The sequence below is a fragment of the Nostoc sp. CCY 9925 genome, from assembly GCF_963920935.1.
Lineage (GTDB): Bacteria > Cyanobacteriota > Cyanobacteriia > Cyanobacteriales > Nostocaceae > Nostoc.
This window is the reverse complement of the sequence record NZ_CAWUDO010000001.1, coordinates 228,914-273,655: the sequence shown is the minus strand read 5'-3', so window position 1 is coordinate 273,655 and position 44,742 is coordinate 228,914. Positions and strand designations below refer to the sequence as shown.

Annotated in this window: 42 protein-coding genes and 1 pseudogene (1 of these 43 running past the window's edge); 22 read left to right on the top strand and 21 right to left on the bottom strand. The window is 39.0% G+C overall.

The window, feature by feature from the left end; genetic code table 11:
* Positions 1-149: 149 nt before the first annotated feature.
* A pseudogene (locus ACM0OY_RS01185) lies at positions 150-503 on the top strand (RNA-guided endonuclease InsQ/TnpB family protein); the annotation flags it as partial.
* Between the two features lie 25 nt (positions 504-528).
* On the opposite strand, the gene ACM0OY_RS01180 reads toward ACM0OY_RS01185, so the two are convergent.
* Positions 529-1,329, bottom strand: a complete 801-nt coding sequence (locus ACM0OY_RS01180) for a PhzF family phenazine biosynthesis protein (protein ID WP_414567070.1) — start codon at positions 1,327-1,329, stop codon at positions 529-531.
* Positions 1,330-1,574: 245 nt separating this feature from the next.
* Here ACM0OY_RS01180 and ACM0OY_RS01175 point away from each other — a divergent pair, with 245 nt between their 5' ends.
* Together ACM0OY_RS01175 and ACM0OY_RS01170 are read left to right on the top strand one after the other, a co-directional pair.
* Positions 1,575-1,829, top strand: coding sequence for a hypothetical protein (locus ACM0OY_RS01175; RefSeq protein ID WP_414567069.1), 255 nt, complete (start codon positions 1,575-1,577; stop codon positions 1,827-1,829).
* 32 nt (positions 1,830-1,861) lie between these two features.
* Positions 1,862-3,244 carry an aminopeptidase P family protein gene (locus ACM0OY_RS01170; RefSeq protein WP_414567068.1) on the top strand — a complete coding sequence of 461 codons (1,383 nt, stop codon included), beginning with the start codon at positions 1,862-1,864 and terminating at the stop codon, positions 3,242-3,244.
* Here the strand turns inward: ACM0OY_RS01170 and ACM0OY_RS01165 are convergent.
* Positions 3,234-3,596, bottom strand: a complete 363-nt coding sequence (locus ACM0OY_RS01165) for a hypothetical protein (RefSeq protein WP_414567067.1) — start codon at positions 3,594-3,596, stop codon at positions 3,234-3,236. The two genes, ACM0OY_RS01170 and ACM0OY_RS01165, sit on opposite strands and share 11 nt — an antisense overlap.
* A gap of 77 nt (positions 3,597-3,673) precedes the next feature.
* Between ACM0OY_RS01165 and ACM0OY_RS01160 the strand changes: the two genes are divergently transcribed.
* Positions 3,674-4,156 (top strand): hypothetical protein, encoded by a 483-nt coding sequence (locus ACM0OY_RS01160; RefSeq protein WP_414567066.1) that lies wholly within the window; start codon positions 3,674-3,676, stop codon positions 4,154-4,156.
* On the opposite strand, the gene ACM0OY_RS01155 is transcribed toward ACM0OY_RS01160, so the two are convergent.
* Positions 4,157-4,813 (bottom strand): 2-hydroxychromene-2-carboxylate isomerase, encoded by a 657-nt coding sequence (locus tag ACM0OY_RS01155; RefSeq protein ID WP_414567065.1) that lies wholly within the window; start codon positions 4,811-4,813, stop codon positions 4,157-4,159.
* 128 nt (positions 4,814-4,941) lie between these two features.
* Positions 4,942-5,610, bottom strand: a complete 669-nt coding sequence (locus tag ACM0OY_RS01150; protein ID WP_414567064.1) for a Uma2 family endonuclease — start codon at positions 5,608-5,610, stop codon at positions 4,942-4,944.
* Positions 5,611-5,792: 182 nt separating this feature from the next.
* Between ACM0OY_RS01150 and ffh the strand changes: the two genes are divergently transcribed.
* The 6 genes from ffh (at position 5,793) to ACM0OY_RS01120 (ending at position 10,195) form a co-directional block, all read left to right on the top strand.
* Positions 5,793-7,253: a signal recognition particle protein gene (gene ffh / locus ACM0OY_RS01145; protein ID WP_414567063.1), complete on the top strand. Its 1,461-nt coding sequence runs from the start codon at positions 5,793-5,795 to the stop codon at positions 7,251-7,253.
* 156 nt (positions 7,254-7,409) lie between these two features.
* On the top strand, positions 7,410-7,670 hold the full coding sequence (gene rpsP, locus ACM0OY_RS01140) for a 30S ribosomal protein S16 (RefSeq protein WP_414567062.1): 261 nt from the start codon (positions 7,410-7,412) through the stop codon (positions 7,668-7,670).
* A complete protein-coding gene (locus ACM0OY_RS01135; RefSeq protein ID WP_414567061.1) occupies positions 7,633-8,067 on the top strand; it encodes a KH domain-containing protein in 435 nt (144 codons plus the stop codon). The genes rpsP and ACM0OY_RS01135 overlap by 38 nt, the downstream gene beginning before the upstream one ends.
* A gap of 184 nt (positions 8,068-8,251) precedes the next feature.
* Positions 8,252-8,425 (top strand): 30S ribosomal protein S21, encoded by a 174-nt coding sequence (gene rpsU / locus ACM0OY_RS01130; RefSeq protein WP_190881436.1) that lies wholly within the window; start codon positions 8,252-8,254, stop codon positions 8,423-8,425.
* A gap of 282 nt (positions 8,426-8,707) precedes the next feature.
* Positions 8,708-9,661 (top strand): PhoH family protein, encoded by a 954-nt coding sequence (locus ACM0OY_RS01125; RefSeq protein ID WP_414567060.1) that lies wholly within the window; start codon positions 8,708-8,710, stop codon positions 9,659-9,661.
* Between the two features lie 129 nt (positions 9,662-9,790).
* Positions 9,791-10,195, top strand: a complete 405-nt coding sequence (locus ACM0OY_RS01120; protein ID WP_414567059.1) for a ChuX/HutX family heme-like substrate-binding protein — start codon at positions 9,791-9,793, stop codon at positions 10,193-10,195.
* Between the two features lie 5 nt (positions 10,196-10,200).
* On the opposite strand, the gene ACM0OY_RS01115 is transcribed toward ACM0OY_RS01120, so the two are convergent.
* Positions 10,201-10,539 carry a carbon dioxide-concentrating mechanism protein CcmK gene (locus ACM0OY_RS01115; protein ID WP_414567058.1) on the bottom strand — a complete coding sequence of 113 codons (339 nt, stop codon included), beginning with the start codon at positions 10,537-10,539 and terminating at the stop codon, positions 10,201-10,203.
* A 303-nt stretch (positions 10,540-10,842) separates the two neighbouring features.
* On the opposite strand from ACM0OY_RS01115, the gene ACM0OY_RS01110 reads away from it, so the two are divergent.
* Both ACM0OY_RS01110 and ACM0OY_RS01105 read left to right on the top strand, forming a co-directional pair.
* A complete protein-coding gene (locus tag ACM0OY_RS01110; protein ID WP_414567057.1) occupies positions 10,843-11,643 on the top strand; it encodes a DUF6816 family protein in 801 nt (266 codons plus the stop codon).
* Between the two features lie 89 nt (positions 11,644-11,732).
* The gene (locus ACM0OY_RS01105; RefSeq protein WP_414567056.1) at positions 11,733-13,553 is read left to right on the top strand and encodes an ABC transporter ATP-binding protein; all 1,821 of its coding nucleotides are present in this window, start codon (positions 11,733-11,735) and stop codon (positions 13,551-13,553) included.
* 478 nt (positions 13,554-14,031) lie between these two features.
* Here the strand turns inward: ACM0OY_RS01105 and ACM0OY_RS01100 are convergent, their stop codons facing one another.
* From ACM0OY_RS01100 to ACM0OY_RS01050, 11 genes are all read right to left on the bottom strand, one after another.
* Positions 14,032-15,489, bottom strand: a complete 1,458-nt coding sequence (locus ACM0OY_RS01100) for a hypothetical protein (RefSeq protein WP_414567055.1) — start codon at positions 15,487-15,489, stop codon at positions 14,032-14,034.
* A 212-nt stretch (positions 15,490-15,701) separates the two neighbouring features.
* The gene (locus ACM0OY_RS01095; RefSeq protein ID WP_414567054.1) at positions 15,702-16,103 is read right to left on the bottom strand and encodes a hypothetical protein; all 402 of its coding nucleotides are present in this window, start codon (positions 16,101-16,103) and stop codon (positions 15,702-15,704) included.
* 109 nt (positions 16,104-16,212) lie between these two features.
* Positions 16,213-17,700 carry an ABC transporter substrate-binding protein gene (locus tag ACM0OY_RS01090; protein ID WP_414567053.1) on the bottom strand — a complete coding sequence of 496 codons (1,488 nt, stop codon included), beginning with the start codon at positions 17,698-17,700 and terminating at the stop codon, positions 16,213-16,215.
* A gap of 56 nt (positions 17,701-17,756) precedes the next feature.
* On the bottom strand, positions 17,757-18,740 hold the full coding sequence (locus ACM0OY_RS01085; protein ID WP_414567052.1) for a hypothetical protein: 984 nt from the start codon (positions 18,738-18,740) through the stop codon (positions 17,757-17,759).
* Positions 18,741-19,488: 748 nt separating this feature from the next.
* Complete coding sequence (locus ACM0OY_RS01080) at positions 19,489-20,106, bottom strand: hypothetical protein (RefSeq protein WP_414567051.1); 618 nt, start codon at positions 20,104-20,106, stop codon at positions 19,489-19,491.
* A gap of 96 nt (positions 20,107-20,202) precedes the next feature.
* Entirely contained in the window at positions 20,203-21,519 is a 1,317-nt protein-coding gene (locus ACM0OY_RS01075) for a hypothetical protein (protein ID WP_414567050.1), read from the bottom strand.
* Positions 21,520-21,597: 78 nt separating this feature from the next.
* Entirely contained in the window at positions 21,598-23,037 is a 1,440-nt protein-coding gene (locus tag ACM0OY_RS01070) for a hypothetical protein (protein WP_414567049.1), read from the bottom strand.
* Between the two features lie 20 nt (positions 23,038-23,057).
* Positions 23,058-24,140 (bottom strand): hypothetical protein, encoded by a 1,083-nt coding sequence (locus tag ACM0OY_RS01065; protein WP_414567048.1) that lies wholly within the window; start codon positions 24,138-24,140, stop codon positions 23,058-23,060.
* Between the two features lie 439 nt (positions 24,141-24,579).
* Entirely contained in the window at positions 24,580-27,810 is a 3,231-nt protein-coding gene (locus tag ACM0OY_RS01060) for a hypothetical protein (protein WP_414567047.1), read from the bottom strand.
* A gap of 3 nt (positions 27,811-27,813) precedes the next feature.
* Entirely contained in the window at positions 27,814-29,322 is a 1,509-nt protein-coding gene (locus tag ACM0OY_RS01055) for a tubulin-like doman-containing protein (RefSeq protein WP_414567046.1), read from the bottom strand.
* Positions 29,322-29,801 (bottom strand): hypothetical protein, encoded by a 480-nt coding sequence (locus ACM0OY_RS01050; protein WP_414567045.1) that lies wholly within the window; start codon positions 29,799-29,801, stop codon positions 29,322-29,324. Before ACM0OY_RS01050 ends, ACM0OY_RS01055 begins: the two co-directional genes overlap by 1 nt.
* A gap of 609 nt (positions 29,802-30,410) precedes the next feature.
* Between ACM0OY_RS01050 and ACM0OY_RS01045 the strand changes: the two genes are divergently transcribed.
* Positions 30,411-31,796: a hypothetical protein gene (locus ACM0OY_RS01045; protein ID WP_414567044.1), complete on the top strand. Its 1,386-nt coding sequence runs from the start codon at positions 30,411-30,413 to the stop codon at positions 31,794-31,796.
* 216 nt (positions 31,797-32,012) lie between these two features.
* Here ACM0OY_RS01045 and ACM0OY_RS01040 read toward each other — a convergent pair whose 3' ends face one another.
* The 3 genes from ACM0OY_RS01040 to ACM0OY_RS01030 form a co-directional block, all read right to left on the bottom strand.
* Positions 32,013-32,969 (bottom strand): hypothetical protein, encoded by a 957-nt coding sequence (locus ACM0OY_RS01040; RefSeq protein ID WP_414567043.1) that lies wholly within the window; start codon positions 32,967-32,969, stop codon positions 32,013-32,015.
* Positions 32,970-33,261: 292 nt separating this feature from the next.
* On the bottom strand, positions 33,262-34,368 hold the full coding sequence (locus ACM0OY_RS01035) for an ABC transporter ATP-binding protein (RefSeq protein ID WP_414567042.1): 1,107 nt from the start codon (positions 34,366-34,368) through the stop codon (positions 33,262-33,264).
* 118 nt (positions 34,369-34,486) lie between these two features.
* A complete protein-coding gene (locus tag ACM0OY_RS01030) occupies positions 34,487-35,206 on the bottom strand; it encodes a GUN4 N-terminal ARM-like repeat domain-containing protein (protein ID WP_414567041.1) in 720 nt (239 codons plus the stop codon).
* A gap of 364 nt (positions 35,207-35,570) precedes the next feature.
* Here ACM0OY_RS01030 and ACM0OY_RS01025 point away from each other — a divergent pair, with 364 nt between their 5' ends.
* The 4 genes from ACM0OY_RS01025 (at position 35,571) to ACM0OY_RS01010 (ending at position 38,885) form a co-directional block, all read left to right on the top strand.
* Positions 35,571-36,992, top strand: a complete 1,422-nt coding sequence (locus tag ACM0OY_RS01025; protein WP_414567040.1) for an NADP-dependent isocitrate dehydrogenase — start codon at positions 35,571-35,573, stop codon at positions 36,990-36,992.
* 178 nt (positions 36,993-37,170) lie between these two features.
* Positions 37,171-37,932, top strand: a complete 762-nt coding sequence (locus ACM0OY_RS01020; RefSeq protein ID WP_414567039.1) for a superoxide dismutase — start codon at positions 37,171-37,173, stop codon at positions 37,930-37,932.
* A 300-nt stretch (positions 37,933-38,232) separates the two neighbouring features.
* Entirely contained in the window at positions 38,233-38,391 is a 159-nt protein-coding gene (locus tag ACM0OY_RS01015) for a hypothetical protein (RefSeq protein ID WP_414567038.1), read from the top strand.
* Between the two features lie 170 nt (positions 38,392-38,561).
* Entirely contained in the window at positions 38,562-38,885 is a 324-nt protein-coding gene (locus tag ACM0OY_RS01010; protein ID WP_414567037.1) for a hypothetical protein, read from the top strand.
* 429 nt (positions 38,886-39,314) lie between these two features.
* Here the strand turns inward: ACM0OY_RS01010 and rsmG are convergent, their stop codons facing one another.
* Both rsmG and ACM0OY_RS01000 read right to left on the bottom strand, forming a co-directional pair.
* Entirely contained in the window at positions 39,315-40,052 is a 738-nt protein-coding gene (gene rsmG / locus ACM0OY_RS01005; protein ID WP_414567036.1) for a 16S rRNA (guanine(527)-N(7))-methyltransferase RsmG, read from the bottom strand.
* A 115-nt stretch (positions 40,053-40,167) separates the two neighbouring features.
* On the bottom strand, positions 40,168-40,842 hold the full coding sequence (locus ACM0OY_RS01000; RefSeq protein ID WP_414567035.1) for an ABC transporter ATP-binding protein: 675 nt from the start codon (positions 40,840-40,842) through the stop codon (positions 40,168-40,170).
* Between the two features lie 339 nt (positions 40,843-41,181).
* Between ACM0OY_RS01000 and ACM0OY_RS00995 the strand changes: the two genes are divergently transcribed.
* The 5 genes from ACM0OY_RS00995 to ACM0OY_RS00975 form a co-directional block, all read left to right on the top strand.
* A complete protein-coding gene (locus ACM0OY_RS00995) occupies positions 41,182-42,114 on the top strand; it encodes a Sll0314/Alr1548 family TPR repeat-containing protein (protein WP_414567034.1) in 933 nt (310 codons plus the stop codon).
* A 156-nt stretch (positions 42,115-42,270) separates the two neighbouring features.
* A complete protein-coding gene (locus ACM0OY_RS00990; protein WP_414567033.1) occupies positions 42,271-42,723 on the top strand; it encodes a DUF3531 family protein in 453 nt (150 codons plus the stop codon).
* An 8-nt stretch (positions 42,724-42,731) separates the two neighbouring features.
* A complete protein-coding gene (locus ACM0OY_RS00985; protein ID WP_414567032.1) occupies positions 42,732-43,163 on the top strand; it encodes an NUDIX hydrolase in 432 nt (143 codons plus the stop codon).
* A gap of 224 nt (positions 43,164-43,387) precedes the next feature.
* Entirely contained in the window at positions 43,388-43,600 is a 213-nt protein-coding gene (locus ACM0OY_RS00980) for a hypothetical protein (protein ID WP_414567031.1), read from the top strand.
* Positions 43,601-43,911: 311 nt separating this feature from the next.
* Positions 43,912-44,742: the 5' portion of a DUF3370 domain-containing protein gene (locus ACM0OY_RS00975; RefSeq protein ID WP_414567030.1), read on the top strand. It continues 588 nt past the right edge of the window; 831 of the gene's 1,419 nt are visible here — the first part of the coding sequence; the start codon lies at positions 43,912-43,914; the stop codon falls past the right edge of the window.

Below are 44,742 nucleotides of genomic sequence, written 5' to 3'. Positions count from 1 at the left end.
CTGCACCTTTATTGCATCGACCTGCACCTTTGTTGCATCGACCTGCACCTTTGTTCCCGATGCCATTAATTTATAAGGGGTAGGTTGAAAACCCTTTGGCTTTAGCCAAGGGATGAAAACCACGGCGCAGGGTTTAGCCTGATGTGATGCTAATCACTACTATTAGTGATGCTGGCTGGTCTACTTTCCGGTCATGGTTGGAGTATTTCGGGCACAAATATGGAAAGGTCACGGTTGCTGTGCCTCCCCATAATACATCTCAAAACTGCTCTAACTGTGGGAAGAAAGTGAAGAAGTCTTTGTCTACAAGAACCCACGTTTGTACTCATTGCGGATACGTGGAAGACAGAGATGTGAATGCAGCCATCAATATCCTGAAATTAGGACTCAGTACCGTGGGGCACACGGGAACCTACGCTTGGGGAGATTTACCCTCTTGGGCGGTTGGTGCAAGCCTGCTGTCTAACGGCGAGTCAACGAACCAAGAATCCCCGCTGCTTTAGCACGGGGAGTGTCAAAGTATTAAGTTTAAGCAGCAATTAATTCGCCTCGCAGAACAGTTACCGCTTGTCCGCTAAGTAAAACGCGATCGCCCCCATCATAATAAACCTTCACCACACCACCGCGACTCGAAGCTTGATAAGCTAAAAACCGGTCTTTGTGCAAGCGATCGCGCCAAAATGCAGCAAGACAACAATGAGCCGCCCCTGTCACCGGGTCTTCATTAATACCCAATCCCGGCGCAAAGAAGCGCGAAACGAAGTCATATTGGGAATCAGTCCCAGCAATACTGGTAACAATAACATCAGCAAAAGGTAACGTTTTTAGTAGTTGAAAATTGGGCTGTAATTGTCGCACCAATTCTTCAGATTCTAATTCTATTAAATAACCTAGTGAATTCTGCAATACAGATTTGTATGGTACACCCAAAGCTTGACTAAGTTCTGGAGGAGCAATCGTTGATTTTGAGTGATTGACGGGAAAATCTAACTCAATCCACTCACCTTGTAACTTCGCAACAAGTAATCCACTTTTGGTATAAAAACGCGCAACCTCGTTTGGTGACAAATGTCCTTGTGACCAAAGTACGTGGGCACTAGCTAAAGTTGCGTGACCACAAAGCGGTACTTCCAGCGTCGGTGTAAACCAACGCAAATTAAAGCCATCATCTTGTTTGACTAGAAAAGCTGTCTCAGATAAATTCATTTCCTGCGCCACGTTTTGCATCCAAATCTCATCTTGGGGAGTAGGCAAAACACAGACAGCAGCAGGATTACCTGCAAACGGTGTATTGGTGAAAGCATCAACCTGAGTAATGATTTGTCCCATAAAATTACCCCTAAAGTAGTAGAAGTCTGTGTTCGTAAATTGAGCAAACGAAATTTAGGTTAGCGAAAAATCAACTGTACGTAATTTTGAGTGAGTATTCAGTCACCTAATATTTAAACAGATAAACAATATAGAGTTTTAAATGATTAGTTATTCTGGGAGAAAAATGCGAGCGATCGCGTCATAATACACTTTTACCTCTCCATTCCGAATTGCTAACAGGATTATCTGCAAAGGATGTATTCATGAAAGAATCAAACGGAAACATCAAGCTAAAAATCTTCCGGGGCATTTTTGCTAGTGTGAACCTAGTGTTAATTTGTGGAGGATTGGTTAGCTGTATTCCTCAATTACCAAAGCCACTTGTTCCAACTGAGCAACAAAAACCAGTCCTGCAACCGAATCAGCCAAACTCGAATGACAAGTATGACAACGATAACGATGACGATGGCAAGGACGATGAAGAGGATAATGATAAAGACGGTGATGATAAAGACTAAATAACCTTTATCCTTTTTTTGAGTTTCTATTTATGCTTATCCAACAAACTTCTAGTTCCCTCGTTGACACTCTACGCCAGCGACGGCAAAAACTAGCCAGCCTGATTAATTTTCCGGCAATTCTGTGGTCAGGTAGCAACAGCCCGCGCAATTTCCCCGCAAATTCCTTTCCCTTTCGCGCTAGCAGTCATTTCCTCTACTTTGCCGGACTACCACTATCAAACGCGGCAATTCGCCTAGAAGCGGGCAAGCTAGAGCTGTTCATGGAAGATCCGTCACCCAGCAGCGCCCTTTGGCATGGAGAAATGCCAACACGAGAGGAAATTGCCGAAAAAATTGGGGCAGATGTGGCTCGAACGCTAACAGAATTAGGATCTTGGGTAGAAGATGCCGCGACGATCGCTGTACAAGATGCTGCTACTTGGACGCAGCAATCACAACTTTTGAATAGATGGATTTTACCCCAAAGTCCTCCCCAAGGAATTGATTTCGAGTTAGCCAAGGCGATGGTTTTTCTACGCCTCACCCACGATGAAGCTGCATTAATCGAGTTACGAAAAGCTGCGGCTGTCACTGTCCAAGCACACAAAGCTGGCATGGCTGCAACACCTCAAACCAAATTGGAAGCAGAAGTTCGTGCGGCGATGGAAGGGGTAATTATTGCCAACAATATGACCACCTCCTACAACAGCATTGTCACCGTTCACGGCGAAGTTTTACACAACGAACACTATCACCATAATTTGCAACCAGGCGATTTACTGCTGGCTGATGTCGGTGCTGAAACTGATACTGGTTGGGCTGCTGATGTGACTCGCACTTGGCCAGTTTCTGGCAAGTTTTCATCCACCCAAAGAGATATTTATGATGTTGTCTTGGCAGCCCATGATGCTTGCATTGCCAAAATACATCCTGGTGTAGAGTATGGAGATATTCATTTACTAGCTGCTACGGTCATAGCTGAAGGTTTAGTGGATTTAGGAATTTTACAAGGAAATCCCGATGATTTAGTAGAAATGGATGCCCACGCGCTATTTTTTCCCCATGGTATTGGTCATTTATTGGGTTTAGATGTCCATGACATGGAAGATTTAGGCGATTTAGCAGGATATGAAGAAGGAAGAACAAGAAGCGATCGCTTTGGCTTGGGCTATTTGCGTTTAAATCGTCCATTACGTCCAGGAATGCTAGTTACAATTGAGCCTGGTTTTTACCAAGTACCAGCAATTTTAAATGATGCTAACGTGCGTTCAAAATATCAAAATGTAGTCAATTGGCAGCGATTATTAGAATTTGCTGATGTCCGCGGCATCCGCATTGAAGACGATGTTTTAGTGACTACAGAAGGCAGCGAAATTTTAACAGCTGCATTACCGAATGATGCCAACACTGTAGAAAATCTAGTTAATATCTGAGTCTATTATTAACTAGATAATCCAGCAACATTTCTAACATAGAGACATCATATTTATAATCGGTGTTAGAGTATTGTGCTGGATCTCGGTTTACCTGCACTTCGGCAATTTTGACACTTTCTCCAACTACCTCAAAACGCACCTGGAAAATGCATAAACCAGTCCAACTACGATGCAAGTATAACCAAGGAGCTTCGTAGAAAATGAACCACTTATTTTCCATATGCTCTGGAATTACTCCAGCAGTAATTCGCTCAAATTCTTGTTGTGAGTAAACTTTTTCTAGCGTTATATTTGTAGACGCACAAGGCATAGGTTCTGTTTTCCAATCATCTCGTTGGGCTATTCGCATACTACAAATCAAATTACTCTCGTGGCTTGGTAAAAATATAATATGATACCTCGTGATATGTAAAAAATTGCAAATTCATGATTAAAAAACCCATACAATTACTACTGAGTGGAGTTATTGTCAGCTTTGGACTATTAGCATCATTAGCTCAAGCACAGCAGCCGATTTCTGATGCCCAAGTTGGGGCAATGGTAGAGGCATTGCGACAAGCTGCACCCCAAACAAAAAATCCCAACGATGGACTTTATAGCGAATGGCAAGTCAAACCAGAAACCCTCAAAGGCTGGTCAAAAACTTGTCTTAAACGAGAACTAACACCAACACAATTTGAAAACAGCCCTGTGCTTGCCCGCTCGGTTGTATCCTGCATCACTCGCCGTGAGTTAACTAAACAGTTCGCCGCCACCAACAATAATGAAATTGCATCCGTGCGCGGCACCGCTTGTTGGTGGATGACTGGTAACTATACGGGCTGCAATAAAGGTTTCACTGCTGATTATGTGCAAAAAGTTGTGCGTTTTTACCAACAAGAACGTTCAAAACCGACAGTAACCCAATGATCAAGGGGCGGTTAAAGATAATTCTTTTACCTTTTCAGTCAGCCAATCAACACGATCCTTACCCCAAAACCTTTCGCCTTCCACCACCCAAGTTGGTACACCGGGACAGCCAAATTGCTCATATTCTGCCAAAGCTTCCATTGCGGCTTGTTTAGCTGCTTCGCCCTGGGCTAATTCTAGAATGCGATCGCCATTCAACCCAACATCATTGGCAATTTTTCTAATTACAGACTCATCGTTGACATCAAGCAAGTCAACATAGCTGGCTCGATAAAAAGCAGCATCCAGAAGATGCTCCTTCCCGCTTCCACGAGCAGCGTAATATGCTCTAGCGGGAAGTTCTTCCCGACTAAATTTCATTTCTTGCCAGCGTTTTACCCACCTACGGAATTCATCAAGCTCTTTGAATCGAATTTCAATACCGTACTTTTTCGCCCACCGCAGACAATCTTCTTTGTGATACAACGATACAGCTGCGCTTTCACTTCCTCCTTGGAGATCGGCTACCTTAATACCTCGCTCCTTGGGAATGTAAATTGGTCGTCGTTCAATATCAACAGGTAAACCCTGCAATGATTTTTCAGCAAGAATGATGCCAATGTATGAGTTTGCTGAGTGGTATATTGAGTAGGAGTAAACTTTGATTCGCTGCGACATATATTTCCATAAATATTTTTTTGTCTCACGCACGAGGCAAGAGAGGCGTAGAGGAGAAAACGCAAAGAAAGACTTTTGCAAGAAGTCTTTTCTTCTATAGCTATCTAAATTAATTCGCTATTTTAATATTAAATTTGGCTTTTAACCCATTGCCGAAATTCTTTAACTAATTCCAAATAATCTTTTTCGCCCACCTGCGCTAAAAAATTAGAAATCTCTGTTAGTGGCAGATTGGCAAATGCTAAACTTTGTTCAACAGATATATATTTCTGATTTTGTAAAACGTTAATAGTAAAATCTTTACCGTCATATCGCCAGATTTCAGGCACGCCCATATCAGCGTAGACTTGAAAGCGGTTTTTAGAACTGCTAGTAATATCAACTTCTACTACTAAATCTGGTGGCGGATCTTGCGCTAAATCTATTCTTTTTTTGCCTCTGATGAAATTAATATTTTCAATGTAAAAACATTTATCTGGTTCTGCACCACTCAGTTCTGGACGTTTAAAAGTAGTAGAACCAAGGCACTCAATTCTAAGTTCTAGTTCTTCTGCAAGAGTTTCGACAAATCGACCTGCAATTTCTTTGTATCGTTCATGTTCAGGTGAAGGAGCCATGATTTCTAGACTACCTCGATTGTAAGTAAGCCGGAGGCGGCGATTAACACCAAGTTCAGTTAACAAGTTTTCATAGGTTTGCCAACTGATATCTGATAAGTGGATGATTTCTGTAGGTTCAAGCAGCGTGTTGCTAGTCATAGCGATATGTGATGTATGTTCTCGCTGTACAATAGCCATTCTTACTCTTACTGTACTTTAAACTCAAAACTCAATCTTCAATAAAGTAGGTATGTAGTTGCTACAGTCGGGGTGAAAACTACTAAGCTGGTAAATAGCACGTTTAAACTTTACCGGAAAATCTGAATCGCATTTATCGGCGCTTCAAAATTCCTCACTGGCGAACTACCTGTAATTACATTATGTTTGATGCTTTATCTGACCGTTTGGAAGCCGCCTGGAAAAAACTTCGGGGACAAGACAAAATTTCTCAATCCAACATTCAAGACGCCTTGCGGGAAGTACGCCGCGCTTTGTTGGAAGCAGATGTCAATCTCCAGGTAGTCAAAGATTTTATTAATGAAGTCGAAACCAAGGCACAGGGAGCTGAGGTAATCTCCGGCGTGCGACCTGACCAACAGTTCATCAAAATTGTTCACGATGAGCTAGTGCAGGTGATGGGAGATGAGAATGTTCCTCTAGTAGAAGCTCAAGAGCAGCCTACTATTGTGCTAATGGCTGGGTTGCAAGGTACTGGTAAAACCACAGCTACTGCAAAGTTAGCTTTACATCTGAGGAAATTAGACCGTAGTTGCTTGTTGGTGGCGACAGACGTGTATCGCCCAGCAGCGATCGATCAGTTGGTGACACTGGGTAAGCAAATTGACGTACCAGTTTTTGAACTTGGAAGCGATGCAGATCCTGTAGAGATAGCGCGGCAAGGTGTAGAGCGCGGCAAAGCAGAAGGTGTAAATACAGTAATTATTGATACTGCTGGGCGTCTGCAAATTGACGACGAGATGATGGCGGAATTAGCCCGCATCAAAGAAACTGTCCAACCCGACGAAACTCTGTTGGTGGTGGACGCTATGACCGGACAAGAAGCAGCGAATTTGACCCGCACCTTCCACGAGCAAATCGGGATTACTGGGGCAATTCTTACCAAACTCGATGGCGACAGCCGGGGCGGTGCGGCGCTGTCAGTCCGACAGATTTCGGGAGCGCCAATTAAGTTTGTCGGGGTGGGTGAAAAAGTCGAGGCACTGCAACCGTTTTATCCCGAACGCATGGCATCGCGGATTCTGGGAATGGGTGATGTGTTGACCTTGGTAGAAAGAGCGCAGGAAGAGATTGATTTAGCAGATGCTGAGAAAATGCAGGAGAAAATCCTGACAGCGAAGTTCGACTTTACCGACTTTCTCAAACAGCTGCGCCTGTTGAAAAACATGGGTTCACTGGGAGGCATCATGAAGATGATTCCAGGGATGAATAAACTCTCAGACGACCAGCTCAAGCATGGAGAAACCCAACTCAAGCGCTGTGAAGCGATGATTAACTCCATGACCCGCCAAGAACGCCACGATCCTGATTTATTAGCCAGTTCTCCTAGTCGGCGGCGACGGATTGCTGCTGGTTCAGGCTATAAAGAAGCCGACGTAAGTAAACTTGTAGCTGACTTCCAAAAAATGCGATCGCTCATGCAGCAAATGGGTCAAGGAGGCTTCCCTGGGATGCCGGGAATGTTCGGTGGCGGTATGGGCAGCCCATTTGGAGATGGAGGCAATCGTGCCCCAGCCCCCGGATGGCGCGGTTACAATACTGGCGCCCCAGCCACGAAAAAGAAAAAGAAAGATAAAAAGAAAAAAGGATTCGGTAATCTTTAAATTATTGGGCATGGGGCATTGGGCATCGGGCATTGCTTCTTGTTAACTCACAAACGACTAATGACCAATAACTAATGACAAATAGCAGCAAACACTAGACGAGTGCTAGAATTAGCATTTCGGCATACTTACTAACAGGAGAATGATTCTTCAACCATGATCAAACTGCGCTTGAAGCGATACGGTAAAAAGCGGGAAGCAAGTTACCGCATTATCGCCATTAACAGCCTCGCTCGCCGCGATGGTCGTCCCTTAGAAGAACTGGGATTCTACAACCCCAGAACCGATGAAGTGCGACTAGATGTTCCCGGCATCGTCAAGCGACTACAACAAGGCGCTCAACCTACTGACACGGTACGTCGCATCTTAGTAAAAGCCAATGTTTTTGAACAGGTCAGTGCCACAGCCGCATCATAATTTCGGAACACAATCCCCAAAAACTAGTCCAAATTATGTTGGGCTGGTTAAATTTTTGGTGCAACCGTTTTTAGAATCTCCAGAGACTTTAAGCGTCGATAGTGAAATTTCCCAAACCCTAAATCGGGTTTGGATTCGTATCGCCTTTGAAAGCACAGATAAAGGAAAAGTGTTTGGTCGAGGAGGGCGCAATATTCAGGCGATTCGTACAGTAATTGCCGCAGCCGCAGCCGCAGTTGGGCAATCAGTATACCTGGATATTTACGGCAGCACTACTCCAGGTCGGGAGGGTATGTCTTTTGATGAAGACACAGAAGAGCGATCGCCGCCACCGCCAAAAACCAGAGAACCGCGAACAAATGGGCCTAAACCCATTGTTAAACCCCGCACCCGCTAGATTAAAACTAGAGAAAAAGTCTGAGCGGAGGTAACCACAACCGCTCAGAATTTTTGTGGAGATGGAAAAATGGCAAAAAGATTTTTTTGTCTTTTTTCACCCTCTCGATCAATCACATACTGATGAAAGTAGCTGATAGTTATCTGCAACTGTAATTATCCCTGTAAGGAGGTGAAACCAGGGAGTGGCTGAAATTCGTTTGGGTGAAAATGAGTCTATTGACTCGGCATTAAGACGCTTTAAAAAGAAAATTCAAAAAGCCGGAATTTTATCTGAAGTCAAACGTCGTGAAAGATACGAAAAACCCAGTTTGCGCCGTAAGCGGAAAGCAGAAGTAGCACGTAGAGGTGGCCGTTAAACAATCAAGGTGATGTCAATCAATTTTGGATTCTAGATTTGCCATAGCGTAGCTGACGCCGATTATTATCTGCGACAAGCTACGCTTAATTTGCTCGTATTGTAAAGCGTATGAGTATTTTTGAGGTATAGCCGTAGTCACACAGGTTAGGACATTTTGAAAGCATGGAAGCTAGGAATAGTAATACTTTTACCTCCTGCCTCCTGCCTTCTGCCTTCTGCCTTCTGCTATATAAGTTGTGCTGAAAGCGCACTAAAGGTGCGACCAAAATCTAAAATAACTATGGTAGGTGCTTCAACAATTCAGTTGCCGAATATTTCCAGTGCGATGGCTCTTGCAGGAGATGGAGAAGAAAATCTCAAATTTCTATCTCGGCAAACAGGAGCTAGCTTGGTGTTGCGCGGACAAGAATTACTGATTTCTGGTACAGATAAGCAAATTGAACTGGCTACGAAATTAGTGCGATCGCTTGAAGAAATCTGGACTAAAGGCAATATGATTTCCAGTGCCGATATTTTAACAGCTCGTCAAGCCATAGATAGCGATCGGCAAGGGGAACTGCAAGATTTACAAAGAGATGTCCTCGCCAGAAGTCGTCACGGTGAAGAAATCCGCGCTAAAACCTTTCGCCAACGTCAATATATCGAGGCAATACGCAAGCGTGACCTCACCTTTGGTATTGGGCCTGCCGGTACTGGCAAGACTTATCTCGCCGTCGTTGTGGCCGTCCAAGCACTCCTAGCCAACCAGTTTGAAAAACTCATTTTAACTCGCCCTGCGGTGGAAGCAGGTGAACGACTCGGCTTTTTACCCGGAGATTTACAACAGAAAGTCAACCCCTACCTCCGCCCACTTTACGATGCTATTTATGAATTCATCGACCCAGAAAAAGTACCTAATTTAATGGAACGTGGCGTGATTGAAGTTGCACCACTCGCCTATATGCGGGGACGTACTCTCAATAACGCCTTTGTAATTGTAGATGAAGCCCAAAATACTACACCGGGTCAGATGAAAATGGTTTTGACTCGTTTAGGCTTTCGTTCCAAAATGGTGATTACAGGTGACATTACACAAACCGATTTGCCACTCAACCAACCATCAGGCCTAACAATAGCGTTGCAAATTTTAAAAAATGTTGAAGGCATTGCCTTTTGTGAATTTTCCCAAAAAGATGTCGTCCGCCATCCTTTAGTTCAGCGAATTGTCGCTGCTTATGAACAACATGAGAAATAGGGATTGGGGATTGGGGACTGGGAGATGCGGTTCGGCTTCTCTGCGAGACGCACTCGCGTTCGCTCACCGACCGGGAGATGGGAGAGATGAATTAATAACTAATGGCTAATGACTAAGGACAAATAACAAATGGCAACAACATTAAAAGAATTTTTAGCAGCTTGTGAAAATCTGGGAACTTTGCGTCTAATTGTTACTAGCAGTGCTGCTGTTTTAGAAGCCAGGGGTAAGTTAGAAAAGCTATTTTATGCAGAATTACCCAAAGGTAAATATGCGAATATGCACACCGAAGGCTTTGAATTTCATTTAAATATGGATAAAATTACCCAAGTTAAATTTGAAACTGGTGAAGCGAAAAGAGGTAATTTTACAACTTATGCTATTCGGTTTTTAGATGATAAACAAGAGTCGGCTTTAAGCTTATTTTTGCAATGGGATAAGCCAGGAGAATATGAACCAGGACAAGTAGAAACTTGGCATAGTTTAAAAGAAAAATATGGGGAAATTTGGCAACCTTTACCAGCAGAAATTTAATTGAGCTAAACAGATAGAGGTGGAGGAAATCTGATATAAGCACTAAATTGTTCGATATTGGCACTGCGATAAATCGGTAAAACATATTCTAAATTTTCGTGGGGGCGGGGAATAATATGATGAGAAAGCACCTCACCACCGTTTACTCGCAGCGCCGCATTCAGTCCTGCCGTTATCGCCACATTCACTTCACCTACAACCCCTCGAATTAACACAGTAATTCGTCCTAAATCAGTATTTTCATAACCAACAAGGGTAACACGGGCAGCTTTACACATGGCATCTCCCGCTTCCACTGCTGTGGGAACCCCGTAGACTTCAATCATACCTAGTGCCAATGTCACGTCGCTTTGCTCCGAATTCAAAATTCAAAATTAATGATCCCCATAAATAAGTTCAGTTGCTCTGTATCCTTTGCGTTTTCGGTCATGCTTTTACCATAATTTAGGATTATATGTTGGTAGGGGCGTCAAATTGTACACCCCTACGACTAATTCATTTTGTTGCAAAGATTTTTGGAAACGGTATAAAGTTAGTTATTAACGCATATTGTCTATTTTAAAAATAGGCAATATCTCTAAGTGCATTATTATCCCATATATTCATTTTTAATGAATAAATAATGAACGTTTAATACAAAACTGCTCATGTTTATAATTAGAGGAATTTGTAGTTTTTGCTTGCTGATTTTATTTTTCTTGGGGTGTGGTGAGGCTGTTGCTGGAGAGTTATCTCAACGCTTAGCTAATTTTCCTCAATGGGAAAAATTAACTTCTGTACAAGCTGCTTCGGGTGATTTAATTTACCCTGAATGGATGGCTGGTACTTGGCAGGTGACAAGTACGTTGGTAGATTTGGTTGCACCTTTGGCACCAGATATCGTCACGCCAGGGTTTGAAGGTAATCGGCGACAATTAAATCAACCCGTAAGTTTTCTAGTAAGATTTGTAAAAGAACAACCAGATATCCCTGGGTTAAAAATACTCCCTTGGATAGATCGCAAATTACCAATATTAGTAGCAGATAGAGCCTTTAATAGTTTAAATTTGGCACGGGCTTCTTTAGGAAATGAAGCGGTGTTAGCAGTTAAAGTAGATCCAGATTCACCTAATCGTCAAATTACATTCTTGCGTGGTAGCCACCAACTAGTTTCTATTGTTACTGCACGAGCTACAGAAACTACTGCTGAGGACAAGTTCATTACTACAGAGGTCTTTCAACAACTATTCAAAGGCAGTTCACGCCCTTATTTAAACTCTGTAGAATCTACCACGGCTTATCACAAATTTTCGACAGATAATCCAACAATTGAAGCAGATCAAGTGACTGCTGTTTATCTTTCACCGCAAGATGCAAATTACTTTATCGCAGGTTCTCGCCCTGTAGCTCTTTATCGCTATCATCTGGAATTTCTCCCAGCACAAATGCTTAGTACTTCAAAGGAGTGATTTCAACTTTTAACTGTTGACTGTTTTTGTAGTATAGTTGTAATCTATAAGTTCCAAGTTAACGATCGCGCTCTTGGAAGGTGTGCATCATGGCGACATTTCGAGATATTGTTAGTTACTTTCGCGCTGACTGGAAACTGAGTGTTTTCAGTATCACAACATCTAGCATTTACGAACTTATTGATTTAGTTGTACCTTATGGGATTGGGCAGATTTTAAATGTTTTGTCCAATCAACCCTTGGATAAACCACTTGAAAATGCGATCGTAACTATTTCTAACATCATCAATTACCCAGTTAATAAATCTCTATCTCTGGGAGTATTACTGGGTTTAATTTTTGTTGTCACTGTAGTGAGAGCGCCTACACAAGCTTGGTTAACAGTTTGGTTTCATTGGGCTATACCTTTAAGGCGGCGGCGGTATAAAAGCCAAACAGCCATAGAAAAAATTCTCACTTTGCCACTGGAATTTTATGATGAAAATAATCCGGGACGTATTGCTGGACGCATAGCTAGAGGGATTGGAAACCACACTTTCTCGTATCCGGAAATTGCCGGACAGTTGATTCCGAAACTGATTCGTGTGCTGGGCATTTTTGTGTTTATTTTGGTGATTGAATGGCGAATTGCAGTTTTATATTTAATTTCTTTTGTGGTTATTCTTAGCTTGACTTTGAAGGATTTACAGCGGCTGATTTGGCACGAAACTCTTCTGGATAAATATATGGAAGACACCGAAAGTCGCACTTCCGAATTGATTACTAATATCAAAACGGTGAAAGCATTTGCTACAGAAGCTAAAGAACTGAATCGGCAACAGCGGAGATTGGAGCGTGAGCTAAGGATAGTTATCGATCGCATCCACAAAGGTTATGTAAGACTGTCTACTTGGCAAAGAAGTGTAATTCAGTTGTGTGTGTTTACAATTTTGGGATTAAGTTTAGCAGCAACAGTAGATGGGAGAATTTCTCTCGGTCACTTTATCATGACTTTAACTTTTTCTAGCATGGCTTATGCTGAACTAGAACCTATTAGTAATTTGGCAGAAACTTTTGCCCGTCGTTATTCTTCCATGCTACGGTTTCACGAATTTCTTCAAGAACCAACTGGATCTGATTCTGCTGGTCTTTTAGAAGAAAGTAATCAGGCAGAATCAGCTTATAAATTTAGTGGAAAAGTTGAGTTTTCTCATGTCAGTTTTGGATATAATGCCAATCGTCAAGTTTTGGAAGATATAAACTTGCTGATTGAGCCATATCAAACAGTGGCATTAGTGGGGCGTTCTGGTTCTGGAAAGTCTACTTTAGTGAAGTTGTTGTTGCGATATTTTGAACCTCAATCAGGTGAAATTCTCATTGATGGTCAAGATATTCGTACTTTAGATGTAGGTAAATATAGACGAAGATTAGCGATCGTTCATCAAGAAGTAGACGTTTTTAACGGTACCATATTGGATAACCTCACCTACGGTAGACCGGATGCCAGTTTAGAGGAAGTTCAAGAAGCCTGTCGAATTGCCAGAGTTGATGAAGTAGTACAGCACTTACCCCAAAGTTATTACACCGTCGTCGGGGAAAGAGGCGTTCGGTTATCTGGAGGACAAAGACAACGTTTAGGAATTGCCAGGGCGTTGTTAGTGAAACCAGACGTGCTGGTTTTTGACGAAGCCACCTCCAGCTTAGATTATGAGTCGGAACGTTCAATTCAGCTAGCAATGCGATCGATTCAGGGTACTTGCACCACCATTGTCATCGCCCACCGTCTGAGTACAGTACGGGAAGCAGATAAGATTGTAGTTCTAGATCAAGGAAGGATTGTAGAAGTGGGTAGCCACGATGAACTTTTACGTCACGAGGGTATTTATCGCCGCTTACATTCCCTCCAAGAAACTGGAGAACTTTTAAGTTAGGCAACAAATCAGCTTAACGCGAAACGGGCGGTTAAAAACCGCGTCTACACAAACAAAAGCTACCGATCCTGGGTTTCAATACCTTGATTTTCCGTTAGTCTTCACAATACCAGGCGGACTTCTCTGCGAGACGCTACGCGAACGTTTGTGTAGACGCGAATTCTATTCACCAAGGCTTAAGTTGACTTTAAATTTTTCGATATAATTTAAACGATCTTGTAATTAATTGAACTTTTAAATCAGCACATCGAAATTTATGTGGGAATTTATCATATTCCAGCCCACTCCTTAGTTAATACTCTCAATAAAGCCTTTAAGCCTAGAATAAATGGCGGTTCCATCAGAAGATTACTGGAATCTTGATTCGCATTGAGCATCAACTCAGTCAATTCTTTGTGCGTATTCTGCCACAGCCTTTGATTTGCTTCTGCCCCCTGCCCTGGCTGATATCCTGGTAAAGGCGTAAATCCATCAATTTCTAGTCTAAAGCAAAGTTAAACTCCTTAAAAAACACCCTCAGATGCTCTAGGTTATCAATTTGAAAATGCTGAATATTTTTTTCTAACTTCAATAATGAGTTCCAACTAATTTTACTACCATTTATTTGACAATTCTCTCCAGAAATTAATATATTTTTATCTTTTTCTATCAATTCTTGAAGTTTAGTAGTGTCTTGTACTAACCCGCAAGCAATTTCATCTTCTGGTCTTTTGCTCAATCGTGTAATTTCTTTAGTATCAAGAAAACTAGAACCTTTACTTAGCATTCGGCTAAGTAATAAATTTACTTTTGAATGGCGGTCAAATTCACCTTCAATTGCTAGCCAATGTAATAATCTAGAGCCTCTTCCACCCACATAAACAGGAGTAATTTCTTTTCGTTGGAGTTTTCCTTGTATATGGAGAGCTTTTAAGAGTATCCCGATATAGTAATACAACCCTGCTGTAGCAATTGCCATTAGTCTTATAAATCCTTGAAAATCTGCTTCCTCCTCTACAAATGGTCTTTTATTCTTCAGCCATTTTTCACTTTCCCAACGCATGAATAAATCTAGCTTGACATTTAAGTTCCCTTGCTCTAATCTTTGCCAGTCTGTTTGTTTAATTTCTAGTCTTTGTTCTAAGAACTGAGGATTTAATTCTAAAAAATTAAAAAACATGTCTCGCTCTGAGAACTTTAATGAACATTGATAAATGATTTGATTATTTTCCCAAATAGAAATATCGGAGATATTTGAAATGAAGTCACCAATACAAATACAAGTGCTACAGATTAAATTATGGTCTTCTCTATCTGCAAAATATTGAGCAAAAGCTAAACTTTCAGAGCGAAAATGTGTGAAATCAGAAATATTTGGACAAATATGTTTAATTCCTGTTTTTTCTTCTAAATCCTGAGTTAAATCTTGCCATATCTTTACGTACTTTCTCTTATCAAACAGCGAAATTTTAGATGGATATGAAAGACACCATTGAATCTGACTAACACCTCTTTTAGCTGCCATTGCAGTTATATGCAAGGCTAGGTGTTGGAGAAATAGTTTAGCTAAAATAAAATTTCCTAAATTTACATCATTCTTTATCCAATCTTCTTCCGGTTTAAATTTACTAAAGTCTGGAATATAAAATCGAGCATCTAAAATTGGGCGAGAGTTCTCCAGACTAAAATTTCTTCCTCCTCTAAATGTCAGACTATTCTTCAACGGTAAAGGCTTTTCTGATGGAATCAAACTTTCTGGAATAAAGTATTCAAATAATAGAGGGTTGCGATTATCTACTTGGGTATCTGTAACTTGCAGATGCAAATTTTGTAATGGTAAAGGTTCAACTATATTATTTCTATTAACATAAACATTAGTGAAAGATTTTCCAAAATCTACTCCTACTTTCCACGTCCAGGTCGGCTGAATTTTTTCTGGCGTTTTGAGCAGAATCAAACCAATAGTGTTTCTAGCACTGTCTTGACAAATAATATGTGAAGGAAATTCTTCTAAACGAGCAATTTGATAAGAGCCAAGACTGTAGTTGAAAATATTAGTTTCTTGAACATCATGCAGCCTTATTTGAAAAGTCTCATCTGCAAACTCAATGTCACTGTAGAAAACATAATATTCTTTCCACCCCTCTACTCGAAAATTAGGCCATACTTCTAAGACAGGTACTTCACAAAGAGCATTTTCTTCTTTGAAAGAGCATTTTCTTCTTTGATTACATAATCTTTAACAAAGCAAGAGTTAGAAGACGAATTGACATACTGTAAATCAGAAGCAAGCAAATCAAAAACTAGCCTAATTTTTGGTTCTTCACTATTATTGATAGGCTGAAATTGAACCAGCTTAATTAATTCTTCAGGAGTGAAATAATCCAACAGTATGGGGTTGAGAGGAAGTAAAGGTGTAATTGCCTGTTCATCGAAAATTATCTCTTTTCCTCCATGAGGAAGAATCCCACCTGGTATAGCATCTGGTAAGTCTATGAACGTAAATTCTGGTAAGAATATATTATTCAGTTCTAAATCGAATTTATTGATTTTGTTATTAGATGTTGTCACAGACTGCAACCCTCGCTCATATAAATAGTTACGCAAAAATATTTATACTTTTTTCAACATGTTGCCTGTTCTCTTTCTTAACTAGATAATTTATTTTGCCAAATTTTAATTACTTACCTAGTGGAACAAAATCAAAGCCTGTACGAGAGCGAGATGTTTTACCTTCTGGAATTTTCTCAACTTTGACTAGTTGAACTTTCCCAAGGCGATCGCCAGAATTGACAAAGCGAATAGTATCAGAAACCCCAGAAGTTTTAAAGTCAGATGAAGTTAAGGCTTCTTGCACTCCACTACGGGTGGGGTTTCGTTTTAAAGCAGCAATCAAAGCTTGGCTTGCATCGTAAGTCATGGCTGTTTTCCAGTCTACGTCTGCGTTCCAAAGTTTTCTAGATTTGCTGACAAAAGCTGAATTTAAATTGGCATCAATATGCCAAGCCATTGCAATTACGATACCTGTAGCTCGACTTCTTCCCTCTTGCAAAATTCTGATATCGTAAATGTCATCTCCACCAAGAAGCTGAAGTCGATTATCGTTAACATTAATAATACTTAAAGTTTGCTTGAGCTTATCGTAAGGTGCTGCTAGCATTAGCAGCTCTGCATTTCTATCAATAGCTCGTTTGACGTAATTGTAAGCATCAAAGTCGCGATCGCTCTCAGAAAATTCAAACTCCTCAACAACTTCTCCTTGGTTTTGGATAACTTCTCCTATAAATTCTTTTTTCAAAGATTTACTGTAGCGACTTTTTGGATCGTAGAAAACAGCTACCTTTCGCTTTTTAAGCTGGGTCAACATATAGTTTGCTAATGCTTTAGCCGCAATACTATCATTCGGAACTGTACGAAAAACATACCGTTTAGTAGGGCTGATTGTCGAGGCTTCAGAAAGTTCAACAGAGGTACTAGTGCTAGAAATCGCTACTAGTTTTTGCGAATCGTAAATTTCTCTTGCTGCTAATGTTGTTCCACTAGAATGGTGCCCAACTACAGCTATAATATCTTGATTTTTAGTTAATGTCGAAGCTACTTGTTTGGCAATTTCTGGTTTGCCTGCATCATCAGTAATTACTACTTTTAGAGGAACTGTATTGATTCCTCCCATTTGGTTAATTTCATCTTGAGCTTGAGCTATTCCCCGCAACATTTTTAAAACAGAATCTGCATCATCAGAAATAGGTACTGCTATTGCAATTGTGTAAGATTTATTATCACCAATCCTGGCATTATTCAAATAAATGAGAGTTTCTGGTGCATTGCGGTAATTTTGGAGCGCCTTTTGAAATTCAGCAACTGCTTCTGTATAGTTGCCAACGGCCATTGCCTCTACACCCCTATTTTTCGCTTCTTGAAATAGGAAGTTTTCTGTGTCACTTTCCTCTTTTTTAATTAGAATTTTATCTCCAAAACTAATTTGTACCTCCTGATTTGATCTCGTTGGAGTAGGTGATGGAGTAATGGGTGAAGATCGAACTGTTGTTATCTTTTCAATTATTTCTGGATTACCATACCCTTTCAACAAAGAAATAATACTTAATATAAAAATTCCAGAAATAATTAAAGCTGCAATATTTAAAGTAATATATTTTTTTCTAGACATTGATTGACTCCTATATAAAAAACCTATTTAATAATTTTTATTTAAATCTTCAAAGATTATGTTTTCCGAAGTTTATCAATTAGTTGAAATAAAAAAATAACAAATGAAGCCAAAAAACCAGCTAATATAGCTAATAAAAACACAGTTAATTCGTTTGATAAGTTCGAGGGTATGGGAAGCCAGGTACGTAATGAAGGAATTAAAAGTATGACTATTAATGTAGTTAGAGCAGTTATTAAAAGATGATTTTGGGAAATTATCTGCCTATACTGACAAAAAATAAAACCCACAAAAATTAATATCCAAAATCCGGTACTAATTAAAGATGTCCCGAACAAACTGATAATTGCAATTAACAGTAATCCTCCTTCAAATCCAGTAAATGTCGTTCTAATAAATAATTCCACATCAGGATTTTTTGGAGTTGATGAATTTGACACTGATACATTCTTTAGAGTTAATGGGGAAAAAATAGATTCTTGATGTATTTTATCTGATTCTTGTAATGACTCATTTAAGCGAGATTGAAGTGATGTATTTTCTTGTTCTAAAAGCTTTAATTGAGTATTTATTTGTTCTAACTGTTCCTGAATTTGTTCATATTTATCTTGAGTAGATGGTGGTTCTAAGGACTCAGAGAAGTTGGAATCAATCGTAAAGTATAAAATTCCTTTTTCGTCTAGTTGCCAAGCTTTATCATTTAAAGTTGGAGAAATTTTCGCTGGTTTTTTCAGAGTGAATCTTTGACGCTTGTCTCTCTGATAATCTTGACAATCAAATAATAGTTTTATTGTTTTATATTCATGTTCATTAATCCGACGATGATTTCTGATTGGAAATAAATAGTTTTGATTATCTGATGGTAAAATAAAGTAGTTTCCATTGCTTACTTTCTGTAGTATAAATTCATCTTGCTCCTGCGATCCTTTTACTATTACTTTTTGAGCATTATCTAATAATATATTAGGTATATTGGAGTATAGCTTTATTAAGTTAGTCTCAGATAAAAAAAAGGTGAATCCTATATTTTTTTCTACCATATTGTCGTCTGATATAGTATGTTAAATAAATAAAATACGGATGACATTTTCAGCTAAATAGAGGATATAATTAGATCGAGCAAAAAAAGCTTTGTTATTTATTCTTGTAATCAGGGTAATGCTGCACACACCTTATGAATCTACTACTTTGATATTAAACATGTCTTACTAGTTAAGTAGATTAGTTTATTAAGTGAAATAATATACTTTATTGTTATATATCAATCAAATTTGATTCCTGAATCACTTCTAAAGACAGAGAATCGTGAACACGAAAGAAAGAATAAAGCTGTGCTAAGTTTTTTTTAAAAAATCAAATATGACTCTTATAGTAACAGATTTACTAAGTATACAAATCAAAAGAGAGTATTAAATTTATAATTTTAGTAAATCTTAAAGCCTGTTTATAAAGTAAATATTAAGTAGGGTGTGTTACGGCTATGCAAGATTTCATAGTTTGAGAGAGTGAGAATTAGCCGCAGGGCACTATCTTTCTCGGTGCGTTAAACGTTGCTATAACCCACCCTACAATTTAAGGTTTACTTTATAAATCATCCCTTAAACTTTACGTTTAGAAGGAGCAAGCAAGGTGAATGTTCGATTAAGATTAATCACCTTGTTAGCAGTGTCTGTATCTTCTTTAATAAAAATAACGAACTACCTTTATAAACTTAGTACAATTCAAGTATGCCTTTGTTATCAAGCCGCCATTTTTCACCTTCGGGTAGTTCAAATACTTTGGCAGGTTTTAGCAATCTAAATTTTTGAGAACGTCCTTGTTGGTATTCCCTACATTCAAACAATGCCTCGGCTGTCCAATAGCTGTGTTTGCTAACTCTGCGACTTGAGACTGAAGTTGATTACGCTCAATTGTTAAATTATCAAACTGATGCTGGAGTTGCTCATATTTATTTTTTGTTTGTTCTAGTTCTGATTCCAATTGCGATGATGCAGAATTATTCGCAAATTCTAGAACTCCTCGTTGTTCAATTTTCCAATACCTTCCGTCAGGTGTTTGAGACACTTTGGCTGGTTTTATTAGAATAAAATCTCTTGTATCCTCTGTTTGTGAGCCTATACAATCAAATAAAAGTTTCAGTTTATCTATATTTAAAAAAGAATTGATTTTTAGTTTATCTTTAGGTAATAACCAATATATTTTATCCTCCGTTGGCACTATCCAGTAATTTCCATTATTTGTTTCTTGCAAAAAAAGTTGATTTTCTACTTCATTTGATTGAAGCTGCGTTTGTTCTTCTATAATAGAAACTTTAATAATTCTTCGTGCCAAAACATGAGGCAATTTATTATAAATTGCTATCAGTTCTTGTTCATATATTTCAAGAGAATATTTTGTGCTTTCCATACCATAATATAGTTATTTAGTATCGTAAATTGGGTATTTAGATATAACCGTTATGTTACTATTAACTTGAGATTTTTAAAAATATTCATTTTCAAATCAATTAACAAATTCTATAATGCCCTTCTCTTCTAGCTGCCACTTGTCTCCATAAATAGAAGTTACTCTTGCTGCTTTTATCACCCAGAATTTTTGTCTAGAGGAAGGCTGATATCCCTGACACTGAAATAAGGCTTGCGCCGTTTTATATTGATGCTGATTAAATGCGAAATGCTTTTTGGGGACAAGGTAGTGAATATTTTTTTGTTTTAATATCCAATAAGCACCTGCTTTTTTTGTTTCAAAAATAATTTTTTGACCACTACCTAAGCGAAGTTCGTCAATACTTTCTTCGGTAACAATGACTTCTATAGTCTTTGAAGACAAAGAACCTGGGTCTCTGTTATAAATAATTAATATATCAGCTTCCTGTTGATTTAAATATATATTATCGTCGATTGGCAAAGATTGATTTTCTGATATTTGTGTATCAGGTAGTATTGATTTTTTATCTATTGATTGAGATATTGATTCTGATTTTTTTGACTGTTCTAAATCACTAGATTTTTGTTCGTTGGTTGATATTTGTGACTGTTTTTGAAATATTTCTTTTTCTTCAAAAGTCGAAGAAGGTATTTTACTGCTAACAGATATTTCATCATTTTCCCAATAATCAAATTGAAGTACACCTATCGCTCGAAGCTCCCAGGTTTTGCCCATAGATAGAGGTGATATTATAGCTGGTTTTAGTAATAAAAAGTGGCTGGTTTCTCCGGATTTATAACCATAACATTGAAATATTTTTGTAAAAGAATGGTAGTTAAATTGGTTCAGTCTAAAATTGTTTTTAGGTACTAAGTAATTTGTATCTTCTAAATTTATTACCCAATAGTTTCCTCTTCGGGAGATTTCAAAAATTACTGCTTGATTATTTTGACTTAGACTACTCTCACTGACTATAACTTCTATAGCTTTTGTGAATATTTTTTGTGGATTTTGATTATATTTTCCTACTAATTGAGCTTCGGCAATGCTAAGTAAAATATCTGTTGCTGATTTTTGAAATTCTTTTTGAGGTTCTTTTCTATTTACGTAATTTTGTAAGTTTTTATTACTATCGGATGTTGTATTGTTGTGCTGTGCTAAATTCTTTTGAAGATTATCTGTCAACAATTTTAAATGGAATTCAATAGTCTCCAATCTTTTTTCTAAAGAAAGATGAATATATTCATTTTGATTTTCGTGACCTTGGAGGACTTGGTTTTGTAAATTTAACTGTGTTGCTCGCTGTTTAAACATTAAATTCCAGCCACAGTTAGGACAAGATTTTAGATATTTCTCAAGATATTCAGTATTGCAAACTGGACAGTTAGGCATAAGCGCTATTAAGCTGTTATTAACTTTAGGTTTTGAAAATATTTATTTTAATTTTTAGCTGATAAACTTTTGAAAAAACTAATAAAATTCTAGACTACCCATCTCTTCTAGTTGCCACTTGTCTCCAGAAATAGAAGTCACTCTTGCTGGTTTTAGCACGCGGAATTTTTGTCTAAAGGAAGGCTGATATCCCTGACACTGAAATAAAGCTTGCGCCGTTTTATATTGATGCTGATTAAATGTGAGATGTTTTTTGGGTACAAGGTAGTCAGTTTTTCCCTCTTTTAGTATCCAATAACTACCTGCTTTTTTTGCTTCCAAAATGGCTTTATGACCACTACCTAAGCGATTCTCGTCAATACTTTCTTCGGTAACATTTACTTCTGTAGCTTTTGAATACAAAGAACCTGGATCCTTATTATAAGCTACCAACAAATTAGGTGCAGAGATTTGTAAATTACCAGGTTGTTCAATAGAGTCTTGTAAAAATTGATTTGATACTTGCTGGTTTTGCTGTCTAGATTCCTGTGAAGGATGAACTGTTTTTTCAAAAGTTTTATTAATGTCGGTACTTTCTTGAACTTGTAAAATATCTGTTATGATTTGTTGGAGCTTATTTATTTTTTTTTCTAATTGAATAATCTGAGAATACAATCCTTGATACTCAACATAATTTCTATTATTAATTGAACTTTCATCATTAGATCTTTCACTTTGATGAAGACTCGAACTATCAGGAGGAGTATTTGAGGTTTTATTACTTTTTTCTTCATTTTTACTATTTTTTAATCTATTTTTTGTTAACAAAATAACAACAATTAATAAAGACGATACAGATATCCATTCAAGAAAACCAGGTTTATTATTATTTTTAAATTGCTCTTTAAGTTCTTTTACTTGCTGATTCAAACTTCTAACTTGAGAATTAATATCATTACCAAGTAGCCTGTCAATATCCTGGATTAAATTATTTTTATTTTCAGTAAGATAAGCTGATATTTTACTTTTAGTTTGCTTGCCTAGTTTGCCATAATACTGATTGTTTTTATCAGTAGCTTTAAAAATTCCCAGATTTTCTTGTAATAGTCCGACTGATTCTTGATTTAATCCATTAATTAATGGTTCAATTATTTTTTTAATATTTTCAATTCTTTCCTCAATATTATTTAGTAATTTCTCACTATTTTCAGGTAATTTTACAGATGGTGCTTGACGAATGTTTTGAATCTCTGTAGATATTTTTTGTATTTTCTGTTGAATGTTTTGAAGATTATCAAGTTTAAATGACTCCTTATCTTCGTCTTTCTGTGCTTGTATTTCTCGAATCAAAATATCTATCGATTTATCTAATTCATCAATTTCTGTATTTATATTATTTTGAACGTCTGCCTGTTGATTTGAATTGTCGTTGTAACTATCATTATTTATTGGCGCTTGATTACAACCTGCCAACGAAACAGGCGTTAGACATACAAAGAAAGCCAGTAAGGTTTTTGCGTAAATATTTTTCCATATCATAACTGACCTCCTATATCTGATTAAAATTCAAGTATGCCCTTGTTATCAAGCCGCCATTTTTCACCTTCGGGTAGTTCAAATACTTTGGCAGGTTTTAGCAATTGAAATTTTCTGGAATCTCCTGGTTGGTATTTCCAACATTCAAACAATGCCTCGGCTGTGCTATAGCTGTGTTGATTAATTATCAGATTTTTTTTAGGGACTAAATAATTAAAACCTCCTTGATTAACTATCCAATAGTTACCTCTGGTAATTTTTGTTAATAATATATTCTGTCCTGTAAGGCGATTATTATTGATGCTGTCCTCGGTGGCATTAACTTCTATTGCATTTGGTGGTGGTACATTCTGTTGATAAGTGTTATATCCTTTTATAATTTCATTCTCCTCTATAGTTAATGATATTTTCGTTTCTTGAGAAGATGCTGCCTTTAGTTCAGATGAAGACTTCTGGCTATCTTCTTCTGAAGAAGAATTAGCTTTTGCTCTCGGATTTATAGATTCTAACGATGCAATTTTTTCTCTAATTTCTTGAATATCTGTTTCTATGTGAGAAATTTTTAGAGGCAATTCTTTTAGATTTTCAGTATCAATATCTTCAAAAAATACAAGGTTTTTTTGAATATCCCCAACGTTTTTTTCTATTGTTTGAAATTTATGAATATTCTCTTTATCTGATATTTCTAATTTATAAACCCGTTCTGTAAGATTTCTTACCCTCTCAAAGATAAGATTTTGTGCATCTTTACCTTGAAATTGTTCTAATTTTTTTTGTAAGTCATCACGCTGTTTAGTTACTTCTTCTAACTGAGATTTCAGCTTTGAAACCAACTTCTTATTTTCTTCTAAATCTTGTTTTGCTAGCTGAAAACTTTCAAGTTCTTCTGATTTACTTGCTGCACAAGGTAAGTTAGTTGAAGTTTGAGCTTTATTCCACACTTTTTGTATGGAATGTAATATCTTTTGCGAACCCTCAGAGTTTGGTCCAAAACCCGATGGAATCGGACTAATATTTTGCAAAGTAATTGTTAAATCCCATGCACAAATCGAGCATTCCTCATGATTTTCAACGTATTCTGTTTGGCAAATTGGACAATTAGGCATAATTCCTACTTAGCCTCTGTGAAATCCAAATTAAGTACTAGACGTTATCCCTGAACTTTTTATTCAGCTAAACTAACATTAAAGGCGATGGAAATAAATAAACGTAACAATGCGAACAAATAGAAGCAACTTAAACTAGACAAATTCTGGAAATTTGAAATTGCTTCCGAGCTATTCCCAATTACACCCTATTGACATGGCAAGACTAAATTGTTGCAAAAAAATTGTAGGTTGGGTTGACGTAAGAAAACCCAACACTTTTATCCATGTTGGGTTTCGCGTTGCTCAACCCAACCTACGCTGATACACCATTTTAGTCTTGTCACGCTACTATACATTTTTCCACCTAACTTAGTATCAACCTACTCTTTGCTATTTTTGACATCACCTTATGCTATGAGCATAGGCGATGTCATCCAAGTAAAATCGCTTAGTTTTATTATTTACCAGCCCATTCCTTACCTAAAACACGCATCAAAGCTTTTAGCCCTAAGATAAAAGGTGGTTCTGGACGAATATTTTTGGCATCCCCCTTAATTTCTAACGTCACCCTTGTGAGTTCTTTGTACGTATCCCGCCAAAGTCTTTGATTTGCTTCTATACCTTGACTTGGCTGATAACCAGGTAAAGGTGTAAGTCCATCAACTTCTAATTCTTTCAACGCTAGGTTAAATTGATCGAGAAAGTTTCTTAGCTGTAACATTTCTTCAGGAACATGGAATTTTTCAATATTCCCGTCTAGCTCTAAGCGTTCTTTCCAACTAATTGGCTGACCGTTAACTTCACAATCTTCCCCAGAAATTATTGGGTCTTTAGTTTTCCTTGTCAAGCCTTGCAATTTTGTGCGTTCTCGTACCAAACCGCAAGCTACTTCGTCTTTTGGTTTTGTACTCAAGCGTGTAATTTCTTCGGTATCGGGGAAGCTAGAACCTTGACTCAACATCCGACTGAGTAGCTGATTAACCTCTGAATGGCGGTCAAATCGACCTCCAATTGCTAACCAATGCAACAATCGGGAGCCATTTCCACCGATATAAACTGGGGTAATTTCGTTTATGGAGTATTTTTTTTCGTCGTAGAGAACTCCCAAGATTGTACCGACGTAGTAGTACAATCCGGCAAATCCCATTGCTATTAATCTGAGTAATCCTTGAAAATCAGCTTCTTCTTCGACAAATGATCTTTTAGTCTTCAGCCATTTTTCACTTTCCCAACGCATGAATACATCTAGTTTGGCATTAAAGTTCCCTTGCTCTAATCCTTGCCAATCCCCTTGTTTAATCTCTAATCTTTGTTCTAAGAACTTAGGATTTAATTCTAAAAATTGCGAAAATAAATCCCGACCTGCCAACTGAATTGAGCATTGATGAATTAAATTATTGTTTTGCCAAATCGAAATGTCTGAAGTTCCTCCACCCAAGTCAATACATGTGGCATTGACTAAGTTATAGTCTTCTTGATCGGCAAAATACTGAGCAAGAGCCAGACTTTCTGTCCGCAAATGTTCTAAGTTGTCTAACTCAGGGCTAAAATGTTTAATACCTGTTTTAGCTTGTAACTCTGCTGTTAAATCGTGCCAATTTTGAGTGTATCTTGTCGTATCATTTTTAGAAAAAGCAGATGGATATGACAGAGACCAATTAATTTGAGAAACTCCTTTTTTAGCTGCTAAAGCGGTGATATGTAAAGCTAAGTGCTTGAGAAAAAGTCGATTTAAAGTTAGATTTTTCCACTTGAGATCAGTTTCTATCCAGTCTTCTTCTGGTTTAAATTTACTGAAGTCTGGAATGTAAATTCGACCATCGTAAATTGGACGTTCTTTGCCTACATCAACACCAGTTTTACTTCCTCTCTTTGTTAACACACTTGATAGAGGTAGAGGTTTTTCTGCTGGAATAAAACTTTCTGGAATAAAGTATTCAAATAATACAGGGTTACGAGTGTCTGCTTGAACATCTGTAACTTTTAGGTGGAGATTTTGTAGAGGTAATGGTTCTACTGTCCCGTTGCGATTGATATAAACGTTGCTGAAAGATGTGCCAAAATCTACACCTACTTTCCATTTTCCGGTTGGTTGAATTTTTTCAGGTGTTTTGAGCAACATTAAACCGATAATGTTTCTGGCACTATTTTGACAAAGGATATATGAAGGAAATTCTTCCAAACGAGCTATTTGATAGGAACCTAAACCATCTTGGAAAATATGCGGTTCTTGAGCATCGGGTAAACTTACTTGAAAAGTTTCTTCTCCAAATTCACCATCATAGTAGAAAGCATAATATTCTTTCCATCCTTCTACTCGGAAATGAGGCCATACTTCTAAGACGGGTACTTCCCGTAAAGCATTCTCTTCTTTTAAAGGATAATCTTTGTAAATGCGATAGTTTTGAGGCTGTTTGTCATTATTTTTCACACCAGAAAGAGGTAGGTCAAGAATTATCCGCACTACGGGACCATCGCCGCCATTAATAGATTGAAATTCAACTTTCTTGATTAAATCTTCCGGGGTTAAATACTTAAGCAGTATGGGATCAAGAGGAATTAGAGGTGTAACTGTTTGACCGTTAAAATTTATTTGCGTCCCATTGGGAAATACTGCTCCAGGTAGGGCATCTGGTAAGTCAATGAAAGTTAATTCTGGCAAAAATAAATCTTTAGATTCCTTCCATTCGACATTTCTCCAAAGAATTTTTCCTGTCTGCAAATCATCTATATTTAATGCTGCTAAAGTTTGGTCTTCATATATCCAAATATTTTGCGGTACTTCGCCCCAAGCTTTGGCAATCTCTGGGTCAATAATTAATAGTTCTGGTGTAACTCTACCTTTTTCTGGACTGGGAACTAAACGCACGCAAGATGCTTTTGGCTGTGCTTTGACTGGGGAATTGATAGCAGTCAATACACCTTTATTAATTTGGACTCCAAAAAACTGAGGATTAGTGGTTAAAGTAAGTTGTTGCTCTTTGTAAGTTCCCAAGCTATCTCGAAATTCATCGAGCAATCCACCAATCATATCAATTGCTTCTGTCTCACCTTTATGGTTGTGTAATTCGTTGCGAAGATTATCTAACCAACGCCACAGCAATGCTTTTTCACTAACATTAAGATGATTATTGGGTGATTCCAAACGACAATCCCGACGATTCCACCAAGGTAAACCAACCCATTTCCCTTCTTCAGAAGGAACTACTAGGGTACTTGGTGTCGTAATTCCTACAGGATTTTCATCCCACGAGAAAACATAAATATCTTGCCAGGGATTTTTCCCATCTAAGGTATAGAGAGTATAAACAGGATCGGGCAATAATTCATACAAAGAACGGGCAAAGGCTTCTTTATGTCTCAACTCAGCCAAGTCAACTAACTTTGCTGTTAATGGTAATCTTCGCACTTCGGCTAGGGCGATCGCTGCTAACATTCCCCGCCATTGTTCAATCATTTGCTCGCGGATGGGATAGGCTTTGTTATGTAAAGCCATCTCCATCGACATTGGGCGTGCCCACATCGTAGGCACTGAACTAACACTTTTAACTCGTCCTGGAGATTTGTAATTTAGGCTGGAAGCTACATCCTGAAAAGCTTTTGGGGGTTGTGCATCCCATTTACCGACCTTATCGCTGGGTCTAACGTCACTATCGTTCTTTAATTTTGGCAATATCAAAAAAGTCATAATTTAATTTGTTCCCCAAAGATTACTTAATTCCAGATATACAGCTTTTGCCAGCCCGACTGTGCCTTGGTTGGGTGGTGTTATTTGGTTAGGATTTAATCGCTCTTTTAATCTTTTAGGAGTATCCTGTGCTTTTCTAGTTCTATCTCTGTTATCGCCAATCACCAGATTATTTTGTTCTTCTGACTTTAATTGGTTGTCCAGATGAGAAAAGATATCTGCATTAAAAAGTTCTACTTGTTCAAACTCACATTGATGAATAGCTGCTAACCAACGCAAATATTCTTGACACCATCGATTAATTGTTTGTATTGCATCTTGCTCTTTTGCTTCCGAAAAATCAGGCAGATTAGTTTGACTGTTGTTAGTACGATAAAATCGAGTCAGCCAAGGAGCTAATCTACCAAATCTGTCTGCTCCCTGTTTTCTAGCATTGGTAAGTTCTGATGCAATTTCGGCTAGCCAAACATAGGCAAATCGAGTGGCGTTGACTAGTTTTTGTTTGACTTCATCTGTATCTGAAATATCTTGCCAAGTCAGTTTATCTTTATGTTCGCGGCTGATTAATACGACTGCTCCCTTTTCCTTAGGGGGAGTTAATAAAAAGTGTCGTGCAGCTAAACCTGCATACAATTCAATAAAGTGTGGTTGATTGCGTTGACTATTTTTGCCAATGCTAAACTGGACTTGGGAAAAATTTTCATTGCCGAGTAAATAAACAGCGTCAAATATTTCTTGCCCTTGTGTGACATAGTATCTCAAGGCAGCTTCCGTATTTAGTAAAAACTGCTCGGAACGGGCATATATACCATCTGGGTCTTCCCCTGCTGGGGGCGAAAAGCCAAAATAAGGTAGGACAAACAAGCAGCCTATTTCGAGGCGATCGCGGACATTAATTCTTTTTAGTTTATTATCAATTAAGCGGGCGATCGTTGGTAAACCAGAAGCTCCTGTTCCTCCAAAAATAGAACCACATAAAAATACTTTAGGTTTTTTACCGCTACTAATATCTCCTTGAATTTGTTTAATTAAGCTTCCCCAAGGTTCTTTATCCAATTTATCTAAATCAACCTGGCTCATGACCGCTGAACCAATTGCTGGTCTGCCGCGAAAACCGATATCTAAACTGACTTCTCTTTCTTCTTTTGTATAAAGTACATCAAATAAACTTCCTAAAGTGGGTTGATTTTGTTTGATTGTATTGTAATTAAAAAATGTTTTCAGTTCTTTGTTCATCGATTGCTGGGCAAAAGGCGACCACAGATTAAAAGACTCAATCTGAGTTTTCATCCAAGGAAATTCTTTTTTATCCCCAACTGAAATTAACTGATAGGCTTCTTGATAATAGGTCAGACAATTTCTCGCTCTTTCTAAGTTGCCATTAGTTTCATCCGCATCAATAAACAAAACTTTAATTGGCTGTTCTGTAAACAAACCTATCCCTGCCAGTTGTGCAACTGATTCAACACATTTTGCTCCAGTTCCACCAATCCCAATAACATAAATCCCCATTACTTATCTCCTATCAAATCCCGCATTATGTATGAGAATGGGGGAATATACATTAAGCTTCCCGGCGTACTTGTAGCTGTAGTCAGCCAATATAGAATCAAGACATCAATAATATAGAAAAAAGTTAATGATAGAAGTGCATCGTTACTTCCTTTATAAGGACCTATGGCAAAACCAATACCAATAAGAGGGATAAGTCCAATAATCCACCAAATTGGTAGCGATCTATTAACTTCATGCCCCTTGTGACCTTTACTAGTTGCTGCAAATACCAGCCAGATAACAGTTGCGATTGTAGAGGCAAAAAATACAATCGCGGCTCCCTTCATGTAATATTCACTGACCCAAGATTCAGGTTCAGTAACGTCTGATAGGGAGATCAGTCCTCTGATATAAGGCAGAGGTTGCAGCACAAACATCATTAAAGCCACAGTAACTGTTAAAACAACGATACGAGTGATTTCACTTACTCTCATCATCGCTCCTCAACTCAAAAACTACAGAACACTTACAATTAGTAGTACTAATTTTAACTATTTTTTCTCACTATCGTAATATATGTATACAAAGATTTAAATGAACTTCAGTATTTATTGATTTCCATCCAAGTTATTTATGATGATGTCAATATACTTCCGGATTAAAATCTGATTTATACACTTAATTTATACTTAATCAAAATACACTTACAACCAGTTTAACTTTATAATAAACATAAATTTACCATAGAGCTTTCGATCTCAAAGAATAGGCGATCGCAATCGATACCGCAGTCAATTTTTTAGAAAGCCCGCACAAACGGCGTTTCTGGCTATGGGTTTAAAATCCAATTCCAAACCTTAAAACCCTTACATTCCAAGGAATTTAGCTTTTTATTTAGCCTTAAACCTCTAATTTTAGCCAAGATGTTGGTTATTATTTAATAATTATGAGATACTGCATATCCTAGTAATCTCAGTATATACTCAAATACTACCATAAATTTATGTGATTTTATTGCATTGTATAATACACATATATACATAACTATAATATACAACTGTTTTTTGTAAGTATTTTTAGTTATTTTTTTCGTAATAAGGTATAAAATGAATCAAAAAACAGTATTCTTAGTAGTCATCTCTAGTATTTTCTTATTGGGCGCGGGAGTATTAATTTTTTCCCCAGGACCAAAAACGAAAAATGATTTGCTCTGCGATTTATCTCTGGAAAAAAGTAGTCATCCCAAATCAGATAAAATTAGTATCTCTGTTCATGTAGATGGCTCCGGCTCGATGTTGGGTTATGTAACAAATAGTAATAGTAGATATGTTAAAGCTCTAGACTTACTCTACGATACCTTTTCATTAGTCAAATCTCGTCCTCAGACAACTGTTAAATACTTCCGTTCTGGAAACAACAACCAAAAACTAACAATTTCAGAGTTCAAAAAAGCACAACAAACAGAATTTTATGATGGTAGGAATTCTACTAATTTTCCTCCTGTATCAAGTGGACTTGACTCAGCGATCATACCTCCAGAAAAAGAAGATAAGCTTTTTGTTTTAGTAACTGATTTGTATCAAAACGAAGCTGATGTTACTAGCCTAAATAAAAAAATACAAGAAACTTATTTAAACAAAGAAAGAAAAGGATATGCAGTCGGTATTTTGGCATTTAAGAGTGAATTTAACGGCAAAGTATATGTTTTAGGAAATAATCAAGAACAATTTATTTATGATACTCAAGGCAAACCTCTAGAGAGGTTTCGTCCTTTTTATATACTTATTATGGGTCCTTATGATGATATTGTTTACTATATAGATAAACTCAAAAACAATGGGAAAGATATTTTTGATGAAACTAAGTCGGTGATTTTTTCTCCAACTAATTTAGTTTCTAATTTATCATCTTTAGCTACATCTAAGCTGGAATTAACAAGAGAAGTCAAAGAAAGTTTGAGACAAACAAAGTCTCTAAATGATGGCAAAGTAGCAGTACAAATAAAAGACAATTCCCCCATTAAGCTTTGGAACATAACCAGTAATTCTTCCCAAACATTATCTATTCCCTATAGTGTTGACTTTGTACCTTTAAATGATTCATTACCTATAGATGATAAAACTATTCAAACTCATGTTAAAGTTGAGAGTTTAAATCAAAAACAAACTAGTGATGAAGCAAAATCGTTACTACAGCTTGACGATTGGAAAGTTGATAATAAAAAATTAAATTTTACAGCCAATATTAACCCAAAAAGTGTTCAAAAACCTGGAATTTACTATTTCACTGTTGATGCTCTAGCTAAAGATTTGCAAGAGCAAGAATGGTGGGATAAGTGGAGTTGGACTGCTGGTAGAGATGCTCAGAATGATGGTTCCAAAACTCATAACTTATCTAATTTCTTGCGCGGACTAAAAACTTTGACAACAGAAATAATGGAAACAGAACAACCAATTATAGGTCGTTTCTGCTACACAATTCAGAAAAATTAAGATAAGTACCCATAAAAGCAATCATTTTATTCAAGAGCATTTTCTTTGATATAGTAACAATAGTGTTCTTGTACTATAAAGCGATAAATCCTCGTTAAACTATAGATGAAAAAGGCTATAAAATAGCTAATCAAATTTGGCAATACTCTGCACTTTTTGATGCTGACTTTGCTCTTTGGAGGATTTAGAAACGCTAGGAGTTCACACAAAGTTCTACTAAGATTTACTCTTATATGCTTCTTTTTGTGCTGCCTCACTATATTTTTTATATAGTTGAGTGCGAATCTGAGCTTCCTGATAACGGTTGTGGTTTTTTGATACCGTACTCATTAAATCTGAAGCCCGTTGCCATCTAGCAGCTATCTCTAACCACTGAGTTGAAGTTGTGGCGACTTTACCAGATGCAGAAGCTTGGTTAGCAATTCGCACAGCTGTTCCAAATGGATCGTCAGATGATTCAGAAATACTATTATTAGCAGTAATGAGTGGTGTTTGAATTTTATTTTCTTTAGCACTTTGTGTTGTTAAAGATCTGGAAGTGTCTGGTTGGATCAGGTTTTTTATTTTATTACCTAATGTGGCATATACAACCCAACCAAGCAACAACAAAGAAGACAGACTAACCGCTGCTAATACCCTTTTTTTACGTTTATTGTTGTGTTTTTCTTTATTAACCAGTACTAAAGAACGAGAAACTGGAGTTCTTGAAAAACTTGGTTTTCCTAGTTCGGCTTGGGCTTGCGTGAAATCATTAATTAGTTGCTTTATAACATGAGGTTGAGTTAATGCAACTTCCTGTGACCACAGCACTTGATTTTCGCGATCGCTAGATATTTCCTTTAACCAAAGTAATTGCTGTTCCCGAACTATTCTACTGTTGATATTGACTCTGCGGATATTACGTGGTGCAATGGATTCCAGAATTTCCTGGATTTGCTCTACTAGGGGAGATTGCTCAAGTTGCTCTACCTTAGCCGCTTCACATAAAAGTTGTAAGACACCATCAGAAAAAATGGCTCTGGTTCTAACGCCTGACTTAGCCAGTTTTTCGTTCAATAGCTGAATAATCGCTGCAACGCTACCCTGGTGGGCTTGCCAAGCGATATCGTTTATTCGGTCTATCATCTGGGGTTTACTGATAGCTCTTGCACCCTGAGTTATTGACGAATTCATTAATTTAGGGACTCTTTACTACTGACCTTTACCTTGTCTTCGATTTTACGAGTAAAAACATCAGTTGCCAAATAAAATCATAAAATAAAGCCTCCTTTTGACTTTGGCAAGGAGACTTTATCACCATTAGTGAGGGGAATCTAACTCTGTAACAAAATGTATTATCTTTTTTAATGTCTACACTACCGTCGGGGCGAGACAAAACAGGAGGCTGTAGCAAGATCGGCCATTTGAATAAGGGCGGGTTGACAGATATCATCAATGAGCAACGAATATCTTGGTCAACCCGCCCCTACTCATGAGGGAAAATTTTATCTCCCGTCTTGGGATCAAACACAAATAATTCATTTAAATCTAGTTCGAGAGAAAGGCGATCGCCTGGACATGGACGCACATCCTGGCTTGTCTGAATACTTAACACCGTCGTCGAACCAGGTAAACCCGCACGAATCAAAGTTTCCCTTCCCAAAGGTTCCACCACCTTCACCTCAACCTGCAAGAGTGCTAAGTTATCAGCGCTGAGTTCTGAGTCAGTCTTGATTTTTAGGTGTTCTGGTCTAATACCCAAATTCAAACCTTGTCCTTGACGCAACTGTAATCTTTCCTGCACAACTCTTGGAATAGGAAATAATTGCCCACTCACATCAAAACGATCATTCTGATAGATTGCAGGCAAAATATTCATTGGCGGACTACCTAAAAAAGTTGCCACCATCTGATTAGCTGGACGGGCATAAATAGTTTGGGGATCGCCAATTTGTTGAATGCGTCCGCTATTAAGCACGACAATTTTATCAGCTAAAGTCATTGCTTCAACTTGATCGTGAGTAACGTAGATTGTGGTGATGCCCAATTCTTGATGTAGTTCTTTTAACTCTGCTCTGGTATCATCTCGCAATTGAGCATCTAAATTAGACAAAGGTTCATCAAGTAAAAACACTTGTGGTTCGCGGGCGATCGCCCTTCCTAAAGCTACCCGTTGTTGTTGTCCTCCAGAAAGTTGTTTGGGTTTGCGATCTAGGAGATTTTCGATCATAAGCGATCGCGCCACGTTCATGACTCTCTCTTGAATAATCTTGGAGTCAACCTTCCGCATCTGCAACCCAAAAGCAATGTTTTGGGCTACCGTCATGTGAGGATAAAGAGCGTAGTTTTGAAACACCATCGCCACATCCCGCTGTCTGGCTGGGATATTATTCACCAAGCGATCGCCAATAAAGAGTTTGCCAGAAGTCGCGGTTTCCAAACCGGCGATCGTTCGTAAAATTGTAGACTTACCACAACCAGATGGCCCGACTAAAACCCAAAATTCTCCATCCGGAATTTCAAAGGTAATGTCCTCAATAGCGGTGACATTATTAAATCTCCGCTTAATGTCTTCTAAACGAACATTTGCCATTATCAGATTGAAGTTAATAGTTAGGAGTTAGGAATTTTAAGTTTTGAGTTTTGAGTTTTAAATTGAAAATCTTTTCAACTCATAACTCTTGTACAGACGCGATTAATCGCGTCTGTACTCATACCTGTGTCCAAGCAGGATGAGATAATAAAGAAGCAAAAACTCGTACTCCCCGCAGTTGATTAGAGAGAGGTAAGTGGCCTTTAGGGGCGCTCAAATCCCAGGTAAATTCATGGGGATAGCGAGTCCAGTTATTACCTTGTTTCCAGCCAATTTTCGGCCAAAAATTCTCCCAGTTTTTGCCTAAACTCAACCAAATTTCTCGCTGTACTGAAAAGCCAAATTTGCCCTCGGAGTGGACTAACCATAGATTGTTAATAGTTTGCAAGTCAACAGCCGGACAATTTTCTACCTCAGTAAAATACAACCATTTGCGTTGTACAGCCGTCGGGCCTGAGAGTTCACACATTTTTTCTATTGTCGTGCGATCGGCAGCTTGGAAATCTTGCTGAGCGAGTAGCTGTTGCAAAGGATTGTAATTAATCCCGCACTCTGATTTTAGAGGTACAATTCCCTCAGGAAAACAAGAGAGCAGAAATTCTTTGGCTTGGGGTGCATCAGACTTGTAAAGGACTTGGTATGCTTTGCCATCAATCCAAGTTGCTGGGTTGTCACGTCGTTTCAGTAAAAATTCCATCAACACATCTAATCCCTGATTTCCCAACTGTGCTAGCTGTGAGATGATTTGTTGTTGGACTTGAATAGACCCAGCGATTAATGGTTGTCGGAGGGAGTCGATGTCAGTAGCAGGGCCTGATAAAATCATTGGGTCTGTCATGCCATTACTCGTATTAGCGGTAGCGTGAAAAAGCGGTCAGCTATCGAGCATTCTCTTAGGTGAAGCACTGATAGCGAAAAGTAGTTTACTATTTTTGATCGTACAAAATTGCGATCGCTTCACCCAATCCCACACTTAAATCCCCAAATAATGTAAAAGGAAAATAGGGGGAAAATCTGCGCTTCAGGAGACTGGAGACTGGGGACTAGGGACTGGGAGATGAGGGAAATGAGGGAGATGAGGGTAAGTTGCAGTAAGTCTTTACCCTCTGCACCTTTGTCCCAATCCTCAATGCCTAAGCCCCCCAGTCCCCAATCACCAGTCCCCAATCCCAACGGTCTATCTTTACAGGAGTGTTTGAAGTATGTATGAGAAGATTACCCCCCCTAAAACTGGAGCAAAAATCACCTTCAAAAATGGTGAGCCAGTCGTACCAGATAATCCAATTATCCCTTTTATTCGGGGCGACGGTACAGGTATAGATATCTGGCCTGCTACCCAAAAGGTGCTAGATGCTGCGGTAGCTAAGGCATACAAAGGTCAGCGTCAAATTAGTTGGTTTAAGGTTTACGCTGGGGATGAAGCCTGCGATTTATACGGAACTTACCAGTATTTACCTCAGGACACTCTAACGGCAATTGAAGAATATGGTGTAGCTATTAAAGGGCCTTTAACTACCCCCGTAGGTGGTGGTATTCGTTCTTTAAATGTGGCATTAAGGCAGATTTTTGACTTATATGCCTGCGTGCGTCCTTGCCGCTACTACGCAGGGACACCCTCACCCCATAAAAATCCAGAAAAGCTGGATGTAATTGTTTATCGAGAGAATACGGAAGATATTTATTTAGGTATTGAGTGGCGACAAGGTAGTGAAATCGGCGATCGCTTAATTAAAATTCTCAACGAGGAACTCATCCCCGCCACCCCAGAACATGGGAAAAAACAAATTCCCCTCGATGCCGGCATCGGTATTAAACCCATCAGTAAAACTGGTTCTCAGCGCCTAGTTAGACGTGCCATCAAACACGCTTTGCAATTGCCCAAACACAAGCAACAAGTGACTTTGGTGCATAAAGGCAACATCATGAAATACACCGAAGGCGCTTTTCGCGATTGGGGTTATGAACTAGCAACCACGGAGTTTCGCCAAGAAACTGTCACTGAACGGGAATCTTGGATTTTGAGCAACAAGGAAAAAAATCCCAATATTTCCTTAGAAGAAAATGCCCGCCAAATCGATCCAGGGTTTGATGCTCTTACTGATGAGAAAAAAGCGCAAATTGTCAAGGAAGTTGAAACAGTTCTTAACTCAATTTGGGCAACCCACGGCGATGGTAAATGGAAAGATAAAATTTTGGTGAACGACCGGATTGCTGACAGTATTTTTCAACAAATCCAAACCAGACCAGATGAGTATTCGATTCTGGCGACGATGAACTTAAACGGCGATTACTTGTCTGATGCGGCGGCAGCAATTGTCGGTGGATTAGGAATGGGGCCAGGGGCAAACATTGGCGATCGCAGTGCCATATTTGAAGCTACCCACGGCACCGCACCCAAACACGCTGGGTTAGATAAGATTAATCCTGGTTCAGTGATTTTGTCCGGCGTAATGATGCTGGAATTTATGGGTTGGCAAGAAGCCGCAGACCTAATTAAGAAAGGTTTAGGAGATGCGATCGCCAACAGTCAAGTCACCTATGATTTAGCACGTTTGCTAGAACCACCAGTTGAACCCTTAAAATGTTCTGAATTTGCCGAAGCCATAATTCAGCATTTTGATTAATTGGTAATGGGGCATTGGGAAGAGGCAGAGGGGCAGGGGAAAAGGGGCAAGGGGGAAAATTAAAAATTTCCTCTTTCCCCTCTGCCCCCCATCTCCCCATTCCCCAATTTTTTGCAACCAGAATCTAAGAAAATAAAAACGACGAAGTAATTGATATGGATTCGCTGCAAAAACGTATATGACTGTTAACCGACGTTATTTCTTGTTTTTACTCACAGCAGGTGCAGGTGCTTTGGCGTTAGACGCTTGTGCATTGGCAGAAAATTCTCCTCAAGGAAACACTCCAACTCCCGACACAACACCAAACACAACAGGGGCTATCCAACTACCACCATTACCTTACGCCTACGAAGCCCTGGAACCACACATCGATGCCAAAACAATGCAGTTTCATCACGATAAACACCACGCAACTTATGTGAAAAACCTGAATGCGGCATTAGAAAAACATCCAGAACTCAAAAGCAAAAGTGTTGAACAACTTTTGCAAAGACTTAACACAGTACCACAAGATATTCGCAAAACAGTACAAAATAATGGCGGTGGTCATGTGAACCATTCCATGTTCTGGCAAATTATGAAGCCCAAAGGTGGTGGAGAACCAACAGGAGATATCGCCTCGGCTATTAATCAAAATTTCGGTAGTTTTGCAGCTTTCAAAAAACAGTTCAACGAAGCTGGCGCTGGACGTTTTGGTAGTGGTTGGGTTTGGCTAGTCCGTAACAAAGATGGCAAGCTGGAAGTAACCTCTACAGCTAATCAAGATAGTCCCCTCAGCCAAGGTAAATATCCCATCCTGGGAAATGACGTATGGGAACACGCATATTATCTCAACTACCAAAACCGCCGCGCCGATTACTTAGAGGCGTGGTGGAACGTGGTCAACTGGGATGAGATTAACAAGCGGCTTGCAGACGCTAAAAAATTTAAATTTGCTTAGATAGGGGTGGTGGGGAGAAAGAATAATGATATTATCTCTCCCTTTCTCGACCTACCGTATACACTGTCCTTGCAAGAGCTTTTGTCTGCCCTGTAAGACTTTCTGCCTTGACGTTTCAGTATATAGCGCAGGCTGTAAGAGTTTCCGTCTTCACTGTAAGAGTTTCCGCCTTCCTTGTAAGAGCTTCCGCCTTGACGTTTGAGTATATAGCGCAGCCTGCAAGAGCTTCCGCCTTCCCTGTAAAAGCTTCTGCTTTGACTTGATGGTAAATAGGCTACTTGATTTAAGGAAATTACTCCAGTGAAGACACCTCAAACACTATTTTTAGCTTGGCAAGACCCTAACAGCCGCTCTTGCTTTACCATTGGTCGTTTAACATTCGACGGCGTAAAATACAAGTCTGTTTACACCCAAGGCGTAAAAGACGCACAACAGACGTGTAGTTTTTCACCTTTATAGCCGTAGTCACACAGGTTAGGACATTTTGAAAGCATGGAAGCTAGGAATAGTAATACTTTTACCTCCTGCCTCCTGCCTTCTGCCTCCTGCCTCCTGCTATATCTTCATTTCCAAACTTAGAAGAAGTCTATACATCAACCCACTTATTTCCAGTCTTTTCTAATCGGCTGATGTCCCGTTCACGCCCTGATTACGCCAATTTTCTGCAATGGCTGAATATTTCAGATGGTGAAGACGATCCATTGGCAATTTTAGCCTGTAGTGGTGGAAAACGGGAAACAGACAGTCTCACCGTCTTTCCATCCCCAGAGCCAGATTCATCAGGGCAGTACGAGCTATACTTTTTCGCTCATGGGCTGAGATATCTGCCTAAATCTGCAATTGAGCGGATTAATCGCTTGGAGGCAACAGAGAAGTTATGGTTAGCTCACGAATTTCAAAACCCTTACGATTCCCAGGCATTAGACTTCTTGCAGAAGTGGGGAAAAGGGTAAGTGGTAAAGGGGAAAGCGGCTCATAAAAACCCTTTACCCTTTAACCTTTTCCCTTTCCCCCCTCTTGCAAAAGTTACTTTTGCAAGAGGTCTATTAACTCTCCATACTGAGAATCATTATATTGTAGGGTATTGCCCACGCTACTTAAGGAGTGAAGTTTTTGAGCTTCTTTGGAAAGACCCTACTTCAGTAGACCTGCGTGTAGAGCGTGTAAATTTCCCGCCCACACCTCTACAGTTCCGTTTATTGTGTAGGATAACTGCTTTATGCAAAGCCGATTTTCGCCCCTTTTCTAGTCTAGAGTATCAGCCACTTATGGAAGAAGATATAGCTACAGCATCAGTCTTTTCGCCGTACTAAATCATCTGGCTCAGTACAAATAATTACTCTTCCGAGTGGATACTAACGCTTTAGGCAATTTGATAGCACTCAAAGAGGCTTTTGAGTAGGTACACCCGTAGCACGGGGAAACTGAAGTGGTGTCGGGGCTATTTTACGCAAATACACACAGTGGCGAGCGCTTTGGCTCAAAGGTGTTGTAAATTTTTCGATCGCTTCAATAACGCCGCCCAATTGCTTAACAGCATTTTCTAAACCAGTGGTTTCATCTTCTGTCCAATTACCACGATAAATTATGGCTAAACCTTTCTGTTTGAGGAATGGTAGTGTATATTCTGCACAAACAGAAGCTGTCCCCACAGCACGAATTAAAGCAACATCATAAGCTTGTCGGTGTTCGGGTTGCTGACCAATTTCTTCAGCCCTGCCGACGAGAGTTTTAGCATTTGTTAGGGCAAGTTCAGTTAAGGTTTGTTCGATAAAAGTAATTTTTTTGCGGGTTGAATCCATGAGAGTAATTGTGCAATTGGGTGCAGCAATTTTCACTGGAATACCCGGAAAACCCGCGCCTGTACCAATATCAATTACAGATGCACTCCCTTGGAGAGATGAAATAAATTCTCCCTGTGGCGCAATTCCTCGCAATGAATCCCAAAGATGTTTTTCCCAAAATTCTTGGGGGTCAGTGATGCGAGTTAAATTTAATTGGCGGTTACCTTCCAGGATTAACTGATAAAGTTTCTGAAATTGCGTCTGTTGTTGGACACTTGGTTGCCAATTGAGAGTTTGTTGCCAAATTTCTGCCATTTCAGGCAATGAGTTGGTCATTTGTCAAAAGTCATTTGTCATTTGTCATTGGGGATTCGGAGTGCTGAATGCTGAGTTAGGAGTTAGGAGTTATTCTCCTTGTCCCCTTGTCTCCCCATCTCCCCATCTTCTTGACTCACACTATCGGCAGAGGTTCTTTAACTTTGGCTTCTAGTGTCTTCGGGTCAACTGATTCTAGTACACCGTGGTTGAGTGTCCAGCAACGATCTGCGATCGCTAACAGATCCCCAGCATCGTGTGTCACTACCAACAGTGTCCAATCTTGTTTAAGTTTTGCTAATAAATTTACCAGCTGCCGCCGCATTGACCAATCTAACCCAGCAGTTGGTTCATCCAATAACAATACATTTGGCTGACGAATCAATTGCACTGCTAAAGCTAAACGCCGCTGTTGACCGCCACTCAAAGCATGGGGAGGAGTAGAGAGCGATAAATGTTCTAATCCCACCTCACTTAAGGCGTGTCTGACTCGATCAGACCCTAATTCAGGATGTCCTAAACGCAATTCTTCTAAAATCGAACTACCACAAAAATGTCGCTCTGGAAACTGAAACACCAATCCAGCCAATTGTTGTAGCTGTTCGGGAATCAGTTCTTGTTCGCGCCAAAAAAGTCCGCCAGAGGTAGGTTCAGCTAGTCCAGATAAAATTTCTAGTAAAGTACTTTTACCTGAACCACTCGGGCCAATAATCAACCCTAGCTGCTGGGGCGCTAATTCTAAGTTGAGCGATTTGAGAATCGCTGTTGGGCACGCTGTGGGGTGATAAATTAGATTTCGGAGATAGAGCATTTGTTAAGATTACCAAAAAGTCAGCGAATTACTGATTAACTACACCAAGAGCAGCTGGAAAATTCAGCAAAAAAAATTCATAAAATATTACTTGCTTATTACTTGCTTATTACTTGCTTTAACACCCTAATCTAGCAGCAAGAATTATCCACCTTTTCTCCATTGTGGCAGAGTTACCCTTAAACAATGGCTACAACATGCCTGGGAACAGGAAAAAATTACCCAAGTCAATCTTTATAGAAAATTTTGCCGGAAGCAGACACAAGTTAAAGTTAACCATTTTTGGCATCCTAAGTAATATATACAACTATTTCAACCGCAATTATTCTGAGGCTTAAAATGACTAAAAGGTTTTCTGGTTCTCAATTCGTCGTGTTTGCCAGACTCACTAAATTTGCTCAGGTGGGTTTTGGGGCTGCGATCGCACTTAATCTTTCGATAAATCCCTCACTAGCTGGCGATCCCTTTCGGACTGAGAAACCTCATGAAATTGGCGACCAAACTCAAGCAGCTTTTGAAGCGATTTTCCAACAGGGCAATTATCCAGCAGCAGAGCGTTACCTCCAACAAGCACTAGCCAAAGAGCCAAATGAACCTCTAGCTTATGCGATGAAGGCGTCTTTAGCATACGGAAATAAAGATTGGGCTAAACTCAACACCTATAGCCAGAAAACCTTGGAGACCGCACAAAAATTAATTCCCACTGATCCATTACGTGGAAATTTATACACTGCTGTTGGTCATTTTTTAGAGGGTTCTGTAATTCTCATCCGTGAAGGTACAGTCAATGGTGTACCAGAAGCTTTTGGTCGGTTGCGGCAAGTTTATCAATATTTAGACAAAGCCGAAGCGATTTCTGCCAACGATCCAGAACTGAATTTAATCAAGGGTTATATGGATTTGTTGTTGGCGGTTAATTTACCTTTCGCTAGTCCAGATCAAGCAATTGGACGTTTACAAGAAAATGCTGCTCCTCAGTATCTCGTGCATCGGGGTATTGCTCTTGCCTATCGGGATTTAAAACGCTATCCTCAGGCACTAGAGTCTGTTGATCGTGCGATTAAAAGCGCAGGCGAAAATCCCGAAATTTACTATCTCAAAGCCCAAATTCTCAAACGATTGGCGGAAAAGGAAAAGAATCAGCAAGTGATTAAGGAAGCGATCGCTAATTTTGACAAAGCATTGACTAAAAAATCCCAACTCCCAAGTAGTTTAGTCAAACAAATCGAAAGTGAACGTAAAAATGCTCTTAGCCTAAATAATTCCAGGTAATTAATTGTGCGTCGGGCATTGGGAGTGTGGGAGTTATGGGAGGATGGAAACAAATCTTTCCCCCTTCACTCCCCACTCCCCCGCACTCCCCATTTCCCTTACTCCCCACTCTGATATGCTTATCTTCAGTAAAAATAATTCAAATATTTAACTAAAATGCAAATTCAATTCCGCGAATTTAATCCTTTTGATGTATGGATTTGGCTAAAATTCAGCACAGTTCCTTCTGAACGTGAAAAACAGTATGTGGAAGAAGCTTTTGATTCCTGGTTTTATCTGGGTAAATTGGGGGCATTTAACGGAGAAAATCTCCAGGTGCAGGAAACGGGACTCGATATCAGTTACATGACTTATGATTCCCAAGGGTATGATAAAAGCTTACTAGCTTTGATGCATAATATGGGTGAATTTGAATATGAAGGACAGTGGGCGCGTTGTTGGTTTGACTTGGGAACTAGTGATGCGATCGCCATTGATATTTTAATCAACGCCCTCACACAACTAAGTGAGGAATATGTCACTATTGAAGATTTGTACATCGGCGGCGAAAACGAAGATTGGCCTGTTGAAGATAGTGAAAGCCGCCCTTATTCTATTTACGATAATTAATTACAACAATGAATAAAGCTGGCCAAATTCGAGTATTAGCTTTAGGACTAATTCGAGATGGCGAACGCATTTTCGTTTCTGAAGGCTATGATCCTGCAAAGCAAGAAATATTTTATCGTGCTTTGGGTGGTGGCGTTGACTTTGGTGAAACTAGCCGTGATGCTCTACAGCGGGAGTTTCAAGAAGAAATTCAGGCAGAGCTAACCAATATTCACTATCTAGGTAGTATAGAAAATTTGTTTACCTTCAGCGGTAGACAAGGACATGAAATTATTCAACTTTATCAATGTGATTTTGTCGATCCTAAGTTTTATACTTTAGAAAGTTTAGTTTTCTCTGAGTCAGGGAAACATAAACATCGGGCATTATGGATAGAAATTTCTCGCTTTATATCTGGAGAATTAAGATTAGTGCCAGAGGTTTTTTTTGAATATTTGTAAATATAAAAGGCAACAATTATTTACCCTACAACAAGCTATTCTTGAACTGTGTATAGTTAATACTGATAATTCTTGATTATATGGATATATTGAAGTATAGCCATAACGAGGTTTTGGGCTAATAATTTTGTTGAGGCAATTGCCTAATTAAATACTAAATGATTTATGCCATCGCTACTTAATTCTTTTTGAAAATATCAGCAGTTATCTGGGAATCTCACTTTTTGATAGGCTGTTCACATTTGAGTAATGGTGATTTTGAGAAAGCAAATCAAGCATTTCAAGAAGCTGATGAACGGGAGCATCTCACTTTTGTAAAAACACGTTTGCCCTGGCGAATGGAATTCGCGGCTATACAGGCAAAAGCTACCGATCCTGGGTTTCAAATTCTTAGAGTCCGCGTAGGCGGACTTCGTTTGTGTAGCTGCGATTTCTAATCGCCTGGTATATTTGCAAAGGTGAGATGCTCCCCTGATGAACAAGCTAAAAAGCAAGGTAAAAAAACAATTGATTCGCTGTTAATTGCTCGGTCATTCGTTGCATATAAATTTAATCAAAGAGAAGAGGCTATCAAGTATATGAAAGAGGCTAATAAAATAAATCCATATCGAATATCTGTCAGCAGATATTTAGCAAAATGGTAAAGAAGTAACTAATGCAGGCGATCGCCCTTCAGAAATCCCCTTAAAGGAACTTGTAGTAATAACTGATTATCTTTAATACCAGGGCTGATTTCCAAATAAAATTTATGCTAGTTAAACTACCGTCACCTATATTCATAGTCTTATTAGGATTAGCTATAACTCAAACCCTTGGATGCACAAGTCGTAATCATAATTCAGCGATCGCTCAAAGTTCACCAAAGCCAACTTACCAAGAAATCGTACAAGCTGGGGAAGTTCGGGTTTTACCAGGGAAATTAGATACAATACCCGTCTTTAATAGCAATAGCCCAGAATGGATTAAAACTGAGGGTATTTTACTTTCTACCTTTCCTTCAAACGGGAAAAAAGTTGCAGCCGCCCACCTCAATTTCCCTTTTAAAGGACGTTTTGACTTATTCGCCCACCACTACACCCACACTCCCAAGGATTTACAAACGCTATACCTGGGTGTAATTGTGCATAACCCTGGTAAAAAACCTGTAACAGTAGATGTATTGCAAGCGGCGAGTTATTTAATGCAGGATGCGCCCTTTGTGACCTTACCTCCTTACATTGAAAATAACGATGGTAAGGCTTATTCAGGCCCAGGTGCCCGCGCTGTTGCTGATGTACTCCGGGGCGTTCGCCAAGCTGATTTTCCCGCCCAACTGGTAATTCCTCCAGGACAAAGCCGGATGTTGCTAAATCATCCCATTCCTGTAAGAAATTTAGAAAAACCGGTCAACGGTCGGTCTAGTTTTATGCGGTTGCGTAGTAGCGATTCAGTTTATGCCGCAAGTTTAGCGATGTTTGCCAAGAAAAATGCTGATGGAAGCGATCGTCAACCCACTTTCGCAGAATGGCAAACTTTACTAGATACAGGTAACTTTGCTGGGCCGCGAGATAAAACACCGACTCCTCCGAATGCTACCAGT

What these genes read in the sequence shown, in the direction of transcription:
- ACM0OY_RS01180 (WP_414567070.1), bottom strand. Translation starts at nt 1,329, where the DNA reads ATGGGACAAATCATTACTCAGGTTGATGCTTTCACCAATACACCGTTT.
- ACM0OY_RS01175 (WP_414567069.1), top strand. Translation starts at nt 1,575, where the DNA reads ATGAAAGAATCAAACGGAAACATCAAGCTAAAAATCTTCCGGGGCATT.
- ACM0OY_RS01170 (WP_414567068.1), top strand. Translation starts at nt 1,862, where the DNA reads ATGCTTATCCAACAAACTTCTAGTTCCCTCGTTGACACTCTACGCCAG.
- ACM0OY_RS01165 (WP_414567067.1), bottom strand. Translation starts at nt 3,596, where the DNA reads ATGCGAATAGCCCAACGAGATGATTGGAAAACAGAACCTATGCCTTGT.
- ACM0OY_RS01160 (WP_414567066.1), top strand. Translation starts at nt 3,674, where the DNA reads ATGATTAAAAAACCCATACAATTACTACTGAGTGGAGTTATTGTCAGC.
- ACM0OY_RS01155 (WP_414567065.1), bottom strand. Translation starts at nt 4,813, where the DNA reads ATGTCGCAGCGAATCAAAGTTTACTCCTACTCAATATACCACTCAGCA.
- ACM0OY_RS01150 (WP_414567064.1), bottom strand. Translation starts at nt 5,610, where the DNA reads ATGGCTATTGTACAGCGAGAACATACATCACATATCGCTATGACTAGC.
- ffh (WP_414567063.1), top strand. Translation starts at nt 5,793, where the DNA reads ATGTTTGATGCTTTATCTGACCGTTTGGAAGCCGCCTGGAAAAAACTT.
- rpsP (WP_414567062.1), top strand. Translation starts at nt 7,410, where the DNA reads ATGATCAAACTGCGCTTGAAGCGATACGGTAAAAAGCGGGAAGCAAGT.
- ACM0OY_RS01135 (WP_414567061.1), top strand. Translation starts at nt 7,633, where the DNA reads ATGTTTTTGAACAGGTCAGTGCCACAGCCGCATCATAATTTCGGAACA.
- ACM0OY_RS01125 (WP_414567060.1), top strand. Translation starts at nt 8,708, where the DNA reads ATGGTAGGTGCTTCAACAATTCAGTTGCCGAATATTTCCAGTGCGATG.
- ACM0OY_RS01120 (WP_414567059.1), top strand. Translation starts at nt 9,791, where the DNA reads ATGGCAACAACATTAAAAGAATTTTTAGCAGCTTGTGAAAATCTGGGA.
- ACM0OY_RS01110 (WP_414567057.1), top strand. Translation starts at nt 10,843, where the DNA reads ATGTTTATAATTAGAGGAATTTGTAGTTTTTGCTTGCTGATTTTATTT.
- ACM0OY_RS01105 (WP_414567056.1), top strand. Translation starts at nt 11,733, where the DNA reads ATGGCGACATTTCGAGATATTGTTAGTTACTTTCGCGCTGACTGGAAA.
- ACM0OY_RS01090 (WP_414567053.1), bottom strand. Translation starts at nt 17,700, where the DNA reads ATGTCTAGAAAAAAATATATTACTTTAAATATTGCAGCTTTAATTATT.
- ACM0OY_RS01085 (WP_414567052.1), bottom strand. Translation starts at nt 18,740, where the DNA reads ATGGTAGAAAAAAATATAGGATTCACCTTTTTTTTATCTGAGACTAAC.
- ACM0OY_RS01080 (WP_414567051.1), bottom strand. Translation starts at nt 20,106, where the DNA reads ATGGAAAGCACAAAATATTCTCTTGAAATATATGAACAAGAACTGATA.
- ACM0OY_RS01075 (WP_414567050.1), bottom strand. Translation starts at nt 21,519, where the DNA reads ATGCCTAACTGTCCAGTTTGCAATACTGAATATCTTGAGAAATATCTA.
- ACM0OY_RS01070 (WP_414567049.1), bottom strand. Translation starts at nt 23,037, where the DNA reads ATGATATGGAAAAATATTTACGCAAAAACCTTACTGGCTTTCTTTGTA.
- ACM0OY_RS01065 (WP_414567048.1), bottom strand. Translation starts at nt 24,140, where the DNA reads ATGCCTAATTGTCCAATTTGCCAAACAGAATACGTTGAAAATCATGAG.
- ACM0OY_RS01060 (WP_414567047.1), bottom strand. Translation starts at nt 27,810, where the DNA reads ATGACTTTTTTGATATTGCCAAAATTAAAGAACGATAGTGACGTTAGA.
- ACM0OY_RS01055 (WP_414567046.1), bottom strand. Translation starts at nt 29,322, where the DNA reads ATGGGGATTTATGTTATTGGGATTGGTGGAACTGGAGCAAAATGTGTT.
- ACM0OY_RS01050 (WP_414567045.1), bottom strand. Translation starts at nt 29,801, where the DNA reads ATGATGAGAGTAAGTGAAATCACTCGTATCGTTGTTTTAACAGTTACT.
- ACM0OY_RS01045 (WP_414567044.1), top strand. Translation starts at nt 30,411, where the DNA reads ATGAATCAAAAAACAGTATTCTTAGTAGTCATCTCTAGTATTTTCTTA.
- ACM0OY_RS01040 (WP_414567043.1), bottom strand. Translation starts at nt 32,969, where the DNA reads ATGAATTCGTCAATAACTCAGGGTGCAAGAGCTATCAGTAAACCCCAG.
- ACM0OY_RS01035 (WP_414567042.1), bottom strand. Translation starts at nt 34,368, where the DNA reads ATGGCAAATGTTCGTTTAGAAGACATTAAGCGGAGATTTAATAATGTC.
- ACM0OY_RS01030 (WP_414567041.1), bottom strand. Translation starts at nt 35,206, where the DNA reads ATGACAGACCCAATGATTTTATCAGGCCCTGCTACTGACATCGACTCC.
- ACM0OY_RS01025 (WP_414567040.1), top strand. Translation starts at nt 35,571, where the DNA reads ATGTATGAGAAGATTACCCCCCCTAAAACTGGAGCAAAAATCACCTTC.
- ACM0OY_RS01020 (WP_414567039.1), top strand. Translation starts at nt 37,171, where the DNA reads ATGACTGTTAACCGACGTTATTTCTTGTTTTTACTCACAGCAGGTGCA.
- ACM0OY_RS01010 (WP_414567037.1), top strand. Translation starts at nt 38,562, where the DNA reads ATGTCCCGTTCACGCCCTGATTACGCCAATTTTCTGCAATGGCTGAAT.
- rsmG (WP_414567036.1), bottom strand. Translation starts at nt 40,052, where the DNA reads ATGACCAACTCATTGCCTGAAATGGCAGAAATTTGGCAACAAACTCTC.
- ACM0OY_RS01000 (WP_414567035.1), bottom strand. Translation starts at nt 40,842, where the DNA reads ATGCTCTATCTCCGAAATCTAATTTATCACCCCACAGCGTGCCCAACA.
- ACM0OY_RS00995 (WP_414567034.1), top strand. Translation starts at nt 41,182, where the DNA reads ATGACTAAAAGGTTTTCTGGTTCTCAATTCGTCGTGTTTGCCAGACTC.
- ACM0OY_RS00990 (WP_414567033.1), top strand. Translation starts at nt 42,271, where the DNA reads ATGCAAATTCAATTCCGCGAATTTAATCCTTTTGATGTATGGATTTGG.
- ACM0OY_RS00985 (WP_414567032.1), top strand. Translation starts at nt 42,732, where the DNA reads ATGAATAAAGCTGGCCAAATTCGAGTATTAGCTTTAGGACTAATTCGA.